Below are 44,416 nucleotides of genomic sequence, written 5' to 3' on the forward strand. Positions count from 1 at the left end.
TCTTTCAGCTCTGCTTCAATTTCAGTTCGATATTTGTGGCTTTCATCCTTCGCTTCTAACATCGCTTCCTTTTTCATGGTTTCTGCTTCTCTTTTTGCTTCTTCCAATATTCCAGTTGCAGTGTTTCTAGCACCAGCTAGTTCTTTTTCGTGGTTTGCTTTGCGGACGAGATATCCAACAATAAGACCGACAACTAAAGTAACGATAGCGAAGGCAACACTTTTAAAATCCATTCTTCCACCTCCGTATCATTTATTTAATTTGTCATTTAATATTTATCCATTATTTGGTAGAACCAGAATAGCTTTATACCAATAAAACCTACCCGTTATCTAATTTTAAATTAATAGATATCTTAATTTTAATTGTAGTGAAGAGACATGTCAACTTAAATAATGGTTTTGTAGCCCTTTCATAAACTTTCATTGTGTTGATCCAATTCATTTATGAACCCTTTTCCATACATTTTTAGTAAAATATTTCCAAAAAAAGCCAACAAGCGTCTAAGCTTATTGGCTTTTCTCTATCTTCTAGTTCGTTTAGTCTTCTAATAAATCAGTTTCAGGTGCTTCTACTACTTCTTCAGCACCAGCTTCTCCAATACCATAGGCTGCTCGAACTTTTTGTTCTACTTCAGCTCTTAATTCAGGATTGTTTTTAAAGAATTTTTTTGCATTTTCTCTTCCTTGGCCAATTCGTTCGCCACCATAAGAGTACCATGCACCTGCTTTATCAATGATATCTTTATCCGATCCCATATCTACAAGTTCTCCTACTTGAGAAATACCTTCTCCATACATGATATCCACTTCAGCTACTCTAAAAGGTGGAGCAACTTTATTCTTAACTACTTTAATTTTTGTACGATTACCCATAATATCTGTACCTTGTTTAATTTGTTCAGCTCTTCTAACTTCCAAACGAATCGTAGCATAGAATTTCAAAGCACGTCCACCTGGTGTAATTTCTGGATTACCAAACATAACACCAACTTTTTCACGAATCTGGTTGATAAATAAAGCAATAGTTTTTGTTTTGTTGATTGAACCAGATAATTTACGTAAAGCCTGAGACATCAAACGAGCTTGTAACCCTACATGAGAGTCTCCCATTTCTCCTTCAATTTCCGCACGTGGTACTAATGCAGCAACCGAGTCAATGACAACAATATCCACTGCTCCACTGGAAACCAATGCATCTGCAATTTCCAAACCTTGTTCACCTGTATCCGGTTGAGATAATAGCAATTCGTCAATATCTACTCCAAGTGCAGCTGCGTATTTTGGATCCAATGCATTTTCAGCATCAATAAATGCAGCAATTCCGCCTTGTTTTTGAACCTCAGCAACGGCATGCAAAGCTACCGTTGTTTTACCTGAACTTTCAGGACCATATACTTCAATAATTCTTCCTCTAGGAAATCCGCCGACTCCCAATGCTACATCTAATGCTAATGATCCACTAGGGACTGTAGAAATACGCGTATCAACTTTTTCTCCAAGTTTCATAACGGAACCTTTACCAAAGTTCTTTTCAATTTTTTTTAACGCTGCGTCTAATGCTTGTTTACGATCGTCTGCCATTAAATAAATCCTCCTCAAGTCTCTTTTATTATTTAATTAATCATTCATATTTTCATCTGCTACAAACATTATCATACCTTTTTTATATAAAAAAAGCAAGAAAAAAGCGAACAAACATTCGGTCTTTTTCAATCGATTGATTTCCTATTTTCATTTCACAAAACTTTTTGTTCTATAGGCAAATCTAGTAACACTCTTCGAATTAAGTCTAATCCGGACATGATCGATTTTTCTCGATTATTTTCACGCCCTTTACCAAAGTGATACTCTTTAGCAAATGCTGTTTCTTTAGTAGCAATACCAATCCATGCGGTTCCTACTTCTTTATTTTCCAATTTATCTGGGCCTGCAACCCCTGTAAAGGAGATAGCCAAATCTGTATCAAACATCTCTTGTGCTTTTTTTGCCATTTCTATCGCACACTCAGCACTGACTACACCAAACTCTTCAATTAATTTTTTTGTAACTCCTAAAATAGTTGTTTTTGCATCATTACTATAAGTTACAATTCCACCCTTGAAATAGTTACTTGCACCTGAAACACTTGTTATAAGGTGTTGAAAAGAACCACCAGTCAAGCTCTCAGCAGCTGTAAGTGTCAGATTTTGTTCGTTTAATAAATCTGTCACAACATTTACTAAACGTCTATCCTCTCCATACCCATAAAAATAACCGCCTATGCGTTGTTGGATGGTAGCTTCCATCTTATCCAATAATAATTGACATGCTTTCTCAGTACTTCCGTTTGCTGTTAAACGTAAGGTTACTTCATGCTTCCCAGCATAAGTAGCAATAGTAGGATTTTTTTGTTCTTCAATCAAATCCTCTAATTCAGCAGCTAGTTGAGATTCTCCAATGCCAAAGAAACGCAAAACTCTTGATACAAGATGGTTCTCATTTGGGCGTCCGTCCATTAGTAATGGCCTTGCTTCCTTTATAAACATAGGTTCTAACTCACTAGGTGGGCCTGGTAATAATAAAAAAGCTTGTTTGTCTTGTTTTAAAAACATCCCTGCTGCAAGTCCTGTTTCATTTTTTAAAACAGTAGATCCTTCAATTACCATAGCCTGCAATCGATTATTTTCTGTCATTACTCGCTTGCTATTTTCAAAAAAACTACTTATTTTATCCATAGTACCTGTATCTAAAATTAATTCTTTATTTAAATGTTCAGCCAATACTTGTTTTGTAATGTCATCTTTCGTAGGTCCAAGACCACCTGAAAGGATAACTAGATCACTTCTTTTTTCTGCCACTTGTATAACTTCTAATAATCGTTTCGAATTGTCTCCAACAACTACTTGGTGATAAACATCTATGCCTAATAGTGTTAGTTCGCGAGAGAGAAAAGAAGCATTAGTGTTTACTACTTGTCCCATTAAAAGTTCTGTTCCAACTGCTATGATTTCAGCGTTCATCTTACTTCACTCCTACTTCTATAATACGCGAATTCTGTTCCGCAACTTTTATTTGCCTTACTTTAAGTACCATAAAAGACTGGTTATTGTCTTCCTATTTTACCATACTTTTTAAGAGGTAAAAAAAAGAAGACCTGTTAAAAACAGTCTTCTCCATATTATTTTTTAACATTTTAACGATTTTTTATTTTGGACCTTTAAACACTGCACTATTTTTAACAAAATAATCTACACCAGAATAAATGGTAAAGAATAAACAAATATATAACATAATAGAGGCCATTGGAAGCCCAATACCTTCAAATGGCAAATTATCAACCAGTAATAATATAATGGCAACCATTTGAGTAGCTGTCTTGATTTTTCCTGGCCAATCAGCTGCTAAAACAGTTCCACCTTGCTCCACTAATAGCAATCTTAATCCAGTAACTGCTAACTCTCTACAAACAATAATAGATACAACCCACGAAGGAGCTAAGTCTTGCCCTACTAGAATAATTAAAGCTGTCATTACCAACATTTTGTCAGCTAAGGGATCTGCAAATTTACCAAAATTTGTTACCAATCCTCGATCACGCGCAATTTTACCATCTAACCAATCTGTAAAACTTGCTAAAGCAAATAAAACTGCCCCTACCAACTGAGTAACTTCAATTGTTGATCCTAAAAGCTGAAAAACGCCCCAATCAAATGGTGCCAATACTACAATAACAAATATTGGAATCATAAATATTCTCAATACTGTAAGTTTATTCGGTAAGTTCAATTTTTTGCTTCCTCTCTCCAATAATATACACCCATTGCTGCTAAGATTATTGCCAAAGGGCCTTTTTAGACTTTTATCTTATAAAGTTTACTCAAATTGAAATTCAATTTCTTGTCGAACAGAATTTTCTGCTTCTGGAGCATATGAGATATCTTCGCCATTAAGATTAACTTCCGTTGCAGGAGCATTTCCAATGATAACCAATAATGATGAAGTCCCCTCTGGAACTTCTGTTTCTAAATTAGAACCATCCGTTATTAATTGAGCATCAATTGTTGTTCCATCTGCTTCAACACTGATCCAAGAGTCTCCACCTGTCGCAGTTAATGTTAAAGTATTGCCTTCGGAGCTTCCCGTAACGGAATAAGTTGTAGCAGATCCAGTAGAGGATAAGATTTCTATTCCTTGATCCTCTTCACTCTCTTCAGATGCTATTGTTTCAGAGGATTCCGTTGCAGTTTCAGATTCCTCAGTTGCTGCAGAATCTGCACTAGAAACAGATATTGTTTCAGAATCTTTAGTGATCATTTCTTCATCACCTTGGTTATTCGTCTTGATTACTGCAAAATAGATGGCTGCTATAATAGCTACCGCTATAATGCCAATTAAGATTGTAGGTAAATATTCTTGGACTTTTGTTAAAAGTACATTTTCTGTATTCTTTCCAACACGAGTTTGATCCGTAGAAACTTTTTCTACGTATTCTTCGTCATGAGTATGAGGTACCGCATCTGTATATTCTTCTAATAATTGGTCTCCATTTAAGCCAACAGTATCCGCATATTGTTTGATAAACGCACGAGCATAAAATTTTCCCGGCATCACATCATAATTGCCTTCTTCAATAGCAATCAAGTAACGTTTTTGAATTTTAGTCATTTGTTGCAAATCATCTAAAGTATAGCCTTTAGCTTTTCTTGCTTCTTTTAATTTTTCACCAATTTCATTCAATTGTCTCACCTACCTGTTCTCTTTTTTAGAGAGAAAATCTTATATCATTTGAATTATAACATAACTGATACTTTAGAAACATTAATTTTTCTTTATACTGCATAACTAATTTTTCTTATTTTAGCCAACCACCGCTGATGACAATAGATTGACCAGTCATATATGCGCTTCTTTTATCCACTAGTTGCACAACCCAAAAACTGATTTCAGATACACTTCCTAAACGTCCTAAAGGAATTTCATTTTCTAGTTCTTTTACTTCAGTTGAAGTAAAATCCTGATTCATTTTTGTAGCAATAGCCCCTGGAGAAATAGCATTAACTGTTATCCCTAAGCTAGCTACTTCTTTACTATAAGCTTTTATAAAAGCTAATTGAGCACCCTTTGTTGTGCTGTAAAGAACTTCCATAGCACTACCTGTTTCACCATAAATTGAACTAATAAAAATGATTCTTCCATTTCTAGAATGAGCTAGTTTAGACTGTAATTGTTGAAGCAATATAATTGGTGTTTTAACGTGTACTGCCCACATATGATCCATATCCACAGTAGAGACTTCGGTTAACAATTGATACGTCGTAAAGCCGCTTGCAAATATCACAGCATCCAATTGAAAAATGGATTTCAGGAAAAGAGGAATCTCTTCTTCTTGAGTCATATCTAAAGACAATGCATAAAAATCTTGTTTAGGGTAGTGTTCTTGATACTCTTGCAATTGTTCTTCAGCACTTTTGATATTTGAATGGTAATGCAGATACAGCGACCAACCTTTTTCAGCTAATTCTTGTGCAATTTTTTTCCCAATATCGCCACTTGCTCCCATTATCAAGGCAAATTTCACGCGTTTTTGTCTCCTTTTGGTAAAATATGAAACGTAGTCATATGATCTTCAATCATAAATTCTTCAGCCGCTTCTTTTATCTCATCCAATGTGATACTTTCTATAATGGGAACGACATCAAATAAAGTTGCTTCGCCATATATGGGTTGGCTATATTGATTGGCAATATATTCTAGTGAATTTAACGATTGTAGTTCTTGCCCAATCGTTCTCTTTTTAACTATTGCTAAGTTCTCATCAGTTAATTCTGAACTCATTTTTGCTTCAAGTAATAATTTTTTGATTTCAGCACTAAAAACTGCAGAGTCTTTCGTATCTCCACTAACATCAATAAAATGGAACGTACGATCTAAGTTAAATTCAAATGAAAAACTATCATCTATGATACCTTTATCGTATAATTTTAAATAATTTTCTGATGTAGGGCCAAATAATAGCGTTAGCAATAAATCCATTGTTGTTTTGTATTTTAAGGCTTCAATACCACTTGAAATTTCTCTTATTCCTTTTACTCCTACGATACTCTTTGGTCGATTCACAGTCATATTAATAAAATTATACGGTTTAATATCTTTGATCGTTTCTTCTGGGAAAATTCGCTTAATGTCTTCGGCTGGAGCATATTCTTTCTGTGCTTGATTTTCTCGAATCAACTTCATCATTTCTTCAGGGTCTAACTTCCCTACCACGAACAAATTCATATTGCTAGGATGATAAAAAGTTGCATGGTTTTCATACAATAATTCAGGTGTGATATCCATAATACTATCTACAGTTCCCGCAATATCGATGTGTAAAGGATGTTTAGGATACATATTTCCTAAAATACCAAAAAACAAACGCCAATCTGGCTCATCTTCATACATTTGAATCTCTTGAGCAATAATTCCTTTTTCTTTGTTTACTGTTTCGTCTGTAAAATAAGGTTCTTGAACAAAGTCTAATAAAGTTGTTAAGCTTTCCGAAACATGACTAGTGCTAGAAAAAAGATACGCTGTTCGAGTAAAACTTGTAAATGCATTGGCAGAAGCACCCAATCGACCAAACGTGTTAAATACATCTCCATCTTCTTTTTCAAATAGTTTATGTTCTAAAAAATGAGCAATTCCATCTGGAACAGTGATCATTTCTGTTTTGCCATTTGGTACAAATTGATTATCAATTGAACCAAAGTTTGTGGAAAACAATCCATATGTTTTATGGAAATCATTTTTAGGTAGCAATGTAACCTTTAATCCGTTATCTAATGTTTCGGTATAAATTATTTCTTGCAATTGCTCGTAAACTTTTTTCTCCATTATTTCGCCTCCGCTGTCAAAAAGAATGTTGCCTTTAATTTCACTTGGTTAGCCACTTCAATTATTTCTTCTTTAGTAACTTTTTCAATTCTTTTTACCCATTCATCAATGGTAAGGATTTTCCCTTTGGTCAATTGTAACGCATAAATACGTTCAATAACGGATCCAGGATTATCTTCTGATTGGAAAAGTTGATTCTTCAGCATTTCTTTTGTTTGAGAAACTGCTTCCTCAGTAAAATTGCCCGCTTGCATTTCTTTTAATTGTAAGGCAATAATTTCTTTAACCTGATCTACTTTTTGATTATCAATTCCTGTTTGAACCGTCATTATTCCTCTAAACGTATCCAATGAACTAGAAGCATAATAAGCTAAACTTTCTTTTTCACGGACGTTCATAAATAATTTCGAATGCGGAAATCCGCCAAACAAACCATTGAATACTTGTGCAGCGTAATAAGAAGGTTCGTGATAAAAAACTGAGGTTGTGTAACCAAGATTAAATTTCGCTTGAATAATGTCTTGTTCTTCAGTCTTATTTTTCACTTCATTGGGTTCCTTTTCAGCGTAAAAACTGCTTGTTGGTACGATTTCACGAGGCGAAAAATTAAATTGTTCAAAAGCTGATTGAATTTCACCCTCATCAACATCTCCCATTAAATATATATCAATTTTGTCTTGATCTAAAAGCTCTTGATAATAGTCATATAGCGATGTAGGGGATAGTTCTTCCAAATCTTCTTTTGAACCTACACTAGGGATTTGTTGATTAACATCTTCAAATAAGAGCTCTTGCAAAGCAAGACTGGCATAAGTCTGTTTATCATCAAAGAGTGAATCGTAATAATCTACTAAATTTTCCTTTTCTCTCTTAAAGGTTTGTTCATGAAACTGTCCATTTTCTGTATTCGGTTGAAATATAATTTCTTTTAAAAAGTCGATACCTTCTTGTAATACATTATCGCCTTTTGAAAGATACTTTTCGTTTACTAAGTTCAAACTGATAGAAAAAATATGAGTGTTTCCTTTTTTACTGACACCTGTTCCAAAACTAGCTCCATACATATTTGATAGAGCACTTCTTAGTGCTGTTTGTGTAGGGTATTTTTTACTATTTGTTTCTAATAAATTCGCTAACATAGCTCGTTTAGTAATCGTTTTCTTATTTAATGGAGCACGAAATTTCATCATGATTCGAATGGTTTTGTATTTTTTAGTGGGGAGTACATGTAAATGAACTCCTTCATTTAATTGAATTGACATACCTTTTCCTCCTCTAACTTAAAAAGCGTTCATTGTCTATCTTAAAATAAATAATGAAAAAAAGAAAGCAGCAACAGACATGAATGTCCGTTACTGCCAACAACATGATTATTTTGATTTAATATACGTTTTACCACCAGCTGCTGGTCCTTCAGATTTACCGATTACTCCGACCAATACAATAATAGTGATAACATATGGTGCAACTTGCAACCATACACTTGGAATATCTTGAATAATTGGAATATAGTTTCCGATAACCCCTAAACTTTGAGCAAAACCAAAGAAAATAGCTGCCCCCATTGCACCAAGAGGGTTCCACTTACCAAAGATCATTGCTGCCATAGCAATAAACCCTTGTCCAGCAATGGTTGAAGCTTGGAAACTCAACGAAATAGATTGAGCTTGGATTGCTCCACCCATACCACCTAGCAAACCAGATAACATAACTCCAGCATACTTCATTAAGTAAACATTGATTCCTAATGTATCTGCTGCTTGAGGATGCTCTCCAACAGATCTCAAACGTAAACCAAAACGAGTTTTAAAGACGACTACCCAGCAAATAATCGCAATTAAAATACCTGCAAATGCGGGTGCAGAAGTTCCTTTAAAGAAAATATCGCCAATAAACGGAATACGATTTAACAAAGGTATTGTTACTTTACCAAAACTTTCAGTAATACGATCCGTTTGTCCAGCACCATTATACAATACACGTGTAAAGAATATAGCTAACGCTGGAGCCATTAAGTTAATAACAGTACCAGAAATTATGTGATCTGCTCTTAGATTAACAGTTGCTACTGCGTGAATCATTGAAAAAATCGTACCCACAAGTCCACCAACTAAAGCAGCGATCCAAGGAGTCAAATCACCAAAAGTTCCGGCAAACGTTAAGTTAAAAACAATTGAACTAAATGCTCCCATAACCATTATTCCTTCAAGTCCTACGTTGACGATACCACTGCGCTCAGAAAAGGTTCCACCTAGGGCCGTCAACACAAGAGGAGCTGAATAAACAAGCGATGATGAAATAATAAGTTGTAGTAAATTTGTAATATCCATCTTATTTTACTCCTCCTTTATTCACTCTAGCTCGTTTGTCAATAAAGTAACGAATTAAGTAATTAGCTCCAACGAAGAAGATAATAGATGCTATTACAATATCTACAACTTCGGTTGGTACACCTGAAATCATTGGCATACTGTTCCCACCAATTTTCAATGCACCAAATAATATAGCAGAGAAGATGATTCCGACAGGATTACTCAATCCTAACAAGGCAACCGCCATACCGTCAAAACCAATCGTTGGCATTGCACCTTGTGTGAAAATATTTTGGAAATTCCCTAACCCTTCCATTACTCCTCCTAAACCAGCTAAACCACCACTGATCAACATCGAAATAATGATATTTCGCTTAGTACTCATCCCAGCATATTCAGAAGCACTTGGGTTTAATCCAACTGTTCTAATTTCAAATCCAGTAGTGGTTTTTTTCATTAAGAACCATACAATGACAGCCATGGCTAACGAAATAAATATCCCAGTATGCAATGTAGAATTACTTGTTAATTCTGTAATCCATCCTGCTCGCAGACTAGCACCTTCTGAAATGCGGGGTGTTGCATCTGCCGATTCCGTCAAAACGTTACGAATTAAATAATTAGTTGTATAAAGAGCCGTATAATTTAACATAATGGTTACAATAACTTCACTTGTATTAAAATAGGCTCTTAAAAACCCAGCAATTCCAGCCCAAATTGCACCAGCTAAAACCCCACCCAATATGCTTAGAGGAAGTAAAATAAAGCTAGGCAAATCTATAAAACTATTTGCAACCCATACCGAAAACAACCATCCTAATAGCGCTTGTCCTGCAACCCCGATATTAAAGAATCCTGCATTATAGGCTACAGAAAAACCCAGTGCTGTTAGAATAAGTGGCGTAGCTTGTCTTAAGGTTTCACCAATGTAAAATGAAGAACCAAAAGCGCCATTGATCATTGCAGTATAGCCAGAAATTGGATTATATCCAAAAATAACCATGATAATAGCACCTAGAATAAATCCCAAGACCACAGATAATACTGGCACTAATAAATTATTAAGCGTATCTTTTTTATTAGTCAATGTGAACACCTTCCTTCCCATTTCCTTGTTTAATCAAAGAACGGGCTTTTTCAAGAGAAGTACCAGCCATTAATAAACCAAGTTCTTGTTCAGTTGTTTCTTTTGGATCTACAATAGCAATAATATTTCCTTCATACATAACAGCGATTCGATCAGAAACATTTAAAATTTCATCCAACTCAAAACTCATTAATAAAACTGCTTTTCCATTGTCACGTTGTTCGATCAGACGTGAGTGGATATATTCAATTGCTCCAACATCAAGTCCGCGTGTTGGTTGAGCAGCAATCAACAATGAAGGATTACGATTAATTTCTCTAGCAATAATCGCTTTTTGTTGATTCCCACCTGATAGCGAGCCAGCAGGAGTCGTTTCATTTTGTGTACGTACATCAAATTCTTCAATTAATTTTAAAGCGAATTTCTTTATTTCTTTTTGATTTAAAATACCATAATTGCTTAAAGGCTTTTTATAATAGGTTTGTAATGCAATATTTTCTTCTAGCGACATTGGTAAAACCAGACCATATTTATGGCGATCTTCTGGAATATGACCTAACCCTATTTCTGTAATTTTACGTGGAGTTTTATTTTGGACTTCTTGCCCATTTAATGTGATTTTCCCACTTTCAGTCTTCGCTAAACCAGTTATTGCATGAATCAACTCACTTTGTCCGTTTCCATCGATACCTGCTATCCCAACAACCTCACCAGCTCGCACTTCCAAACTCAAAGATTTTACGGCTTCTAAACCACGATGTTCCTTTACAACAAGGTTCTCAATCGACAATACTGTTTCTTTTGGCTGAGAAGCTTTCTTGACTGTTTTAAAGGAAACCGAACGCCCAACCATCATGTCTGCTAATTCTTGTGGAGAAGTAGTTGAAACATCTACCGTGTCAATACTTTGTCCTCGACGAATAACTGTACAGCGATCTGCAACAGCTTTTATTTCGTCAAGTTTATGAGTGATTAAGATAATAGATTTCCCTTCTTTTGTTAGGGCTCTCATTATATTGATCAATTCATCGATTTCTTGAGGGGTCAATACCGCTGTTGGTTCATCAAAAATCAGAATATCTGCTCCACGATAAAGGGTCTTTAAAATTTCTACCCGTTGCTCCATTCCTACTGAAATAGATTCGACTTTTGCACTAGGATCAACTAGCAGACCGTATTTCTCAGACAATTCTTTGATGTCTTTTTTAGCCGAGTCTCTGTCCAGAAAACCATTCTTAGTTTTTTCCATTCCTAAAATGATATTTTCAGTCACGGTAAATTTCTTCACTAACATAAAATGTTGGTGAACCATTCCAATACCTAATTTGTTTGCTGCACTAGGTGAACTGATATTTACCACCTGTCCATCAACAAGAATTTCTCCAGAAGTTGGTTCTAATAATCCTGAAAGAATATTCATTAAAGTCGATTTTCCTGCACCATTTTCTCCTAAAAGAGCATGTATCTCTCCCTTTTTAAGCTGCAAATTAATATTGTCATTCGCTTTGAAAGTACCAAATTGTTTCGTAATACCCTTCATTTCAATGACGTTTACTGATTCTGACACGATGGTTTCACTCCTTTTCTATTGCTCAACCCATTATCCATTATAGTTCTTTTACAGACAAGTACTTATCAAATTTTCTCTTGTAATTTTAATAGAATATCTATTTGCCAAATCGTAGAAAGAGTGCTACCTCATAAGAGAGTAAAAGACCGGTATAAGTTACCGGTCCTTTACCTTTATTTATTCCCTAAGAAGTGCTTAGTCTAAGTTACAATTACGGTGCTTCTGGGACTGTAATTTCACCATCGATAATTTGTTGTTTGTAATCTTCAACAGTTTTGATTGTTTCTTCAGATAAAGCTCCATCAGTAATACCTACACTATCTTCAGCTAAGCCAAAGTTGCTGATTTCTCCACCTGGGAAGTTGCCTTCCATTGATTCATTTGCGATATCTTGAACAGCTTGACCTACCCCTTTAAGAGTTGAAGTAAGTGTTAAGTTCCCGCCATCGTACTCACCTTCAGCAGTTTGATCACGGTCAACTCCGATTACCCATAATTGTTCATCTGGGTTAGAATTCATACGGTCAATAGCTTCTGAGAATACTCCGTTACCTGTATCACCTGACGCATGATAGATTACATCTGCTCCTGAACTATACATAGCAGCTGCTAATTGTTTACCAAGTGCAGCGTCTCCGAATGAACCTGCATATTCAACATCAATTGTAATATCTGGGTTAACCGCTTCTACACCTGCAACAAAACCAGCTTCAAAACGGTCAATAACAGCACTTTCTTGCCCACCAATAAATCCAACATGGTCTGTTTCAGTTGTTTCAGCAGCTGCAACACCTGCTAAAAATGCAGCTTCATGATCTTTAAATAATACAGAAGCAACATTGTCTGCTTCGATCTGTTCATCAATAATAACAAAATTTTGATCAGGGTTTTGTGCAGCAACGTCTGCCATTGCTGGTTGTAATTTAAATCCAATTCCATAAATCAAATCAAAATTACTATTTAGAGCAGTATTTAAGTTTGTAACAAATTGAGAATCTTCGTCAGATTGAATGTAGTTGTAGCCATCCGGTCCTTTTTCAAGTCCGTGCTCTTCTCCCCAAGCTTCCATACCTTCCCAAGCAGATTGGTTAAATGATTTATCATCTACTCCACCTACGTCGGTAACCATAACAATTGAATAATCTTCTCCTGAACCTGAAGATGAAGCATTATCACTTCCTTCATCAGCTCCACATGCAGCCAATGTTAAACTTGATAATAGACCCAGAGTCAATAAACTCTTAAAATTTCTACTCTTCACTCAAAAAACCCCCAATAATTTTTTAGTATGAATTAAATTAGCATCAATTCATCCTCGCATTTATAGTACCATCTTTATTTTAAAAAATAAACAACAAATATGATTGTTGAAAACGTTTTAGCTTAAAATTGTTCAGTTTTTAATTGATTTCTAATGTATTAGTGCTCGTTTCGTTTGCATATGGACCAAATGACTAACAAAAAGTGCACGTTCCAAAAAAAACACTCGTTAAATAGATTGCTATCAAACGAGTGTTATTTATTAATATTGGTCTGCTTCTGTTTCTGTCAAATGATCCTCACCAGTAAGCCTTGTAATGTTCACCTTACGAGGCTTACTTCCTTCTGATGGACCAACAATGCCTCGCATTTCCATTTCATCAATCAACCGAGCCGCGCGGTTATATCCAATCCTAAAACGACGTTGCAATAAGGAAATACTCGCTGTCTGCATTTCAACAATCAAAGCCACAGCATCTTCGTAGACATCGTCTTGTACTTCACTTTCCATAGTCTTAGTTTCTTCAGTCGGCATCATTTCTTCTACGTAATTTGCACCTTGTTGATCCGTTACGAAAGTCACTATATGCTCAACTTCTTCATCTGAAATAAATGCCCCTTGTACACGGACAGGCTTATTTTCGCCCATTGGTAAAAATAGCATATCTCCTCTACCCAACAATTTTTCTGCTCCACTGCCATCGATTATCGTTCTAGAATCAACACCACTTGAAACAGCAAAAGCAATACGTGAAGGTACATTCGCTTTGATGATACCGGTAATAACATCTACACTGGGTCTTTGAGTTGCTAAAATCATATGAATGCCAGCAGCTCTAGCCATTTGTGCTAACCGGATGATGGCATCTTCAACTTCATTACTAGCTACCATCATCAAGTCAGCTAGTTCATCTACAATTACCACTATGAAAGGCAACGTTGGATAATTTTCTCCGTTTTCTTCATTATAGGTTTGCAAATGTTGATTATAACCAGTAATGTTTCGCATTCCACTGGCCGCAAATAGTTCATATCTTCTTTCCATTTCAGTAACGACTTTTTGCAAAGCTTGAGCTGCCTTTTTAGGATTTGTTACAACAGGAGTCAACAAATGTGGAATCCCGTTGTATACATTTAACTCTACCATTTTAGGATCGATCATCATTAATTTCACTTCGTTTGGTTTAGCTTTCATCAATAAACTAGTGATGATACCATTAATACAAACAGACTTCCCACTACCCGTAGACCCTGCAACAAGCAAGTGAGGCATTTTAGATAAATCTGCCATAGTGATGTTTCCGGATATGTCTCTTCCAAGCGGAACTTCTAACATTTTTTCTTTATTGTGAACTTGACCTTCAATAACATCTCTAAACGAAACCAAGCTCACCTCGCTATTTGGAACTTCGATCCCAATAAATGATTTCCCAGGAATAGGCGCTTCAATTCGGATATCTTTTGCTGCTAATGCCAGAGCAATGTCATCACTGAGATTGACTATTTTACTCACTTTTACCCCAACAGCAGGTTGAACTTCATATTTTGTTACAGCTGGACCTAAGTTTGCTTTAGTAACTTTGGCGTCCACTCCGAAACTTTGGAATGTTTCTTCTAATTTTTTTACATTTTTTTGGATAAGCGCATACTCGTTTGTTTGATCATTTTGCGGTATTTCATTCAACAGATGTGAAGGAGGCAATTGATAATCTTTATTTTCTCTTTCAGCCCCTATCTCAAAATCGATCGTTTCGCTTTCATTCTCTTCAAAATCAGCATCTGCTGCTTCCTTAGTCGCCGGTTTTTCAACACGATTTTGATAGCTGTCAATTTCTAGCTGCAATTGCTCATTTTTATCTTTAGTGACTGATTGATCGTCTTCATTTGTAGTTGATACTGCTTTGACTGTATTTTCCTTATTTTTCTTGCTAACTTTTACCCCCTCAGCTTTGGGAGTCTCTTTTAATCTACTTGTTTTTTGATGGATAGCCGTCTTAAAATGATTTAAAGCTGATTTTAATTTCTCCCAGATCATTAGAAATAGCTGACCAGTTTTTTTCAAAAAAGTTTTAAACGATAGTTGAAATAATAAAAACAGTCCAAAAAAGCAACTAAGTCCTGCTATAAAATAAGTACCCCATTGAGAAAATAAAAAATAGCTGATCGCATAAAAAATGGCTCCAATCATACCCCCACCAAGCGATTGGGTAATTTCGTTATTTGCCATGTCTGTCATGAAAAAACGAAAAGTAGCTGAGATGATGTTCATATCTGAATGGATAATAGGAGCAAATAAACGGGCATGCAATATTAATAGTAAACTGCTGTAAATAAGTAAAAATCCCATGATACGTTTGTTTTTAAAAGGAGGTTCTTTACCTTTAAATACTAGATACACACCATAAATCCCTACTAAAATGGATGCTACGATAAATGTATTTCCTACAAAAAAACGAAATAGATTTGCACTAAAAACACCCGCAAAGCCAGTTTTTGAAGCTGAAAAAATACTTAAAATAATAAATATCAAGCCAATAATTTCAAAAGAGAAACGATAATTTGCGTTCTTTTTAGTTGTGCTAGTCTTTTTTTTCACTGCCACGATTTTCTTCCCTCCTTATACTCTTCTTTGATTATACACAAAATTACTCTTAAACGGAATGCAGTAAAAGGATGAAATAGACAATCTTTCTTGCCTTATTCCATCCTTTCCTAAATCCAAATTTAATTATCTTTTTTTGCCATTGCAGCTTTCATGGCTAACGCCAACGGGCTTTCTACTTCTTCTTGTTGATTGTTTATTTTTTGCATTAATTTCTTTGTTTCGTGTTTGCTAGGTTTCTTACTACTTTTTCCTTCTAATTTTTCAGTAATGTTACAATATTTGCACTTAAAATAATTTCCATTTTTGCCTTCATGGATTTCCATTTTCCGATGGCACTGTGCACAGCGGTGATTAGATACTTTCGGATCTTTTCTACGTTTGTACGAACAAGTTGAACTGCTACAAATGAGTAATTTTCCATCACGGCCACTTCGTTCTTTCAACAATTCACCGCAGTCAGGACAGATCTTGTTAGTTAATGCATGATCTTTATACGTTTGCGTACTTGTTTTGATTTCTGTTACTAATCGAGCAGTTTCATTCTTTATTTGCTTTAAGAAGTCCTCTTTTTTTAAACCACCATTTGAGATTTCTTCCAAGGACTTCTCCCATTTGCTTGTTAGTTCAGGAGTCACTAATGCAGGGTTTACTAATGTTAGCAATTGTTGTCCTTTAGGCGTTGTGCTTAGCTTATTTTGATTTCGTTCCATTAACTCGCTGCTAATCAGTTTTTCAATGATCTCAGCACGAGTTGCAGGTGTTCCTAACCCATTCTTTTCCATATTTTGCAGCAAGGTACCTTCAGACAATCGAGCTGGCGCTTGAGTCAACTGTTTTTGAATGGTATAAGCTGTACGCATTAATTGTTCGTTTAGTTTATACACATTTTCTGATTGTTTTGGAACGTCCTTTTTCCAGCCTTTTTCAAGTACGGTTTCTTGTTGTAGACTAAATAAGATACCTGCTACTGAAAAAACAACCGTTGTCTTAGAGACTTTATAAGCTGGTAAAAAAAGTCCAATAAAACGTTCCACAACCATGCGATAAATTTTCAACTCATCTGCTTCCATTTTTTCTGGACGTGGGCGTTCTTCAGTAGGAATAATACCATGATGATCTGTCACTTTAGCAGTATTAAAAACACCTTTTTGAGTTACTTGAGCTCCTCTTTTCAAAATCCCTTTAGCTTCTTCAGGAGCAAATCCTTGAATCGCCATAACTCGTTCTTTCATAGTTCCTACCATGTCTTGAGTCAAATACTTTGAATCTGTTCTTGGATAAGATAGCACTTTATGACGTTCATATAAGGTCTGCATTAAACTAAGTGTTTTCTTTGCTGAAAATTGGTAGCGTTGGTTAGCTTCGCGTTGAAGTTCAGTTAAATCATATGGCATTGGCGCTTGTTGAACCGACTGTTTTTCTTTTATATCTACAACTGTTACTGGTTTGTCTTTTAACGATGATACTAGCTTCTCGGCTTTTTCTCGGTCATTAAACTTACGTGGAGCTCCCTCTTGCAACACAGCTTTTTTACCATCGACTGTCAATTGCACCGTATAAAAAGTTTCTGGAACGAAAGACTGTATTTTGGCTTCTTGCTTACGTACCATGGCTAACGTAGGTGTTTGTACCCGTCCAGCTGATAAATTATCTTGATACTTCACAGTCAATGCTCTAGTAACGTTTAGACCAATTAACCAGTCTGCTTCTGAACGCGCAACTGCAGAATCGTATAATGTATCGTATTTTTTACTCGGTTGCAATTGATTAAATCCATCTTTAATAGCCTTATCGGTTTGCGATGAGATCCACAGTCTTTTTACTGGTTTATTAAAATGAACATACTCTAATATCCATCTTGCAACCAATTCTCCTTCACGTCCAGCATCCGTCGCAATTACTGCTGAACCAATATCTTTTCGATTAGCCAGTTGTTTGATTGCTTTTAATTGGCTTCTGGTATTCGTTAACGGTTTAGTTGTCATTTTTTCTGGAATAAGCGGTAAGACATTTAAGTCCCACGTTGCCCACTCTGCTTTATAATCTTCTGGCATTTTCAACCCCAATAAATGGCCTAATGCCCACGTTACAATAACGTCATTTCCTTCAATATGTGTCTTGCTTTTTTGAGTTGCTCCTAATACTCGTGCAATTTCTTTTCCTACACTTGGTTTTTCGGCAATAATTAATGTCTTCATGTTTATTCCTTTCTATACTTAAACCTGCTGATACTTTTACTTTTCCCTGTGACCATTGTGCATCCATTGTAAGGTATCTCTATACTCAATGCAACAAAACCAAAAGTTTGTTCTTTTTTATTAATTAGCATCAAGAATGATTGACCAAATTTAATTCACTCGTTACAATAACTTAAACAAGTACTATTATATTAAGGAGGTTTAGGATGAGTTCTTTTTTTACATTAGTCAAAGAGTTTCTTTTTCCAGTTAATAAACCAATAGAGTCTTCAATAGAAGACAATAGTAATGGAGGGATTTCTATGAAAAAGGTTTCGATTCGTGTAACAGGACTTGTTCAAGGCGTTGGCTTTCGTTATTCAACCAAAGTAGTAGCTGATCAGTTTGACGTCTACGGCATTGTTCGTAATGAATCAGATGGAAGCGTTTATATAGAAGCTAATGGCGATGAAGAAAAAATAGACAAATTTATAGAAAAAATAAGAAATTCCCCTTCACCCAGTGGGCAAGTTGATTCTATCACTATAGAAGAACTTTCCTCTTTGCCTGTCAGAGATAAGTTCATAATAAGCAATTGAAAACCATTCCTGAATCCTGTATAGTAAGTAATGCTACTTACTTTAAAAATGAAGGATTGTGAACAATGAAAAATTTCAAGAAATTACTTTTATCAGGAACGCTATTAAGCGTTATGGTTTTTTTGTCTGGTTGTATGGGTCATGACTCAGATGGAAACCCTAGTGGTTTTATTTACGAATTTCTAGTGGTTCCAACGCAACAAGTGATAATTCAACTTGCTGAATTATTAGGAGGTAGTTATGGACTAGCTATTATTGTCATTACATTAGTCGTCCGCTTAATTATTTTACCTTTAAATTTAAGCCAATCAAAAAAATCTATTATACAACAAGAAAAAATGGCCTTGATCAAACCAGAAATGGAAGAAGTCCAGAAGAAACAAAAATCTGCTGTTACAGCTGAAGAAAAAGCTGCTGCTCAACAAGAACTCATGAGTCTTTATAAAGATAACAACATGAGTATGTTAGGTGGTATCGGATGTTTACCATTATTGATTCAAATGCCGATATTTACAGCTATGTTCCAAGCAATCAATTTGTCTAAAGAAATAGGAAATAGTACATTCTTAGGCTTTAGTTTAGGAGATCAAAATATTGCTCTTGCTATCGCAGCCGGTGCTGTCTATTTTGTTCAATCTTATGTCTCTATGATTGGACTTCCTGAGGAACAAAAGAAACAAATGCGTACAATGATGTACGTTAGCCCAATTATGATTTTAATGGTTTCATTTACATCACCTGCTGGGTTAGGGTTGTATTGGTTTGTTGGAGGAATTTTTGCAGTCTTCCAAACACTTATTACTAATTTTATTTTTAAACCTAGGATCAAAGCACAAGTTGAAGCAGAAGCTAAAAAACGTCCTGCTAAACCAAAACGGACGATTAAACAAGCTGAACCTGTTGCACAACAATCTAAAGTTTTAAATCAACCATCAAACAAAACAAATGGCCGCGGTAGAAATGCCGGCAAACAACAAAAAAATCGTTAAAAAAAATACCTACTCGAATGAGTAGGTATTTTTTTTATACTTCATCTTTGTAGATAGGCAATGTGATTCTAAATATTGAACCATAGTCTAAAACACTTTCTACAGTGATCGTGCCGTTGTATCCACTTAATAATTCTTTAGCTATCGCTAGACCAAGACCATTTCCGCCTTTATGTCTGCTACGAGCTTTATCAATACGATAAAAACGATTGAAAATCTTTTCAGCGTCTTCTGGAGTCATTCCTTCTCCAAAGTCTTGAATGGCAATTTGGACTTCTCGATCATCATTTGCAACTGAAATATGGACTTCTTTACGATCAGTAGAATATTTCACTGCATTATCTAGTAAAATAATCAAGATTTGTTCAATATGATTTCGGTAAATAGAAACATATACTTCTTCATTGATATCATCGTCCAAATTAAAAACAAAGTCTGGATGAATCATTTTAAAATTATTATAAGTTTGTTGAATAATCGGTTTTATAGCCGTTTTTTCATTTTTATAATGAATTTCTACTTGCTCAGCTCTAGATAAATCTAACATTTCCTGAACCAAACTTTTCATCCGTGTGATTTCTTGTAATGAAGCAGAAAGTGATTCATCTAAGATCTCAGGATCATTTTTACCCCACCGATCTAATAGTTTCAAATGACCTTCCATCACAGCAACTGGTGTTCTTAATTCATGAGAAACATCTTCAACAAATTGTTTCTGTTGCTCAATATACTTTTGCATTTTATCCAGCATATCATTAAAGACAATAGATAGATGATCCAATTCATCGTTTCCTTCAACTACTTCAATTCTAGAAGTCGATTGCGTATCTTGTCTGAGGTCATTCATTGTTTTTGTAATGTTTTTTATCGGCTTCAAAAAATTTGATGCCAAGAAGTAACCTAAAATACCACTAAAAATAAGAGCAGCAGAACTCATAGCTACTAAACTAATAAATGTGACCTCAATCATATTATGGTAATCTGACATCCCATCGATAACTTGTACATATCCAATGATTTGTTGTGTCTCATCAGAAATAACAGGCGCAACTCCATAATAACCCTCTTCACCATTTACATCGATCATCTTGATAACTGGTTCCGAGCTTTCTTCAAAAGAAAAATCGCCTAATTTTGATTCAAAAAGCAAACGTGATGTTGGAGTATAAACCCTTACGATGACATCTTCTTCATTCATTTTGGCATATAAAGTATCTTCGTAATTTCCAGAATCTTCAAATGTTGTATTTCTCTGATCATATTCTCCATTTAGCTCCATAATATCTGGAAAGTAAGAGGGATTAAACGCAGAGTAAACCGTTGACTTTGATAGAGCTGTAGAATCACTATCTGTTATTTTATTTTCATCAACTAGACGACTAGCTGCTCCAAATAAAACTTCTCTAAAATTTTCTTCCTCTTGTGTGAACATAATTTGTCTAAAACCTACAAAAATAGCAATTGAAAAAATCGAAAACGTTAAGAATATTGCAAGTGTTGCTCCAATAGTCCATTTCCATTTTAAGGATAATCGTTTTCTTTTCTTTCCTTCCTTATTTTTGTCATAGAACGAGAATCTCACGAACGCATCACATAACCTGTCCCGCGAACGGTTTGAATGTAGCTATCAACATTCGGAACGTCAATTTTATTTCTTAGGTAACGAATATATACATCTACGACATTTGTTTCAACTTCAGTTTCGTATCCCCAAACTTTATTCAATAATACATCACGAGCTAAAACAACATTCACATTTTCCATTAACTCTAGCAACAATTCATATTCACGCTTAGTTAATTCAATAACTTCATCACCACGACGTACGACACGGTTTTCTTTTTCAACCGTTAAATCTCTATACGTAACTGTTGTTTGTTTTGTGATATTTTGTTCACTTTCAATCTCAATACGGCGGAATAATGCGCGCAAACGTGCTAATAATTCTTCGATAGCGAATGGTTTAACAATATAGTCATCTGCACCATGATCTAAACCAGATACACGGTCAATAACTGAATCTCTAGCAGTCATCATAATAATAGGCACATTACTTACTTGTCTAATACGACGACAAACATCTATTCCATTTAGTTCTGGTAGCATTAAGTCTAATAAAATAACATCCCAATGTGCATCTTCTGCAACTGCAGCTTCTAATCCTGTACGTCCATTGTAACGAACCTCTGTTGCGTAGCCTTCATGTTTTAATTCTAGTTCTACAAAACGAGCCAGATTTTTTTCATCTTCAATAATTAAAATTTTGTTCATGTTAGTGTACACCTGCTCCTCTAAAATCCCTATTTTTGTCTCTTTTGCTCTTGTTACGATACCATGATAAATAGTTTTTCACAATCAATTTTTAATGTGTCCGTTATCATTTTACCATAAATTAGAAATAAATGAGAACCTTAAAACTCACCTTTAAGAGTTTCTTAAGCAATTCGACAGTTGTCTATTATTTAATCGGTACTTTCATTATTTTTTGTCATACAAAAAGAGACTGAAAATATAATTTCAGCCTCTTTTTTACGATCTATTTTAGAAAAACAACGTCTTACAGTTGTTCTTCTCCTTCATTTCCATACCAGTCAAAGTGGAAAGTTCCAGCTTTATCTGTTCTTTCGTATGTGTGTGCTCCGAAATAATCACGTTGCGCTTGAATGATATTTGCAGGCAGATCAGCAGTACGATATGAATCATAATAAGCAATTGCTGAAGAGAACGTTGGGATAGGTACACCTGATTTAACAGCAATACCAATCACATCACGAACAGAGTCTTGGTAATTTTTAGTGATATCCATAAAGTAATCGTCCAACATCAAGTTTTTAAGATCTGCTTTACGATCATAAGCATCTGTAATTTTTTGCAAGAAACGAGCACGAATAATACATCCGGCACGGAAAATTTTAGCTATTTCACCGTATTGTAAATTCCAATCATACTCTTCACTAGCTGTACGCATTTGCGCAAATCCTTGAGCGTAACTCATGATTTTACTAAAGTATAAAGCTTGTCTGATTTTTTCAACCAATTCAGCTTTATCTCCATCAAATGAATAACTAGCTGGTTTTGGTAAAACCTTACTTGCTTCAACACGTTCTTCTTTTAATGCTGAGATATAACGTGCAAAAACAGATTCTGTAATCAATGGTAGTGGTACACCTAAATCTAATGCACTTTGTGATGTCCATTTGCCTGTACCTTTATTTCCAGCACGATCTAAAATGATATCGACCATTGGTTTTCCAGTTTCAGGATCTTTTTTAGTTAAAGCTGTTGCTGTGATTTCAATTAAGAAACTATCTAATTCGCCTTTGTTCCATTCAGCAAATACTTCAGCTATTTCTTCAACTGATAACCCTGCAACATTACGTAACAAGTGATAAGATTCAGCAATCAATTGCATATCGCCATACTCAATACCATTATGAACCATTTTAACATAGTGTCCTGCTCCATTTGGTCCGATGTACGTAACACAAGCTTCGCCATCTTCAGCTACAGCAGCAATTTGTTCAAGGATAGGTGCAACAAGATCGTAAGCTTCTTTTTGCCCACCTGGCATAATAGCTGGCCCTTTAAGCGCGCCTTCTTCTCCACCAGAAACACCTGTGCCAATAAAGTTCACACCTGATTCTGCTAGTTCTTCACTGCGACGAATTGTATCTTTAAAGAAGGTATTTCCTCCGTCAATCAATACATCTCCTTCATCAAGATGCGGCAATAAAGATTGGATGGTTGCATCCGTTCCTTTACCTGCTTGTACCATTAACAAAATACGTCTTGGTTTTTCAAGAGAATCTACAAACTCTTCAACTGTACGAGTCAATACTAATTTTTTACCTGGGTTTTCTGCAATAACGGCTTCTGTTTTAGAAGTAGTTCGATTATAAACAGATACAGTATAACCTCTGCTTTCAATGTTTAAAGCCAAGTTTTTCCCCATAACAGCCATTCCAACTACACCAATTTGTTGCTTACTCATATTTATTTGAACTCCCTTCTCTTCAACCTCTATTTAACTAATTATTATTTCTTTGTCCCTTACTATCCTAGCAAAAAAAGCGAGAAATGAAAAGTTGTTTCATATATTCTGTTAACTTATTTATTTTCCCACTCAAGATACAACCATTTTTTTAAGTTGAAATACGATTTATAAACTTTTATTCAAAAATTGTTGTGTCTTTTGAGTGAAAGTACATTTTTCCTTCTAACAAAAAACACTTTTTAACTTTTTTCATCCTGCTTAGTGTAAACTAGGGAGTAGAGTAGATTTTATTTCTTTATCGTATCTTCTATTAATCTTATTTCAAGGAGCGTTTGCTATGATTCATTCTTATTATACAACAACTAAAGGTGAAGTTGTCCATGACACTGATTTTACTCATGTGGAGTGGCTACACCTATCTAATCCGACATCTGATGAAATCAATCGAGTGGTTAAACATTTTGGGTTCCCAAAAGACTATCTTTCTAGTGTTTTGGATCCAGATGAGGTTTCAAGACATGAAAATTTAGAATTAGATGAAAGCGAGAGTTCTTCATTAGCTATGTTTCTTTATCCATTAAAAGTAACCAGTAACCAAAACGATAGTGAATATGTTACCAGGCCTTTAGCAGTTATTATGACAGCTAAAACCGTTATTACAGCTGCTGTTCGTACACCTGATTTTATTTCAAGTATGATTGAAAATAAGCCGAACTTCCCAATATCTAGTACCAATCAAGAGCGTTTTTTGCTTGATATTGCTTGGCACATATCTTCTGATTACATTACTTATTTAAAAGAAATTAATGCTAAAATTGAAAAATTAGAAGACACCATTACAAAGACTTCTAAAAACCGCCAATTATTTATTTTGATGTCTCTACAAAAGAGTTTGGTCTATTTTAGTACTGCTATTGAAAGCAATCATCCGATTTTCAAACGCTTAAAAGCTATCGAGCGTTTTAATACAGATAAAAGCATTCTTTCCTTTTTACATGACGTTGTTATTGAAAATCAACAAGCTGAAGCAATGATTCGCCAGTCTAATAAAATGTTAGAACAAATCAGTGCTATCTTTTCTTCTGTTATTTCAAACAATTTAAATAATATTATGAAAGTGTTAACGTCCATCACTATCGTTTTAACAATCCCAAATATTATCGGAGCACTTTGGGGTATGAACGTGACACTCCCATTTGAAGATACTCCAGGTGCTTTTTGGATACTCTGCTTCATCAGTCTTGCAATATGCGGATTAACCGTTTGGATATTAAGAAAAAAAGATTATTTTTAATAGCCTCTTGATTCTTTCTGCTTATTTGATGTAAACTGTAAGAAATATCCATATGAAAGTGGGGGATTACCTCGTGGCTACAAAAAACAAAAAATCAGTCTCTAAAACACAACGTTTCACTAAAGTGTTTGTCTGGATTATGCTGATTGCAATGTTAGCTGCAGGATTTATACCTGTTCTAGCTAAACTAATTACTATGAGTTAAAGTTCACCACCTGAAATGATTTTGCTAAAATCGTTTCAGGTGGTTTTTATTTTTATATTTGGAGGTTTACAACATGAAAAATTTTGATAGACAATCGAATAGTACTCAAACTGCTACCTTTAGTATGGGGTGCTTTTGGGGACCCGATAGTCATTTTGGCCATCTTCCTGGCGTCATTCGAACACGTGTTGGTTACGCTGGTGGTACTTTACCTAATCCTACCTATAGATCCATTGGAGACAATTCTGAGACGCTAGAAATTGATTTTGATCCTGAGGTTATTTGTTACTCAGATATTTTAAATTTATTTTGGGACAGTCATGATGCTGTTAAAGACCGCAACTATAAAGGGCGCCAGTATCTTTCAATTGTGTTTTATCATGATTCTGAACAACAAAAGACTGCTACTCAGGTCAAAAAAAACTGGGAAAAGAAATACAATAAACAAATACAAACTGAATTTCTCCCGTACACTCACTTTTATCGAGCAGAAGATCATCATCAAAAATATTTTATGAAACGTTACCCTAAAGCTCTTGAATCAGTAAGCAACCTTTTTCCAACCTATACTGATTATGTTGATTCAACTATTGCTGCACGTTTGAACGGTTTTGTTCGAGAATACGGTCTTTTAACAGATATAAGAAAAGAACTCGAATCTTGGGGATTGAGTGACAATGAAAAACACACTTTAGAGAAACTACTTACAACTATTCGATGGTAAAAAATGCTACTTTATGCTTCTATACCCGTTCTAATAAAAAGAATCCTCTAACCAACGGACTAAAAAATTCGTTGGTTAAAGGATTCTTTACTTTTAATTCAATTGCTTTTGCTTTTGTTTTTCTGTCTCAGCTAAAACAGTTAATTCTTTAGCATGTTCTAAAGTCAGTTTTGTTATTTCAGTACCTGCTAACATACGCGCAATTTCTTTAATTTTTTCTAAAGATACTAAAGAATTGACATGCGTTTTTGTACGATCATTTTCCACACTTTTTGAAATATATAAATGGTTATCTGCCATTGCAGCTACTTGAGGCAAATGCGTAATGCAGAGGACTTGGGAATGAACAGCTACCATATAAATTTTATTTGCAATCGCTTGAGCGACTCGTCCACTAACACCGGTATCTACCTCATCAAATATGATACTAGTGATGCCTTGAGATTTAGAGAAAATGGTTTTCATCGCTAGCATCATGCGAGACAATTCTCCTCCAGAGGCTACCCTAGCTAAAGGTTTTAACGGTTCCCCCATGTTTGTAGCAATATAGAATTCTACCTCATCAAAGCCAGACTCATGCGCAATTTCACTTGCAAAATCTTGAATCGGTTTAAAAAATTGAACTTCAAATACTACTTTTTCCATATACAGTTCTTTTAACTGTTCATGAATGGCTTGTTCAATTTTTTTGGCTACCACTCTACGCTTTTCAGAAAGCTCGCTACCTCGCTTAATCAATTCTTTCGATAAACTGGATAACTCTTTCGTCATATTCGTCAGATGATTTTCACGATTCATAATTTGATTTAATTCTGCCGCAATTTTTTCATAATACGCTTTGATATCTGCAATAGAATCGCCATATTTACGCTTTAGTTGTTTGATGCTCTCAAGTCTTTTTTCAATTTCATTAAGGCGATCCTCATCATATGCTGTTTGATCCATTTCTCTTAAAATATCACTAGCAGCTTCTTGGAGCTGAAAGTAACTACTTGAAATCGCTTCTGACAAGACTTTGTATTTTTCATCTATTTCTTCGAGAGAACTCATTTCAGTCATAGCATTTCCAATCAAGTCAATCCCGTTGACTTCATCTCCTTGCAAAGCGTCGTAACTCATCGATAATGCTGACATGATTTTTTGATAATTGGCTAATAAATTTTTTTCTTCCAACAGCTCTTCTTCCTCACCATCAAGAAGTTCAGCCATTTCAATTTCATTTGTCTGGTACTGAAGCATATCTAATCGTTGTGCTAATTCTTGTTCTCCATTTTGCCATTTATCAAAGGCTTTTTTTACTTTTTTATAGTCTGCATAAGTTTCTTGATAATTCTTTTTTAACATTACTAATTTCTGATCACCAAAATGATCTAACATACTTAAATGACGTTCTGGATTCATTAATTCTTGATGTTCGTTTTGTCCGTGAATGTCAATAATCGATTCTCCAATTAGACGCAAGGTAGCGATCGTTACTAAACGACCATTGATTCGACAAACGTTTTTACCACTACGATGAATGTCACGCTGAATAATCACACTATCTTCTTCACTATCAATATCATAGTCTTTTAGTAACTTATAAGTAATGGAATTTCCTTCTAATGAAAATAACGCTTCTAGAACACATTTAGTTGCACCATGACGAATAAATTCACTGGATCCTCTTCCACCTGCAAGCAGCCCAACCGCATCAATAATAATCGATTTTCCTGCCCCTGTTTCTCCGGTTAAAACAGTCATACCACGGTTAAAACTAAGATTCAAATCTTGTATGATTGCAAAATCTTTAATTGTTAATTCCTGAAGCACTGTTTAACACCTCCAATACTTCTTTCTTGCTTTCTTAAATTAATTGTATAAAATGATTTTTCAACTGGAGTGCTTCTTCATTAGAACGGCAAATAATCAGTACTGTATCATCTCCTGAGATAGCTCCAAAGACACTGTCAAAATTTGAAGTATCAATTAAACTGCCTAGAGCAAAAGCATTTCCAGGAATGGTTCGAATGAGCAGAAAACAATCTTGCGTATCCATAGAAACAAAAGCATCTTTAAATAAACGTTCCAACTTTTTCGATGTATCATATTGAATATCAGGCGGTAAACTATATTGATATCCTCCTGTTTGAGAGGGAACTTTAACTAATTGGAGTTCTTTAATATCACGCGAAATAGTTGCTTGTGTTACTTCTATACCCTTTTCTTCTAATATACGTACAAAGTCTTCTTGTTTTTCAATAACATTTTCTTTAATCAACTCTTGTAACAAATGATGACGTTCTCTCTTTTTCATGTTTCCACCTCATTTTCATAACCACTATTATTCATTTAATACTCCTATCATAGCGCACTTAATTCAGATAGAAAAGAAAAAATAAAAGAAATCAAAACAAAAAGCCCTAAAAATTAAAAATAAAATACGAATGTACCAATCTTAGCTAGTACATCCGTTATCTTATTTTTTTTCATTTTTTAATGTAGCGTATGCTTCTCTTAAAACAGATTCTATCTCGACAGACCCAGCAAGATCACCTTTTGTTTTGTCATTCCATTTTAAATGAGCTAAAAATTCAATGTTGCCTTCTCCGCCTGTAATAGGAGAAAATGTCAAATTCATTACATCGTATCCAATGTTTGTTGCAAATGAAAGCATATCTGTCAAAACTTGCTCATGAACTTGTTTATCACTGACAATTCCTTTTTCACCAACATCTTCACGATGTGCCTCAAATTGAGGTTTAATCAAAGCCAATACATCTCCACCAGAAGCAATTATGTTTTTTAGCACGGGGAGAATCACGCGTAAAGAAATAAATGAAACGTCAATAGATGACAAATTGGGTCTGCCTTTTGAAAAATCTTCTGGCTTGCAATACCTAAAGTTCGTTTGCTCCATCACTACGACTCTTGGATCTTGGCGTAGTTTCCAAGCTAACTGATTCGTCCCTACATCTAAAGCATAACTCAATTTAGCTCCGTGTTGCAAAGCAGCATCTGTAAATCCTCCAGTAGAAGAACCAATATCTAACATGGTTTTGTCTTTAATGGTCACATCAAAAACTTTCATAGCCTTTTCTAATTTGAATCCGCCTCGACTGACATAACGAGAGTGTTTTCCTTTTAAATGAAGCTTCGTCTCAGAAGGAATTTTTTCCCCAGCAGTATCGATCCGCTCTTCTTTTTCTGTATATACCTGACCAGCCATAATGATACTTTTAGCTTTTTCAATAGACTCTACAAGTCCTTGTTCGACTAAGAGGATATCTACTCGTTCTTTTTTCATGTGACGGTTCCCACCTTTTTAATCGATCACCAAAAGATCAATAATTTCTACCAATAAATTAATTTGAACCGGTCTATCTGAATCTCGACTAATTTGTTCCACAGTCAATAAGTTTAATTTTGCAGCTGTTAGCTCTTGATTTAAAGCCTTTTTAGCTCCTTCAAGTGTTAACAAACCTGGATAAGTGCTCTTATTGTGTACTGCATCCATCCCAGTGTTTTTGCCGATTTCTTCTACATTTCCGATCACATCCAAAATGTCATCGCGAATTTGATAAGCTAATCCTATATGTTCAGCATACCCCATCAATTGCTCTTCTACATCTGTTGCTGCGTCAGCAATTACACATGCTGCGTAAATGGGAAATTTTAACAATTCACCGGTTTTATTTCGATGAATAAATTGCAATTCTTCCAAGTTTAAGTCTTTTTTTTCACCTTGAATATCTGCCATTTGCCCTAAAATCATACCTTCTGGACCAGCAGATTTTGCTAATGCTAGAATCAATTTCACTTTTTTTTCTGGAGAAGCATCTGATGCCGCAATGATCTCAAAAGCTTGTGTTAGCAAAGCATCACCAGCTAAAATTGCTGTATCTTCACCATAAACAATATGACTTGTCGGTTTTCCTCTACGCAAATCATCATTATCCATAGCTGGCAAATCATCATGAATCAAGGAATACGTATGGATAAACTCTAGAGCCGCACTCACGGCATACCCATTTCTACTATCGCCGCCCAACGATTGAATCGTTGCTAAAAGAAGCAAAGGTCGAATTCTTTTCCCACCAGCTTCCAAGGAATAAAACATGGCTTCATGTAATGGTTCTTTTTCAGTTCCATTCTCTCCAATATATCCAAGCATTTCCTCTTCAAATGATGGAATCACGTTATCTTTAAAAGACTTTAAATTCATATCGGCCCTCTTTTCTTAATTGCTTTCACTTTCATCCTCAAACAATTTTTCTTTGCCGTTTTCATCGACTATTTTCGTTAGGGTTTGTTCTGCATTTTGTAAAGTCTCCTTACAAAATTTACTTAGACTAACGCCTTTTTGAAATTGATCCAATGCTTCTTCCAACGGAACATCTCCACGTTCCAAGTTTGTTACGATTTCTTCTAATTGCTGCATGGCTTCTTCAAATTTTAATTTCTTTGCTGTACTCATTTAGATTCCTCTTCTTTCTTTATCACTTTTGCCTCAAAACTTCCTTTGTGCAAATGAATGTGTATCTTATCTTCTACTTCAACTTGTTTACTGTCTTTAATAACCTTACCATCTTTTGTCGCATAACTGTAGCCGCGATTCATAATTTTTAAAGGGCTTAGATAATCTAGCGATTGAACAGCGTATTGAAATCGCTTAGTCTGATTTTCCATATACCATTCCATTTGAGTCGTCAATTGCCTGTTCATTACACTTAAATCACTGTGCTTTTGTTTGACTAACTGTGCCGGATTTTGTGCATTTAACTGCAACATGTGTACGTTAAGATCATTTTTTAATTGCTGATTTTTTTCTTCCATTGCTCGAACGAGCCTTTCAGTTAACAAATCTAACTTTTGAGCATACCCCTCATATAACCGCTGCGGTTGATTAAAAATATAAGAATTCAACTGGCTTGTTAACCGTTGATTTAAGATTTCCACTTTTCGCGCATAGCTTTGAACAAGCCGCAATTTTAATTGTTCAATTTTGATCAACTCATCAGACAACAAAGGAACAGAAATTTCTGCTGCTGCAGTCGGAGTTGCAGCACGCACATCTGCCACTAAATCCGAAATGGTCGTATCTGTTTCATGCCCTATAGAAGAAATGATCGGTGTTTGAGCTCCAAATATCGCACGTGCAACTTTCTCCTCGTTGAAAGGCCATAGATCTTCAATCGAACCCCCACCACGTGCAAGGATCATTGTGTCAAAATCACCTTTTTCTTCTACCATACGGATACTTGACACAATTGCATCTGCCGCTTTATTTCCTTGTACAAGAGTAGGATAAATAACCAATTGAACTATAGGAAATCGTCTTTTTATTGTAGTCATAATATCCCGTATTACTGCACCGCTAGGGCTCGTTACTACCGCAATCCGTTTAGGGAAAGTAGGAATCAATTGTTTTGGAGCATCAAAAAGCCCTTCATTTTTAAGTTTTTTCTTCATTTCTTCTAAAGCTTGGTAGAGAGCGCCAACTCCATCTGGTTCCATATGTTCAATCGTTATTTGATAATTTCCACTTGCCTCGTATAACGAGATCCGTCCAATAACCAGTACTTTCATTCCTTCTTCAGGAGTAAATTTAAGTTTTTGGAAAGCTGCTTTAAACATAATTGCAGAAATCTTGGCATGATCATCTTTTAAACTAAAGTATTGATGAGCATTTGCCCTATTTCGAAAGTTAGAAATTTCTCCTGTCAAATAGATTCGTTCTAAATAAGGGTCCCGTTCAAATTTTCGTTTAATGTATTTAGTCAATGCGGTGACCGTCAAGTAATCATTTGACAATTTATTCACTCCTCTTAACAGCATTGCATAAATTGAAAACAGCTCTTTATTCGTTGTTTTTAATTATCGTTAAATCTGGCTTATTCTCAGCCTTTTTAAGAACGATTTTTTATGCCTTACATTTTTTTTGGTAATGCGCCAATCTTTTTTGCACTTTCAATGGTTTGATAAAGCAACATAGTGATAGTCATGGGTCCTACACCTTTGGGAACAGGAGTTAAATAACCTGCAACTTCAGCTACTTCGTCACTTTTGACATCACCGATCAATTTTCCGTTTTTATCACGGTTCATTCCTACATCAATCACCGCAGCACCTGGTTTGATAAATTCTTTTGTTACAAAATGTCCTCTGCCAATTGCTACAACTAAGATATCAGCCGTACGGGCTAGTGCAGCTAAGTTTTTTGTTCTAGAATGAGCAACAGTTACTGTAGCATTCTTCATCATTAAAAGTTGAGCCATCGGTTTTCCGACAATATTACTGCGTCCTATGATCACTGCTGTTTTGCCTTCAATTTCTACCTGATAACGCTCCAACAATTTTATAATGCCATATGGTGTGCACGGTATTTTATCTGGTTTCCCTATTAGTAATTTCCCCATGTTTATAGGATGGAAACCATCCACATCTTTTACCGAATCGATTGCATTTACTACATTTTCTGAATCGATTTGTTTAGGTAATGGCAGTTGCACTAAGATACCATGAAAGGCTGGGTCTTCATTATAGTGATTGACTTCATTTAGTAATTCTTCTTCTGTTATATCTATTGGATAGCGTTTAATGAGTGAATGAAATCCTAATGCTTTTGCACGTTTTTCTTTGTTTCTTACATACGTTTGACTTGCAGGATCTTCACCAACTAATAAGACAACTAAGCCAGGAGTAATTCCTTTCTCCTTGAGTTGATTGACATCATTTTGCATCTCGATCGTCATTTCATCGGCCAATGTTTTACCACTCATGATTGTTGCGCTCATAAAGAATCCCATCCTTTTCATATCACTTAAAGTAACTAAACTTTTCCTTATCTATCTTATCATAAGAATTAGATCAGATACACCCTCAAATCTATCTCGTGAAACTTTTTATACAACGTAGCTTATTCAAAAAAAACAGTGAAAACAAAGCTTATTCAGCTTCATCTTCACTGTTCTCATTTACTATGTTTGCTAAAACACCATTAACAAATTTTCTAGATTTTTCATCACTGTACTTTTTGGTAATTTCTAGTGCTTCATTCAATGCAACTCTGTCTGGTACATCTGAAACATACATCATCTCAAAGATTGCAATTCGAATAATCATTAAATCTGTTTTAGCAAGACGATTTAATGACCAATTCTCTAGGTGAGATTTGATTTTTTCATCGATCTCATCTTGTTTTTCCATTACACCTGATACAAGCAAATCTAAATAACTTGGTACCAGAACTGTTTCAACTTCATCAACTAACTCATCTTCACTAGTCAACGCTTGTTGCATAGCTTCTTCTTTAGATAAATCTTCATTAGCAGAAAGTTGAAAAAGTGATTGTAAGGCTTTTTCTCTAATATCACGTCGTGTTAAACTCACTATTCGTCACCATCTTCTTCTTGATCAAGATCTAATAATTCTTGTAATTCTGTTTTTTCTGGGACAATGCCTACAATATGAACATTTACTTCAGCTAATGTTATATCTGTCATTTGCAACAATTGCTCTCTTACTTTTTCTTGAATTTCTAAAGCAACTTTTGGTACCGATACGCCATAAATAAAGTAGCAGTAAATATCTACTTTCAAGCCATCTTCATCGGATGTTAGATGAACACCTTTTTTGTGGTCTACTCGACCAAACAATTCAGAAACACCAGAAGCAAGTTTTCCTTGCATTGCATAGACTCCATCTACTTTATTTGCAGCAATGCCAGAAATCACTTCAATTACCTCAGGAGCTACTTCAATTTCTCCAAGTGTACCTTTAGTATCATTTATTGCAACTGTCGATTCTTCAGCCATTTGGCAAACCTCCTATATTTACTAATTTCATTTTAAAATCGAATGATTATGCACGAGAAACGTAAGAACCATCTTGAGTATTGACAATCAACACGTCATCCACATTGATAAAGAAAGGGACATTTACGGATGTTCCAGTTTCTAAAATTGCTGGTTTTGTTCCACCTGAAGAAGTATCCCCACGAATACCAGGTTCAGTTTCAGCTACACGCAATTGTACTGTATTTGGCAATTCAACACCTAGTACTTCTGTATCATACATTAAAATGTGAACTTCCATATTTTCTTTCAAATATTTTAATTCCTCAACAATAGAATCACCTGGTATTTCGATTTGTTCATATGACTCATTATCCATAAATACATATGCGCCAGCACTTTCATATAAATACTGCATTTTGCGGTTATCAATTTGAGCTTTTGCTACTTTTTCTCCTGCACGGAAAGTTTTTTCTTGTACTGCACCAGAACGTAAATTTTTAAGTTTTGAACGTACAAAAGCAGCACCTTTACCTGGTTTTACATGTTGAAAATCGACAACACGCCAAATTGCGCCGTCTACTTCGATCGTTAATCCTGTTTTAAAATCATTTACTGAAATCATTTAATTTCCTCCTATGAGTCCGTTCCTATTTTTCTGTATAAGTGTATCATTTTTTCAGTGTTCTGCCTAATAAATTGTCGATTTAAATCACGTTATAATATGATAAGTTCTTTTGGAGAGTGAGTGATGACTTCATTTCCATTTTTAGTAATTACTAAATCGTCTTCAATTCTTACTCCACCAAAGCCTGGTAAATAAATTCCGGGTTCATTGGTAATGACATTCCTAGGTACAAATCGTTTTTCTGCTAACTTAGAAACGTTTGGTCCTTCATGAATTTCTAATCCAATTCCATGGCCAGTTGAATGACCAAAGGCTTCACCATAACCATATTTAGCAATATGATCGCGGGCAACAGCATCTAATTGGACACCAGTCATGCCTGGTTTAGCTGCATCAATAACTTTCAATTGTGCTTCTAATGTAATAGCATAAATTTCTTTTAACTTTTCACTTGGTTCACCTACTGCAATTGTTCTCGTCATATCCGAAACATATCCTTCATAGTAACAACCAAAATCCATTGTTACAAAATCGCCTGTTTCAATCTTCTTATGACTTGCTACCCCGTGAGGCATTGCTGAACGAATACCGCTAGCAACAATCGTTTCAAATGAAACCCCCGTTGCACCTAGACCGCGCATATGAAAATCTAATAGATTAGCTACTTCAATTTCTGTCATTCCAGGTTTGATTTCTCCCAGAATATACTTGAATGCTGCGTCAGAAATAGAACATGCTTTTTTAATAGTTTCAATTTCCGTTTCACTTTTAACTTCTCTAAGTTCTTCAATCAATCCTTTTACTGGGATCAATTCACCTGAAATAATTTGTTCTAGTAATTCAAATGTACTAAACGTAACAAAATCCTGTTCAAATCCTAACTTTTCAATCTTATTTTCGTCTACTAATCGTGCTACCTCATTAAAAATTGGGCCCACGTTAGTAACGATTTCAAAACCTACAGCTTGAGTTGCTACTTGTTCAGTATATCTAAAATCTGTCACAAAATAAGCTTTATCCAATGTAATCAAGCTTAAACCTGTTGTACCTGTAAAGTTGGAAACATAACGCAAATTATAAGGACTAGTTACTAATAATGCATCAATCCCTCTTTTTTTCATGCCTTCACGTAATTTAATTAATTTAGACATTATTCCTCACTCCTCCACTTATATGTATCTGATTTATTGGTTGAATTAGCCACTTCTATTCAAATAGTATATCAAATACCACCACAAAAAGAAATAACCTCATCTAAGCTTCCAATGAAGTTACTTCGATTTCTTCTATAAGTTAGTTTTCAATTGGTAAAATGTGGTTTAATTCTTTATCTTCTTTGTCTTCTTTGTCTTCTTTGTCTTCTTTGACTTTTAGTTCTTCCGTTATCTGTGGAGTTAATTCGACTTCTAGCTGTTTTGAAAACACATCTTTAAGCGTTCCATTTAAGATAAACACGTTCGCCTCTTTTCGTTGAATAGCCACTATTCCACTAGGAAATGTAACAATACCATTTTGAATTTTTTTATCTAACTCATATTGATGATTAAGTTCAATTTTAGCTAGAATCAACATGCTTTCTACTTCATAGTAGTGTTTCGTCATTCTTAACTGATTTATTTGATTCTCAAAAACTCTATTCGTACCTAAAGTCATGATGCTCATTAGTAAAAGAAATACCATTACAGATGGCAACACAGCACCTTTTTCATTCATCTTGAATACCCATTAAATTACGATCAATACCTAATTGCGCATGATAGGTCTCTTGATTTAAAAATGTTACAGTTACCTCTAAAAATGATTTTTTTTGAACAAAGTTAATCGATTTTACTTTCATGAGCATAGGATGATGACCTCCCGATTCTGTTCGACGTCTAACTAAATTATCATATTTTTCATAATAGACCATCTCTTTAAATTGCCCTTTCTCATCCAACAGTTTAAACTGCAGTTCATTAGGTTTTGTATTGACCAAAACGAGTCCTTCTAAACTATACTCAAATTGGTTTAAGAACATATGCCATTCAAGCTGCCGATCTTCGAAAGTCTGTTTACGAATCGTTTTGTATTGAGTTGTGACAACATTTAAGAGAGCAATACAGAGGACTAAAATAAATAACGCTACTAATGCTTCTATCAATGTAAATCCTTTTTGATCAAGGGCTGGACGTTTGAAACGAGCGGACTTCAATGAAAATTTCTTCGTTTTCATAGTTTATCCGTACCCCTTTTCGACTACTGTTTGTCAGTTGATTAATGGTAAAAATCTTTCCCCCTGTTTTCCAGGTAGGATCTATTGCTTGGTGCTGTTCAATCTTTTGTATTTGTTCATACTGGATACGGTGCATTTCAACGGCTGTTTTTTCTGCGTCTACTTTTTTTAGCATGCCTACAATGAACGGAATATAAATAGCGATGCACAAACTCACTAAAGAAAAAGCTACTAAACTTTCAATCAATAAATACCCCTTTTGATTTAGTTTCTTATTGCCATTTATATCGGCCACTCCCTAACTGAAAAGTCATTGTATGTCTTTGTTTGTTGATAAAAAAAACTAATGTATCAAAATTTCTTAAGTTTCCAGTATAACCATTAAAATGATACGTTTTATACGTAGGGGTTGTAATAGTTTCTGGTAAATAAATCAGCTGATTTAATGCGTTCTTCTCATCTCCAATAACTTTAAATTGAACTGTCTTATATTGAGAAGACACAGTCATCATGGTTACTTGTCCAGATAAAACAGCATAATTTTGAATAGCTGTCATATGACTTTGAAATTCTTCAATAAATAGCTGATTCTCTAACTGATCTTTAGTTTGTTTGGTATAAATAGTTGGAATCAGTACTAAAACAGTTGCAACGAATAGGACAAGGAGCATCTCAAGAAACATCATTCCCTTTTCGTTTAAAGGTTTCATTCTCTTTTGCTCGAGCTTACGACACCATTCGTGATAGTAATAGATTTTGCAGTGGCTTGTTTCACTTGTTTAGCAGATAAATAGCCTTGCTGCTGTAATGAATCTAAGGAAACAGCCGCTTCTTGACCATCTAATTCATAAAGCTCTACTTGCGTTTGGATAACAGTCACTAAGGCTTCTGTGCCTTGAACGTCAATAGAATCTTTTTGTTTCACTATATTTGGAACGATACGGAGCATCAATACTGAAATAATAAATAAAACCATTACCATTTCAATAAGCGTAAATCCTTTTTGATTCAGTATTTTTTTCTTCATAAAATCCCCTCCATCATTGAGAATGTTGGCAATAATAAAGCTAAATAAACACACATAATAAAAAAAGCAATAATTAAAAAAATGATTGGCTGAATGTAACTAAGTAACTTTTGGATTTGCACTGTTAATCTTAGTTGACAATCTTGGGCGTACACAGCTAATTCGATTCCTAATCGACTAGTCGCTTCGCCATGCATGATGATAAAACCTAATTCACGATTAAAAAAAGTAAAGCTGCTCATCGATTCTTTAAAATCTCGACCTGCTCTCAGCTCCTTTTCCATCTTAAAAGCTACTTCTTGCATCAGTTGAGTTGTTTCCTTCGTCTGCATTAATTCAATAATTTTATTCATTTGATGACCGCTTTTTAATAATTGGCTCCATTCATAACTAAATAAATTTGTGTAGTAGAGTCGTAATAGTGTTGAGAGAATCGGAATTTTCATAAACACAACGGTGCGTTGAAGTGCAGTTTGTTTCCCTAATTGGTGACGAATCACTAAAACCATTAAACAAACAACCACTGTAAGAATGCCTAGAAAGGTTGGGAAATAATAAATAAATCCTATTGAAAATGTGTTAATAATAGAACCCTGATTCGCATTCATTTGTTCATAATTGGGTAGTATCATAAATCGAATAGCCATTAAAATACCAATCATAAAAAGCAATAAAAAAATAGGATACTGCAACAATTTAGTTAATTGGCTTCGCTGCTTCTCTTTCTCTTCTAAGTAGTTCCCACTGGCTGCCAATGCTTCTGTCAGATTTCCATGGATAAACGATAAGTAAATTTGAGAAGAGATTCGTTCAGAAAAACCATGTTTTTTCAAACTATTATCAAACCGTTCTCCATTTTCTAGTTCTTCAAGAATCGATTGAATCCATAGAACTTCTTTTGGTAAAATCATTTTTAAAAATAACAATGCCTCTTTTAGAGAGAACCCTTCTGTCATCAGTACAGAAAGTTTATTTAAAAATGCTGCCTGTACAGCCAATGATCTCTTTTTAAGGAATTTGGAATTGAATATAATTTTTTTCACTGACATAGCCATATGCGTACGCCTTTCTTAATAATAAGTTAAAAGACCTTGTTTGTTTTTCTTGGATTTCTTCTTCTGAGTGTGTCTGAGAGAGAAATTGTTTGAGTTCTTTTCTCGATAAAACATCATATAAAATCGCTCTTTTTTCATATAGATTGTTGTGTGCGCATCCAGGATCACAGTCTCCATTGCAAAATGGGCAATATTTTGGGATCAACTTTTGAAATACCACACCAAGTAACGTTTGTTTTAGTTGTTCTTGTGATACACCTAGTTCTAACAGGCGAGAAACAACCCCTACAGTATTCTTAGCATGAACGCTTGCAATGATCAGATGTCCTGTTAGAGCTCCTCTAATTACCATTTTTGCTGTTTCTTCATCTCTTATTTCACCAATAATAATAGTATCCGGATGATGTCGTAAACTAGACTTTAAAAGTGTCTCATAAGTGATTCCAGCTTTTTCATTAACTTGTGTTTGTAAAAATAACGGTTCTTCAATCTCTACTGGATCCTCGACAGTAATGACTTGTTGCTTACTTATCAAATAGCTTTCACGAACAAGTTGATACATCGTTGTTGTTTTTCCTGATCCAACTGGTCCGGAAAAAATCAGCAATCCACTATTAAATTGAGCCAATTGCTCGATCACTTGTACTTCCTTTTTAAAATAGGTTGTTTTCAATAACGATAAATGAGCAGCTGGATTTAAAATTCTGATTACCATCGATTCTTGAGCACGGAAATTTGTGATTGTTGAAAATCGTAAAGCTGTAGGCTTTCCATTTATTAGCAGCTGTGAAGCTCCACTTTGAGGTTTTCTTCGCTCTCCAACATCCATATTTGATAAATATTTAAAATAAGAAATAACCCGTTTCCCGTTTTCTTCAGGTATACTATTCCAAGAGCTCATTTTCCCACCAATTCGAAAATACAAACTGTAATGATCTTCCTCAGGTAACATATGAATGTCGCTAGTTCCTATTTCTTGAGCTTTTACAATAATATATTGAGCAAACTCTTCAATTTCCATTCTTATTCCTCCTTTCCTTTTAATTCTTTTAATGCTCTTAGTTTAAATGTATGTAAATGACAAAGAATTTCGTTATTCTTTCTACTGCTTTATATGCAAAGAAATCCGTGCCTTTCTATAATTGCTAGAAAGGCACGGATTTCTTTTAAATTATTATTATAATTCAGCGTTGTGAAAAACTTCTGACACATCGTCATCTTCTTCAAGTTTGTCGATCATTTGATTAAATAAAGCTTTTTTATCTTCCGGTAACTGAACTGTTGTTTGTGGAATCATCGTTACTTCAGCTTGCGCTAATGTATAGCCCTCTTTTTCTAAAGCATCACGCACATCTGGTAAATCAGAAGGATCAGTGTAAATTTCAAATACTTCATCTGATGTTTCCATTTCATCTCCGCCAGCTTCTAAAACACTCATCAACATCGTGTCTTCATCTACATCTAAACCTTCACGTTCAATGGCAATGTAGCCTTTACGGTCAAACATGTAGCTAACAGAACCTTTTTCACCTAATGAACCACCATTTTTATTAAAAGCGACACGGACATTCGTTCCTGTACGATTTAAGTTGTCAGTCAAAGTGTGCACCAAAACAGCCGTTCCTTTTGGACCATAACCTTCATAGATCACTTCATCATAATTTTCATTTTCACCAGTTGCACTGCCTTTTTTTATAGCACGTTCAACATTATCATTTGGCATATTATTCGATTTAGCTTTATCCATAACCATACGTAATGAAGGATTTATGCTCGGATCAGATCCACCACTTTTCACAGCCATGTAGATTTCTCTTGATATTTTTTGGAATACTTTTCCGCGTTTTGCATCTTGTGCATTTTTACGCCCTTGGATATTGCTCCATTTTGAATGTCCTGACACTCCAAACTCCCCATTTCATAGTATATGTGTATTAAGCTAGAATAAATAGCCTTACTTATTTTATCAAAAATCCTGTTATAGAGCAACTATTCATATGTATTCGTTACCGCTTGGATTTTTTAAATATCCGCTTAGACTGCTTCTTTTTAGAAATAAACATAAAGAATGCCAAAGCTAAAAGAATACTTGTAAGGGCACCTGTTGCGTCTAAAATAACATCTTCCATCAATGGTGTTCGATCTGGCGTAATACTTTGATGAAATTCATCAAATGCGGCATAACCCGATGCTAATAACCATGCTACAAAGGCTGCTAATCCAATACTCGTCATTTTATTTTTTAATCCTAAAAACCAACACAATCCTAATAAAAAATAAATTCCATAATGAGCTAATTTTCGAATGAAAAATTCCACAAATGAACTGTATCCTTGGGCGGCAATGCTCACTTCACTACCTGCATAATTAAATTGGATATAGCTTAATACGTCTTTCAATGGTTCTTTAGCTAAGAAGGTATCCAATACACCTGTTAATGATTGTTCTCCGTAGGGCTGAGAAGAACTATAAAATAATCCCGCCATAATTATCAGTGCAAGTGCAATAAAAATATTGTCTTTTACAGTAGATCGCATCTTTATTTTCCTTCTTCCATACTTTTTTTAATTATTTTATCTATCATTATATTATCTGTTTCTATTTTACATGAACTGAAATTGATTTTGGTAGTTATTTTCAAGTCACTTTATGAAAATTGGCTACTTTAACTTATTGTTGGTTTTAAAACTACTACAAACTAGAGTATAATAAATGTATTCAGAACTAGAAAGGAAGTTACGATATGAAATACAGTATGACATGGGATCTTGAATCTATTTTCCCTGGTGGCAGCAGTTCACCTCAATTAAAAGAAAAGTTAGATACAATTCGAGGTCAGTTAGATGAGTTAACTCGTTTAGTTACTAACTGGGATACAGAAAAAGACACCCCAACGTTTAAAAATTTAGTTGATATCTTACTAGTTCAAGAAGAACTATCAAAGGGACTTTCGCAAGTTTTCACCTTTATAGAAGCGGTACAATCTGCAGATGTATCTGATAAACAAGCAGGTACTATTTCAGGACAAATCTTTGAACTAAATAGTGCTTTCAGTACCCTTCAAACCATTTTGACGAAAAAAATGGTTGCTATGCCGGATGATAAATGGAATGAATTAATTGAATTGCCTGCTTTTAAAGCAATCGACTTTAGTCTAAATGAAACACGTACACAAGGCAAAGAATTGCTAAGCGAAGCAGAAGAAGCTTTGATCAATACGCTATCTATTGATGGATTTCAAGGATGGAGTGACCATTACGATTCATTAGTAGCAACAATAGAAATTCCTTTTAAAGACAGCGAAGGACAAGTTCAACTTTTATCTGCCGGACAAGCTTACAATAAAATGAATACCGATCCTGACAAAGCTGTTCGTGAACAACTATTCAAAAAATGGGAAGAAACATGGAAAGGTATGGCTCCTTTATTTAGCGACACGCTAAATCATCTAGCAGGATTTCGTTTAGCTGATTATAAAGCTCATGGCGTTAAAGATTTTTTGAAACGCCCATTAGAATACAATCGTATGAAGCAAGAAACGTTAGATACGATGTGGAAAGCTGTTAGCGAGCAGAAACAACCTTTTATTGATTACTTGAATCGGAAAGCTCAATTAATCGGAAAAGATAAATTGTCTTGGCAAGATACGGAAGCACCTGTAATCATTGGTGATGCAGCAGCTAAAGTTTACCCTTATGATGTTGGGGCTGATTTCATTGTTGAAAATTTCAGGAAATTCAGTGGGAAGATGGCTGACTTTGCTCAATATGCTTTTGATCATAATTGGATTGAGGCCGAGGATCGTGGTGGAAAAAGACCTGGTGGTTACTGCTCAGAATTACCAGAAAGCAAAGAATCACGTATTTTCATGACGTATGCTGAATCACCTAGCGAGGTATCTACTTTAGCCCATGAATTGGGTCATGCTTTTCATAGTCATGTGATGACTGATTTGCCGACACTTAATCAGCAATATGCCATGAACGTTGCTGAAACAGCAAGTACTTTTGCAGAAATGATCGTAGCTGACGCCACCGTTAAAGAAGCTGCTTCAAAAGAAGAAAAAATCACCTTATTGGATACTAAAATACAAAATGCCTTAGCTATGTTTTTAAACATCCATGCTCGCTTCTTATTTGAAACTAGCTTTTATAAAGAACGTCAAAATGGAATCGTTACAGACGAACGCCTCAGTGAATTAATGGAAGAAGCACAAAAAGAAGCTTACCAAGATTCATTAAGTGAATATCATCCTCATTTTTGGGCTAGTAAACTTCACTTCTTCATTGCTGACGTTCCTTTCTATAATTTTCCATATACATTCGGTTATTTATTCAGTCTAGGAATTTATGCGCGTTCATTAGAAGAAGGTGCTGGCTTTGAAGATAAATACATCGCGTTGTTGAGAGATACAGCTTCAATGTCTACAGAAGACTTAGCTATGAAACATTTAGCTGTAGACTTAACAAAACCTGATTTCTGGGAAGCTGGTATTGCCATCATGAAAAACGATGTCTCTACTTTTATGGAATTAACCGAAGAATACGTTAAGTAATAGTAAAGAACTGCGACAATCTTTAAAATGATTGTCGCAGTTCTTTTTTTATTCGTCTTTTGTATCCTTTGGAACGAAGATAGTAATATGGCGAGGCAGAACTTGAATATTAAGAGGAAGTTTGTCTCCTTCATCTCCGTCAATATTGCTTACTACCTGATTGTCTTCTTCAGAAACAGAAAGTTTTCCTGATCTGAATTTTTTATACAGTGTTTCATTTGCATCAATCGCATTTCCTGAGATAACTTTGGGAACTAATTTAAGCTTATCTATTAGCGTTTTGCCTTTTAATACTATTAAATGCAAGTAGCCATCATCAACTTTTGCATGGGGCAACATTTTTTCAAATCCACCAACAGAATTTGTCAATGCGATAAGCACCAAACTAGATTCTTGTTCATAAATCTCATCATCTAATTCTAATTTAAATGTATAACTTTGACCGTCGCTAAATGCTTTTGCTCCCTCAATAAAATAGGCTAGAGAACCTAATCTTGTTTTTTGATCCGCACCTACATTTTTGACAGCTTCTGGAATTTTTCCAATAGCAATGACGTCTACAAAATAAGAATCGTTTACTTTTCCAATATCTAGTTCTTTTGTGATTGCATCTGGCAATATCCGAATGGCTGTTGCTGGGTCAAGTGGTATACCCAATGCACGACCTAAATCATTAACTGTACCTAAAGGGACAATCCCAAGCTTTGGACGGTACTCCTCTTCAGCTAATCCACTTATTGTTTCATTGACTGTTCCATCACCACCCATTACAAAAACTGCTTCTACTCTTTCTTTAGCAGCAGATTTAGCAAATGCTTCAGCATCGCCGCCTTTTGTTGTTTCCTTAAGTACAACTTCATCATATAATGGTTCCAATACTTCTAAAGCGAGTTTAGAATACCCATTTCCTTTTTCTCCTCCAGAAGAAGGATTTACGATCAATACAGCCTTTTTCATTTTTCATCAACCTTTCCTACTTCTAAATAAAACTTGTTTTTTTATATAGTTAGTTTAACTTAAGCTCTACACTATTGCTATAAAAAGACATTTCTTAGTTAACGAAAAAAGCAGCATACAAGGATAAAAAATGCCTCGTATACTGCTCTTTTATTGTTTAGTTTATAAGATAATCGTTCTATTTTTCAGTCTATTTTAATCTCACCTTTACAGTATGCTAATTTTAACCATTCACTACTGTACCGCCATTTACATGAAGAACTTGTCCACTTACATAACTAGAATCTTCACTGGCTAAATAAACATAGGTAGGAGCAAGTTCATATGCTTCACCTGCTCGTTTCATTGGAACTGATGCTCCAAACTCTTCTTTATCATCATTTGGGGTAGTTGCCGGAATTAAAGGTGTCCATATTGGACCAGGTGCTACAGCATTAACTCGAACTTTCTTATCAATGATTTCTTGATTTTGTGAAAGCGAACGAGTAAAGGCTACTATAGCACCTTTAGTAGATGAATAATCTAATAAACCTG

General features: G+C 35.0%; 45 protein-coding genes. 6 read left to right on the forward strand and 39 right to left on the reverse strand.

What is annotated here, in order from left to right; genetic code table 11:
- The 14 genes from ABS911_RS05165 to ABS911_RS05230 form a co-directional block, all read right to left on the reverse strand.
- Nucleotides 1-233 (reverse strand): Rnase Y domain-containing protein (locus ABS911_RS05165; protein WP_350466630.1); only part of this gene is annotated, 233 nt, incomplete at its 3' end.
- A gap of 306 nt (nt 234-539) precedes the next feature.
- Nucleotides 540-1,583 carry a recombinase RecA gene (gene recA / locus ABS911_RS05170; protein WP_350466631.1) on the reverse strand — a complete coding sequence of 348 codons (1,044 nt, stop codon included), beginning with the start codon at nt 1,581-1,583 and terminating at the stop codon, nt 540-542.
- A 155-nt stretch (nt 1,584-1,738) separates the two neighbouring features.
- The gene (locus ABS911_RS05175) at nt 1,739-3,001 is read right to left on the reverse strand and encodes a competence/damage-inducible protein A (RefSeq protein WP_350466632.1); all 1,263 of its coding nucleotides are present in this window, start codon (nt 2,999-3,001) and stop codon (nt 1,739-1,741) included.
- 184 nt (nt 3,002-3,185) lie between these two features.
- Nucleotides 3,186-3,767, reverse strand: coding sequence for a CDP-diacylglycerol--glycerol-3-phosphate 3-phosphatidyltransferase (pgsA, locus tag ABS911_RS05180; protein WP_089978308.1), 582 nt, complete (start codon nt 3,765-3,767; stop codon nt 3,186-3,188).
- 87 nt (nt 3,768-3,854) lie between these two features.
- Nucleotides 3,855-4,727 carry a helix-turn-helix domain-containing protein gene (locus ABS911_RS05185; RefSeq protein ID WP_350466633.1) on the reverse strand — a complete coding sequence of 291 codons (873 nt, stop codon included), beginning with the start codon at nt 4,725-4,727 and terminating at the stop codon, nt 3,855-3,857.
- A gap of 106 nt (nt 4,728-4,833) precedes the next feature.
- Nucleotides 4,834-5,559 (reverse strand): elongation factor P 5-aminopentanone reductase, encoded by a 726-nt coding sequence (gene ymfI, locus ABS911_RS05190; protein ID WP_350466634.1) that lies wholly within the window; start codon nt 5,557-5,559, stop codon nt 4,834-4,836.
- Nucleotides 5,556-6,857, reverse strand: a complete 1,302-nt coding sequence (gene yfmH / locus ABS911_RS05195) for an EF-P 5-aminopentanol modification-associated protein YfmH (RefSeq protein ID WP_350466635.1) — start codon at nt 6,855-6,857, stop codon at nt 5,556-5,558. The genes ymfI and yfmH overlap by 4 nt, the downstream gene beginning before the upstream one ends.
- Nucleotides 6,857-8,119, reverse strand: a complete 1,263-nt coding sequence (gene yfmF, locus ABS911_RS05200; protein ID WP_350466636.1) for an EF-P 5-aminopentanol modification-associated protein YfmF — start codon at nt 8,117-8,119, stop codon at nt 6,857-6,859. Before yfmF ends, yfmH begins: the two co-directional genes overlap by 1 nt.
- Nucleotides 8,120-8,227: 108 nt before the next feature.
- Nucleotides 8,228-9,187, reverse strand: a complete 960-nt coding sequence (locus ABS911_RS05205) for an ABC transporter permease (RefSeq protein WP_350466637.1) — start codon at nt 9,185-9,187, stop codon at nt 8,228-8,230.
- A gap of 1 nt (nt 9,188) precedes the next feature.
- Entirely contained in the window at nt 9,189-10,256 is a 1,068-nt protein-coding gene (locus ABS911_RS05210; protein ID WP_350466638.1) for an ABC transporter permease, read from the reverse strand.
- A complete protein-coding gene (locus tag ABS911_RS05215) occupies nt 10,249-11,796 on the reverse strand; it encodes an ABC transporter ATP-binding protein (RefSeq protein ID WP_502880503.1) in 1,548 nt (515 codons plus the stop codon). The genes ABS911_RS05210 and ABS911_RS05215 overlap by 8 nt, the downstream gene beginning before the upstream one ends.
- Before the next feature lie 241 nt (nt 11,797-12,037).
- The gene (locus ABS911_RS05220; RefSeq protein WP_350466639.1) at nt 12,038-13,087 is read right to left on the reverse strand and encodes a BMP family lipoprotein; all 1,050 of its coding nucleotides are present in this window, start codon (nt 13,085-13,087) and stop codon (nt 12,038-12,040) included.
- A 261-nt stretch (nt 13,088-13,348) separates the two neighbouring features.
- Nucleotides 13,349-15,688, reverse strand: coding sequence for a DNA translocase FtsK (locus tag ABS911_RS05225; protein WP_350466640.1), 2,340 nt, complete (start codon nt 15,686-15,688; stop codon nt 13,349-13,351).
- A gap of 122 nt (nt 15,689-15,810) precedes the next feature.
- Nucleotides 15,811-17,889: a DNA topoisomerase 3 gene (locus tag ABS911_RS05230; RefSeq protein WP_350466641.1), complete on the reverse strand. Its 2,079-nt coding sequence runs from the start codon at nt 17,887-17,889 to the stop codon at nt 15,811-15,813.
- A 206-nt stretch (nt 17,890-18,095) separates the two neighbouring features.
- Here ABS911_RS05230 and ABS911_RS05235 point away from each other — a divergent pair, with 206 nt between their 5' ends.
- Nucleotides 18,096-18,467, forward strand: a complete 372-nt coding sequence (locus ABS911_RS05235) for an acylphosphatase (RefSeq protein WP_350466642.1) — start codon at nt 18,096-18,098, stop codon at nt 18,465-18,467.
- A 65-nt stretch (nt 18,468-18,532) separates the two neighbouring features.
- The gene (gene yidC / locus ABS911_RS05240; RefSeq protein ID WP_350451937.1) at nt 18,533-19,456 is read left to right on the forward strand and encodes a membrane protein insertase YidC; all 924 of its coding nucleotides are present in this window, start codon (nt 18,533-18,535) and stop codon (nt 19,454-19,456) included.
- Between the two features lie 34 nt (nt 19,457-19,490).
- Here the strand turns inward: yidC and ABS911_RS05245 are convergent, their stop codons facing one another.
- The 3 genes from ABS911_RS05245 to gnd all read right to left on the reverse strand — a co-directional run bounded on the left by ABS911_RS05245 (nt 19,491) and on the right by gnd (nt 23,447).
- Complete coding sequence (locus ABS911_RS05245) at nt 19,491-21,038, reverse strand: sensor histidine kinase (protein ID WP_350466643.1); 1,548 nt, start codon at nt 21,036-21,038, stop codon at nt 19,491-19,493.
- Nucleotides 21,035-21,727, reverse strand: a complete 693-nt coding sequence (locus tag ABS911_RS05250) for a response regulator transcription factor (protein ID WP_013710305.1) — start codon at nt 21,725-21,727, stop codon at nt 21,035-21,037. The genes ABS911_RS05245 and ABS911_RS05250 overlap by 4 nt, the downstream gene beginning before the upstream one ends.
- Before the next feature lie 286 nt (nt 21,728-22,013).
- Nucleotides 22,014-23,447 carry an NADP-dependent phosphogluconate dehydrogenase gene (gnd, locus tag ABS911_RS05255; protein ID WP_350466644.1) on the reverse strand — a complete coding sequence of 478 codons (1,434 nt, stop codon included), beginning with the start codon at nt 23,445-23,447 and terminating at the stop codon, nt 22,014-22,016.
- A 340-nt stretch (nt 23,448-23,787) separates the two neighbouring features.
- Here gnd and ABS911_RS05260 point away from each other — a divergent pair, with 340 nt between their 5' ends.
- The 3 genes from ABS911_RS05260 to msrA all read left to right on the forward strand — a co-directional run bounded on the left by ABS911_RS05260 (nt 23,788) and on the right by msrA (nt 25,673).
- Nucleotides 23,788-24,744, forward strand: coding sequence for a magnesium transporter CorA family protein (locus tag ABS911_RS05260; protein ID WP_350466645.1), 957 nt, complete (start codon nt 23,788-23,790; stop codon nt 24,742-24,744).
- Nucleotides 24,745-24,817: 73 nt separating this feature from the next.
- Nucleotides 24,818-24,949, forward strand: coding sequence for a DUF4044 domain-containing protein (locus ABS911_RS05265; RefSeq protein WP_081896484.1), 132 nt, complete (start codon nt 24,818-24,820; stop codon nt 24,947-24,949).
- Nucleotides 24,950-25,022: 73 nt separating this feature from the next.
- Nucleotides 25,023-25,673: a peptide-methionine (S)-S-oxide reductase MsrA gene (msrA, locus tag ABS911_RS05270; RefSeq protein WP_350466646.1), complete on the forward strand. Its 651-nt coding sequence runs from the start codon at nt 25,023-25,025 to the stop codon at nt 25,671-25,673.
- A gap of 93 nt (nt 25,674-25,766) precedes the next feature.
- Here msrA and recN read toward each other — a convergent pair whose 3' ends face one another.
- The 20 genes from recN to ABS911_RS05370 all read right to left on the reverse strand — a co-directional run bounded on the left by recN (nt 25,767) and on the right by ABS911_RS05370 (nt 40,907).
- A complete protein-coding gene (gene recN / locus ABS911_RS05275; protein ID WP_350466647.1) occupies nt 25,767-27,485 on the reverse strand; it encodes a DNA repair protein RecN in 1,719 nt (572 codons plus the stop codon).
- Between the two features lie 34 nt (nt 27,486-27,519).
- The gene (gene argR / locus ABS911_RS05280) at nt 27,520-27,969 is read right to left on the reverse strand and encodes an arginine repressor (protein WP_350451943.1); all 450 of its coding nucleotides are present in this window, start codon (nt 27,967-27,969) and stop codon (nt 27,520-27,522) included.
- A gap of 162 nt (nt 27,970-28,131) precedes the next feature.
- Complete coding sequence (locus ABS911_RS05285) at nt 28,132-28,959, reverse strand: TlyA family RNA methyltransferase (protein ID WP_350466648.1); 828 nt, start codon at nt 28,957-28,959, stop codon at nt 28,132-28,134.
- 18 nt (nt 28,960-28,977) lie between these two features.
- Nucleotides 28,978-29,877 (reverse strand): polyprenyl synthetase family protein, encoded by a 900-nt coding sequence (locus ABS911_RS05290; protein ID WP_350466649.1) that lies wholly within the window; start codon nt 29,875-29,877, stop codon nt 28,978-28,980.
- Between the two features lie 15 nt (nt 29,878-29,892).
- On the reverse strand, nt 29,893-30,129 hold the full coding sequence (locus tag ABS911_RS05295; RefSeq protein ID WP_350466650.1) for an exodeoxyribonuclease VII small subunit: 237 nt from the start codon (nt 30,127-30,129) through the stop codon (nt 29,893-29,895).
- Nucleotides 30,126-31,466, reverse strand: a complete 1,341-nt coding sequence (gene xseA / locus ABS911_RS05300) for an exodeoxyribonuclease VII large subunit (protein ID WP_350466651.1) — start codon at nt 31,464-31,466, stop codon at nt 30,126-30,128. Before xseA ends, ABS911_RS05295 begins: the two co-directional genes overlap by 4 nt.
- A 116-nt stretch (nt 31,467-31,582) precedes the next feature.
- Nucleotides 31,583-32,449: a bifunctional methylenetetrahydrofolate dehydrogenase/methenyltetrahydrofolate cyclohydrolase FolD gene (folD, locus tag ABS911_RS05305; RefSeq protein WP_350466652.1), complete on the reverse strand. Its 867-nt coding sequence runs from the start codon at nt 32,447-32,449 to the stop codon at nt 31,583-31,585.
- Nucleotides 32,450-32,600: 151 nt separating this feature from the next.
- Nucleotides 32,601-33,044: a transcription antitermination factor NusB gene (gene nusB / locus ABS911_RS05310; protein ID WP_350466653.1), complete on the reverse strand. Its 444-nt coding sequence runs from the start codon at nt 33,042-33,044 to the stop codon at nt 32,601-32,603.
- Nucleotides 33,044-33,469, reverse strand: a complete 426-nt coding sequence (locus tag ABS911_RS05315; protein WP_013710293.1) for an Asp23/Gls24 family envelope stress response protein — start codon at nt 33,467-33,469, stop codon at nt 33,044-33,046. The genes nusB and ABS911_RS05315 overlap by 1 nt, the downstream gene beginning before the upstream one ends.
- Nucleotides 33,470-33,515: 46 nt before the next feature.
- Nucleotides 33,516-34,073, reverse strand: coding sequence for an elongation factor P (gene efp / locus ABS911_RS05320; RefSeq protein ID WP_350466654.1), 558 nt, complete (start codon nt 34,071-34,073; stop codon nt 33,516-33,518).
- A 92-nt stretch (nt 34,074-34,165) separates the two neighbouring features.
- Nucleotides 34,166-35,227 carry a M24 family metallopeptidase gene (locus tag ABS911_RS05325; RefSeq protein WP_502880502.1) on the reverse strand — a complete coding sequence of 354 codons (1,062 nt, stop codon included), beginning with the start codon at nt 35,225-35,227 and terminating at the stop codon, nt 34,166-34,168.
- Nucleotides 35,228-35,369: 142 nt separating this feature from the next.
- Nucleotides 35,370-35,789 carry a hypothetical protein gene (locus ABS911_RS05330; protein ID WP_350466655.1) on the reverse strand — a complete coding sequence of 140 codons (420 nt, stop codon included), beginning with the start codon at nt 35,787-35,789 and terminating at the stop codon, nt 35,370-35,372.
- Nucleotides 35,782-36,288 (reverse strand): competence type IV pilus minor pilin ComGF, encoded by a 507-nt coding sequence (gene comGF, locus ABS911_RS05335; protein WP_350466656.1) that lies wholly within the window; start codon nt 36,286-36,288, stop codon nt 35,782-35,784. Before comGF ends, ABS911_RS05330 begins: the two co-directional genes overlap by 8 nt.
- Complete coding sequence (locus tag ABS911_RS05340) at nt 36,233-36,535, reverse strand: type II secretion system protein (protein WP_350466657.1); 303 nt, start codon at nt 36,533-36,535, stop codon at nt 36,233-36,235. The genes comGF and ABS911_RS05340 overlap by 56 nt, the downstream gene beginning before the upstream one ends.
- A gap of 25 nt (nt 36,536-36,560) precedes the next feature.
- The gene (gene comGD / locus ABS911_RS05345; protein ID WP_350466658.1) at nt 36,561-36,998 is read right to left on the reverse strand and encodes a competence type IV pilus minor pilin ComGD; all 438 of its coding nucleotides are present in this window, start codon (nt 36,996-36,998) and stop codon (nt 36,561-36,563) included.
- Nucleotides 36,995-37,315, reverse strand: a complete 321-nt coding sequence (gene comGC, locus ABS911_RS05350; protein ID WP_350466659.1) for a competence type IV pilus major pilin ComGC — start codon at nt 37,313-37,315, stop codon at nt 36,995-36,997. Before comGC ends, comGD begins: the two co-directional genes overlap by 4 nt.
- Nucleotides 37,312-38,370, reverse strand: a complete 1,059-nt coding sequence (gene comGB, locus ABS911_RS05355; protein WP_350466660.1) for a competence type IV pilus assembly protein ComGB — start codon at nt 38,368-38,370, stop codon at nt 37,312-37,314. Before comGB ends, comGC begins: the two co-directional genes overlap by 4 nt.
- The gene (gene comGA, locus ABS911_RS05360; RefSeq protein ID WP_350466661.1) at nt 38,324-39,391 is read right to left on the reverse strand and encodes a competence type IV pilus ATPase ComGA; all 1,068 of its coding nucleotides are present in this window, start codon (nt 39,389-39,391) and stop codon (nt 38,324-38,326) included. Before comGA ends, comGB begins: the two co-directional genes overlap by 47 nt.
- 156 nt (nt 39,392-39,547) lie before the next feature.
- The gene (locus ABS911_RS05365; RefSeq protein ID WP_350466662.1) at nt 39,548-40,273 is read right to left on the reverse strand and encodes a YebC/PmpR family DNA-binding transcriptional regulator; all 726 of its coding nucleotides are present in this window, start codon (nt 40,271-40,273) and stop codon (nt 39,548-39,550) included.
- A 103-nt stretch (nt 40,274-40,376) separates the two neighbouring features.
- Nucleotides 40,377-40,907, reverse strand: a complete 531-nt coding sequence (locus ABS911_RS05370) for a VanZ family protein (protein ID WP_350466663.1) — start codon at nt 40,905-40,907, stop codon at nt 40,377-40,379.
- A 206-nt stretch (nt 40,908-41,113) separates the two neighbouring features.
- On the opposite strand from ABS911_RS05370, the gene ABS911_RS05375 reads away from it, so the two are divergent.
- On the forward strand, nt 41,114-42,925 hold the full coding sequence (locus ABS911_RS05375) for a M3 family oligoendopeptidase (RefSeq protein WP_350466664.1): 1,812 nt from the start codon (nt 41,114-41,116) through the stop codon (nt 42,923-42,925).
- A gap of 48 nt (nt 42,926-42,973) precedes the next feature.
- On the opposite strand, the gene ABS911_RS05380 is transcribed toward ABS911_RS05375, so the two are convergent.
- Nucleotides 42,974-43,882 carry a diacylglycerol/lipid kinase family protein gene (locus ABS911_RS05380; RefSeq protein ID WP_350466665.1) on the reverse strand — a complete coding sequence of 303 codons (909 nt, stop codon included), beginning with the start codon at nt 43,880-43,882 and terminating at the stop codon, nt 42,974-42,976.
- A gap of 223 nt (nt 43,883-44,105) precedes the next feature.
- On the reverse strand, nt 44,106-44,416 hold a 311-nt coding region (locus ABS911_RS05385), incomplete at its 5' end, for an SDR family oxidoreductase (protein ID WP_350466666.1).

It is taken from the genome of Carnobacterium sp., assembly GCF_040274425.1.

Coding starts and splice junctions, on each gene's coding strand:
- recA (WP_350466631.1), bottom strand. CDS start 1,583: ATGGCAGACGATCGTAAACAAGCATTAGACGCAGCGTTAAAAAAAATT.
- ABS911_RS05175 (WP_350466632.1), bottom strand. CDS start 3,001: ATGAACGCTGAAATCATAGCAGTTGGAACAGAACTTTTAATGGGACAA.
- yfmH (WP_350466635.1), bottom strand. CDS start 6,857: ATGGAGAAAAAAGTTTACGAGCAATTGCAAGAAATAATTTATACCGAA.
- yfmF (WP_350466636.1), bottom strand. CDS start 8,119: ATGTCAATTCAATTAAATGAAGGAGTTCATTTACATGTACTCCCCACT.
- ABS911_RS05205 (WP_350466637.1), bottom strand. CDS start 9,187: ATGGATATTACAAATTTACTACAACTTATTATTTCATCATCGCTTGTT.
- ABS911_RS05215 (WP_502880503.1), bottom strand. CDS start 11,796: ATGAAGGGTATTACGAAACAATTTGGTACTTTCAAAGCGAATGACAAT.
- ABS911_RS05230 (WP_350466641.1), bottom strand. CDS start 17,889: ATGAAGACATTAATTATTGCCGAAAAACCAAGTGTAGGAAAAGAAATT.
- ABS911_RS05235 (WP_350466642.1), top strand. CDS start 18,096: ATGAGTTCTTTTTTTACATTAGTCAAAGAGTTTCTTTTTCCAGTTAAT.
- yidC (WP_350451937.1), top strand. CDS start 18,533: ATGAAAAATTTCAAGAAATTACTTTTATCAGGAACGCTATTAAGCGTT.
- ABS911_RS05250 (WP_013710305.1), bottom strand. CDS start 21,727: ATGAACAAAATTTTAATTATTGAAGATGAAAAAAATCTGGCTCGTTTT.
- gnd (WP_350466644.1), bottom strand. CDS start 23,447: ATGAGTAAGCAACAAATTGGTGTAGTTGGAATGGCTGTTATGGGGAAA.
- ABS911_RS05260 (WP_350466645.1), top strand. CDS start 23,788: ATGATTCATTCTTATTATACAACAACTAAAGGTGAAGTTGTCCATGAC.
- msrA (WP_350466646.1), top strand. CDS start 25,023: ATGAAAAATTTTGATAGACAATCGAATAGTACTCAAACTGCTACCTTT.
- argR (WP_350451943.1), bottom strand. CDS start 27,969: ATGAAAAAGAGAGAACGTCATCATTTGTTACAAGAGTTGATTAAAGAA.
- ABS911_RS05285 (WP_350466648.1), bottom strand. CDS start 28,959: ATGAAAAAAGAACGAGTAGATATCCTCTTAGTCGAACAAGGACTTGTA.
- ABS911_RS05290 (WP_350466649.1), bottom strand. CDS start 29,877: ATGAATTTAAAGTCTTTTAAAGATAACGTGATTCCATCATTTGAAGAG.
- ABS911_RS05295 (WP_350466650.1), bottom strand. CDS start 30,129: ATGAGTACAGCAAAGAAATTAAAATTTGAAGAAGCCATGCAGCAATTA.
- folD (WP_350466652.1), bottom strand. CDS start 32,449: ATGAGCGCAACAATCATGAGTGGTAAAACATTGGCCGATGAAATGACG.
- ABS911_RS05315 (WP_013710293.1), bottom strand. CDS start 33,469: ATGGCTGAAGAATCGACAGTTGCAATAAATGATACTAAAGGTACACTT.
- efp (WP_350466654.1), bottom strand. CDS start 34,073: ATGATTTCAGTAAATGATTTTAAAACAGGATTAACGATCGAAGTAGAC.
- ABS911_RS05325 (WP_502880502.1), bottom strand. CDS start 35,227: ATGTCTAAATTAATTAAATTACGTGAAGGCATGAAAAAAAGAGGGATT.
- ABS911_RS05330 (WP_350466655.1), bottom strand. CDS start 35,789: ATGAATGAAAAAGGTGCTGTGTTGCCATCTGTAATGGTATTTCTTTTA.
- comGF (WP_350466656.1), bottom strand. CDS start 36,288: ATGAAAACGAAGAAATTTTCATTGAAGTCCGCTCGTTTCAAACGTCCA.
- comGD (WP_350466658.1), bottom strand. CDS start 36,998: ATGAAACCTTTAAACGAAAAGGGAATGATGTTTCTTGAGATGCTCCTT.
- comGC (WP_350466659.1), bottom strand. CDS start 37,315: ATGAAGAAAAAAATACTGAATCAAAAAGGATTTACGCTTATTGAAATG.
- comGB (WP_350466660.1), bottom strand. CDS start 38,370: ATGGCTATGTCAGTGAAAAAAATTATATTCAATTCCAAATTCCTTAAA.
- comGA (WP_350466661.1), bottom strand. CDS start 39,391: ATGGAAATTGAAGAGTTTGCTCAATATATTATTGTAAAAGCTCAAGAA.
- ABS911_RS05370 (WP_350466663.1), bottom strand. CDS start 40,907: ATGCGATCTACTGTAAAAGACAATATTTTTATTGCACTTGCACTGATA.
- ABS911_RS05375 (WP_350466664.1), top strand. CDS start 41,114: ATGAAATACAGTATGACATGGGATCTTGAATCTATTTTCCCTGGTGGC.
- ABS911_RS05380 (WP_350466665.1), bottom strand. CDS start 43,882: ATGAAAAAGGCTGTATTGATCGTAAATCCTTCTTCTGGAGGAGAAAAA.